The sequence below is a fragment of the Neopoerus faecalis genome (genome assembly GCF_029218125.1).
GTDB classification, from domain to species: domain Bacteria; phylum Bacillota; class Clostridia; order Oscillospirales; family Oscillospiraceae; genus Oscillibacter; species Oscillibacter faecalis_A.
Window position 1 is genome coordinate 1 of the sequence record NZ_JARFXX010000010.1, and the last position, 57671, is coordinate 57671.

The following is a 57671-nucleotide window of genomic DNA, read 5'->3' on the forward strand; positions in this document are numbered from 1 at the left end:
GAAACAAAAAAGCAATTAAAGCTTACATCCAAAATCAACTGCAAGAGGACCAAATAGCCGACCAGATAAGCATCAAGGAATTCGTAGACCCGTTTACGGGTAGCAAGAATACCAAGGCATAACAAAAACCCCTTAAGGGGTAGCCCGAGAAAGCAATGCAATCGGCAAATCTTTTCGGGCCCCTTAAGGGGCTTTGTCCGCATAAAGCCCTTATAGGGCTTACTCAAGCCTCCGGCTTAGCCGGAGGTTTTGACTACTTCAGTGTGTGCACACCTGCTCATGCCTTGCCGGCGCAGCCGAGAACGTCCACCAGCTTGTGGCGGACCAACTCCTTGATATTGGCCCGGGCGGGCTTGAGATACTCACGGGGGTCAAACTTATCGGGATGCTCCTCCATAAACTGACGGATGGTGCCCGTCATGGCCAAGCGCAAGTCGGAGTCAATGTTGATCTTGCAGACGGACAGCTTTGCGGCCTGCCGCAGCTGATCCTCCGGTACGCCGATGGCGTTGGGCATTTTGCCGCCATGCTCGTTAATCATCTTGACATACTCCTGCGGGACAGAAGACGAACCGTGCAGCACAATGGGGAAGCCGGGAAGGCGCTTGGATACCTCCTCCAAAACGTCAAAGCGCAGCGGAGGCGGCACTAAAATGCCATCAGCATTGCGGGTGCACTGCTCCGGTTTGAACTTAAACGCGCCGTGAGAGGTGCCGATAGCAATGGCCAGAGAGTCGCACCCGGTCTTGGAAACAAACTCCTCTACTTCCTCTGGGCGGGTGTAGGATGCCGCATGGGCCGCGACCTTGACTTCATCCTCAATGCCGGCCAGCGTTCCCAGCTCTGCCTCTACCACAACGCCGTGGTCATGGGCATACTCCACAACCTTCTTTGTAATTTCAATATTCTCGGCAAAGGGCTTGGAGGAAGCATCAATCATAACAGAGGTAAAGCCGCCGTCAATGCAGCTCTTGCAGGTTTCAAAGTCCGGGCCATGGTCCAGATGCAGGACAATAGGAATATCCGGGCAACATTCCACCGCCGCTTCCACCAGCTTTACAAGATAGGTGTGATTGGCATAGGCACGGGCGCCCTTTGAAACCTGAAGAATCACGGGAGCGTGCTCCTCCTGACAGGCCTCGGTAATGCCCTGCACGATTTCCATATTATTGACGTTGAAAGCGCCGATGGCATACCCACCGTCATAGGCTTTTCTGAACATTTCGGTCGAAGTAACCAGTGGCATACGATCATCCTCCCATAAGCTCATAACATATTAAACATAGTGTCCGCTTCCCCTTCAGCTCTTGGATTTTCGACAGTATCATCCTTGCCTGAAAGGAAACCGCTTTTCTGCTCCCATCATATCACAGGGAAAATAAAATGCAAGTATTTACTTTCCCCTTCCCGAATGCTATGATGTAAGTAATCTTGCGTAAGCACCATTTGAAACAGGAGGAACTTTTCATGAGTGAACTGAAAGGCGCGTGTATTTTCGGTCAGTCCGGCGGTCCCACTTCTGTCATCAACGCCAGCGCCTATGGCGTTATTGAAACTGCGTTGAAAAATCCGAATATCACCCGTGTGCTGGGCGCGGAGCACGGCATCAAGGGTGTACTGAATGACCGTCTTTTTGATATGGGTCAGGAGGACGCCGCAGAGCTGGAGCTATTGAAGTATACTCCCTCCTCCGCGCTGGGCTCCTGCCGCTACAAAATGGCGGACCCCGAAGCGGACGATACGGACTATCAGCGCATTTTAGAGATATTCAAAAAGTACGATGTCCGATACTTTTTCTACAACGGCGGCAACGATTCCATGGACACCTGCAACAAAATCTCCAAGTATATGCAGAAGGTCGGCTATGAGTGCCGTGTCATGGGCGTCCCCAAGACCATTGACAATGACCTGTTCGGCACGGATCACTGCCCCGGCTTCGCCTCTGCCGCCAAGTACATCGCAACAAGCTGCATGGAGGTTTATCAGGACGCCCGGGTCTACGATACCGGCATGATCTGCATCATTGAGATCATGGGCCGCCACGCCGGCTGGCTGGCCGGTTCCGCCGCGCTGGCCACTGCCTATGGCGCCGGCCCGGACTTGATTTATCTCCCCGAAACGGACTTTGATATGGAGCGTTTCCTCAGCGATGTGGAGCGCATTTATAAGGAAAAGGGCAACTGCATGGTCGCGGTGTCCGAGGGTATCCACTATGCCGACGGCACCTTTGTCTCCGAGGCTAAAACCTCCGCTACCGATGGCTTCGGCCACGCGCAGTTGGGCGGTCTGGCCGCGCATCTGGCCGCCGTTGTCAAGGAAAAGACCGGTGCCAAGGTCCGCGGTATTGAGCTGAGCCTCCTTCAGCGCTGCGGCGCTCATCTTGCCTCCGAAACGGACATTGAGGAGGCCATCATGAGCGGAAAGGCCGCTGTTGAAAACGCTGTGAACGGCGTGACCGATAAAATGGTGGGCTTCGAGCGGAGCTGCGAGGACGGAAAATACATCTGCAAGACCAAGCTGCTGCCCCTTACTGACGTTGCCAACACGGAAAAGAAGGTTCCCCTTGAATGGATCAATCCAGCGCACAACGGCGTGGAGCAGTCCTTTATCGACTATGTGCTGCCGCTGATTCAAGGCGAGCCGAAGCTGCCGAAAGTAGATTCCCTCCCCCGCTTCGCCAAGTTGAAAAAGGTACTGGTCAAGTAAGGCTATTCTGTGTCTGTGGTAAGTGACTGCACCAGCTAATCCGGCTTTCTGAAATCATAATTACCAAAAAGCGGAAGTGTTTTAAAAAAACACTTCCGCTTTTGTATGTTCAATTTAAGCAGCCTGCAAGCCAGCCTGTCTGCTTACCTCTCGCGCAGCTGTGCACGGTAAGCCGCCGCCTGATCCAGTATATCCGCCGCGCTGGCCAGCAGTGCGTCCGTCACCTGACTGCCGCCGGTGATGCGGGCGATCTCCGCCTTTCGCGCCTCGCGGTCCAACTCGACCACCTTTGTAAAGGTCCGTCCGTTCTGTTCGCCCTTTTCCACCAGGAAATGCGTACCAGCCATGGCCGCAAGCTGTGGCAAATGCGTGACGCACAGCACCTGCTTATGGCAGGCAAGCTGTGCCAGCTTTTCAGCTACCTTCTGTGCCGCCCGGCCGGACACGCCGGTGTCCACCTCGTCAAAAACCAGCGTAGCGATCTGCTCCTGCTCTGCCAGCACATTTTTCAGTGCCAGCATAATGCGGGCCAACTCGCCGCCGGAGGCGATTTTGGAAATTGGGCGCAGCGCTTCTCCGGCGTTGGCTGACATCAGGAAACGAACGGTGTCACAGCCATCTGTCCCCGGCTCCTTAGCCGCAAAATCAACGGAAAAGCGGACCTTTTCCATATCAAGCTCCCGCAGCTCTTTCTGGATTCGCTGCTCCAGTCGCTCTCCTCCCTTTTTGCGAGCCTGCGTCAGCGCTTTTCCGGCGCGCTCCACCGCTTCCCCAGCCCTTTTCAGTTTTTGCTCCAACTGAAGCCGCAAATCGTCCGCCGTTTCCATTGCATTCAGCTCGTCACGGCAGCGCTCCTGATAGGCGATCATGTCCTCCACAGTGGCCCCATATTTCTTTTTCAGACGGTAAAGCTGGTCTGTCCGCGCCTCCGCTGCGTCCAACTCCGCAGGAGAAAAGTCAAATTCCTCCCGCTTATCCCGAATGACCTCGGCAAGGTCAAACGCTTCACAGCGAAGGGTTTCCACACGCTTGAACAGTTCTTCCATATCACCGTTCAGGTGCCGGATGCCGCTCAGCGAATCCTCAGCCTTACGAATTGCAGACACTGCACCATCTTCCGCATCATCGCCGTTCAGGCAGTAATCCGCTCCGGACAGCGCGGAAATATACTTTTCACCGTTGCGAAGCAGCTCTCTCCGGGCGTTCAGCTCCTCCTCCTCGCCGGGGACCAGCTCCGCGCGCTCCAGCTCATCGATCTGGTAGCGCAGGGAATCCATCCGCCGTTCCTTCTCCGCATCGTCCATTTCCAGTGCTCGAAGCTGCTTGCGGATATCACACAGGACGTCATAGTCTTTTTTGTAAGCGGACAAAGATCCTGCTGTCTGCCCGAAACGGTCCAGATAAGCGAGATGCCGACTCTCGTCCAAAAGCAGTTGTCCGTCATGCTGGCCGTGGATATTCAGCAGCTCCTTGCCGATTTGGCGGAGTTGTGTCACCGTCAGCGGACGTCCGTTTACGCGGCAAATGCTTTTCCCCTCACTGCTGATCTCGCGCTGGAGCGTAAGATTGCCCTCCTCATCCGGGGCCGCACCGTTTTCGGTAAGTCCCGGCAGATTTTCCGGCACATCTGAAAAAATGGCGCTGACAAACGCTTTATCCGCACCGGTGCGAATCTGCTCCCGGGAGGTCCGTCCGCCTAAGACCGCCTCCATGGCATCAATCACGATGGACTTTCCCGCGCCGGTCTCGCCGGTCAGGGCATTAAAGCCGGGCCGGAATGCAATATCCGCCAGCTCGATCACAGCAATATTCTCGATGTGAAGCAGCTCCAGCATATTTATCCACTCCTCGTGAACGTTATAGCATTTCCTGTATCTCTTGGCAGAACGTCTCCGCACTGGCATTGTCCCGCATCACAACAAAGACCGTATTCTCCCCGGCCAGCGTACCCACAATGCCGTTGATGTCCATGTGATCCAGCGCCTCGCAGGCGCCGCCGGCCAGACCGGCCAGCGTTTTAAATACCACGATATTCTGGGCCGCCTCCACGCTGGTAATACTCTCATGGAAAATCGTCCGCAGCTTATCGGCGATATTGAGATGAGCCCGACTGTGGGACACCGCGTATTTATAAGTCCCCTGCCCTGCCGGTTCCTTCACAAGATGCAGCTGCTTGATATCCCGTGAAATCGTTGCCTGCGTACTCGCAACGCCTCGCTGCCGGAGCCGCTCCAAAAGCTGCTCCTGCGTTTCAATGGCTTCCTTTGCAATAATGTCAAGAATCAGGGATTGTCTGTTGTTCTTCATGCCTGAAACCCTCCCGGCAGCATTTTCTGAGCAAATACCTCGCAGAAGCTCTTTTCGGAAAGATGCGCCAAGCGGGTCACATGGCGGCTGCGGCGAATCTGCACAATATCATTTGAATAAAGCGGAAACGCCCTGCTCTCGTCCACAAACAGGAAGACCGGCTTGCGGCCATTGCGTTCCAGTTCCACGGTCAGGGTGTGCTCCGGCGAAAGGATATAAGAGGAAAACCTCATGTTATGCGTACAGATCGGCGTCAGCGCCATGGTCTGCGCCACAGGCTCCACCACAGGTCCGCCCGCCGAAAGCGAATACGCTGTCGAGCCGGTAGGCGTTGCGATAATGACGCCATCTCCCGCAATATCCGCCAAGTGCCTGCCATCCGAGGATATTTTCAGATGAATCACATGGGAGATCGGTCCCTCCCGAATCACAGCGTCATTCAGGCCCATGTTGGTATATACCTGCTTACCATCCCGCAGCACGGAAACATCCAGCATCATGCGTTCCTCAATGGGGAATGTCCAGCCCTGCAAGCCCTTCAGAGCCTCCAGCGCATTGACCTCAAGCTCCGCAAGGAAGCCCAATCCGCCCATGTTGATTCCCAGCATCGGCAGCTTGTGCAGCGCCGCCAGCTTTGCAAGATGCAAAATCGTTCCGTCGCCGCCCAGTGTGATGATGAGGCTTGCAGTCTTTAATTCTGGCAGGATGGGCTTCACCGGGAGATTTCCAAACGCGCCGGCCTTCGGGTCGCGGAAGGGCGAACAGACCACCGTTTTAAACCCAACGCTCTGCAAAAGCTGTATGGCAGTGGTGGTTGCCTTCATACCTCGGTCCCGATCCGGATTCGGGCAAAGAATGATCGTTTTCTGCTCCATTACGTATGCCCCTCTCCGTGCTCATTCAGCGCCTCGTGTGATTCGGCCACCAGTGCGTCCAAGTCAAACGTCTGCGCCGCTTCAGCGCCTTTTTTCAGGAAGCCCAGATATTCAATATTTCCCTCCGGCCCCCGAATCGGCGAATAGGTCAGACCCAGAACGCCGAAGCCGGCTTCCTGTGCGTGCTCCAGATAATGCTCAAGGACCTCCTTATGCACGGTCGGGTCGCGGACAACACCCTTTTTCCCGACCTTTTCCCGGCCGGCTTCAAACTGCGGCTTCACAAGGCTGGCCACACAGCCGCCGTCCTTCAGGATACCGGCCACCGCCGGAAGAATCAGCTTCAGAGAAATGAAGCTGACATCAATGGACGCAAAATCCAGCTCATCCGAGATCTGTTCATGGCTTAGATATCGAGCATTCGTCCGCTCCATACAAACGACCCGCGGGTCCTCCCGGAGTTTCCATGCAAGCTGTCCGTATCCCACATCCACCGCGTAAACCTTACTGGCGCCGTTTTGTAGCATACAATCCGTAAAGCCGCCGGTAGAGGCGCCGATATCGCCGCAGATACAGCCGTGCAAATCAATGGGAAATTCCGCCATGGCCTTTTCCAGCTTCAAGCCGCCGCGGCTGACATATTTCAGCGTATTGCCCCGAATCTCAATGGGAGCATCATTGGGAACTGCGGTTCCGGGCTTATCTACCCGCTGCCCGTTCACAAAGACCAGACCGCTCATAATGGTAGCCTGCGCCTTCTGGCGGCTCTCCTGAAGTCCGCGTTCTGTCAGCAATAGATCCAGTCTTGTTTTGTTACTCACGGGATAGAGCCTCCTTTACTGCCCGATATACACCGTCCGCGTCCAGTCCAAACCGTTCTTGCAGTTGCTCTACGGTTCCTTCCGGTACAAAGCGGTCCTTCAAATTTTGCAGAATGACCCGGCGGCATTGCCGCCCCGACTCAGCCAGCAGTGCGGCGATCTGCTGGCCGATGCTACCGTTTTCAAAGCAATCCTCCAGCACGAGAACTGTATCCGCACCATCAAGCTCTCGAAGCAGCGCGGAGGTATCCAGGGGCGCAATGCGGTTCAGCTTCACAACACGAGTGGAAATTCCGTCTCGCTCCAGCCGCTCCGCCGCGTCAAGCACCTGATTGATCAAAATTCCATAAGAAACCAGCACTGCCTGATGTCCGTCCCGAAGACGCACTACCGCTTGGCTGCCTGTGTCCTGTGTAAAATGCCCCTCCCCGCCTCTCGGATAGCGGAGCGCGACAGGACCTTGGATTTCAAATAATGCCTGCCGCGTCATGGAACGCAACTCGGATAGGCTGGAGGGACACAGCACGGTAAAGCCCGGGATGCCGGTCAGGTACGATATGTCCAGACAGCCGTGGTGCGTTTCTCCATCGGCCCCCACCAGTCCGGCCCGATCCACACCCAGCACCACATGGAGCTTTTGAAGGGCAACATCGTGAAACAGCATATCATAGCTTCGCTGTAAAAATGTGGAGTATACGGCAAACACGGGAATCATCCCCTGCTTTGCCATACCGGCAGCCATGGAAACCGCATGGCCCTCGGCAATCCCCACATCGAAAAGCCGCTCCGGGTATGCCTTGGCAAAGGCTGCCAGCCCGGTTCCGTCCTCCATAGCGGCTGTAATGGCACAAACCTTTTCACTCTCTGCAGCGCAATCAGTCAAAGTTTTTCCAAATGTACTTGAGAAAGTCTCGCCTCCCGGCTGTAGAGTCAGGCCGGTTTGAGGGTCAAAGGGAGCAATTCCGTGGAATTTTCCCGGATTTCGCTCAGCAAAGGGATAGCCCTTTCCCTTTTTTGTATGGACATGGACCACCACCGGCCCGGTCAGTTCTTTAGCCCATTGCAGCATATCGCACAGCCGGGGCAGATCATGTCCGTCAATAGGCCCGAGGTAGGTAAAGCCCATATCCTCGAACAGCGTACTGCTGGGCCACAGCGCTTTTTTCAGTTCGGTTTTCAGCCGGTGGTTAAACCGGTAGATGGGCGACTGCACCGGATTTGCGCCGAATAGACGCCGATACCACTTTTTAAAATGATAGTACGCAGGCTTTGCCCGCAGCTGCGCCAAATGACGGGGAAGCGCCCCGACATTTGGGTCGATGGACATTCCATTGTCATTCACGATTACAATTAGATGCTCATGAGACGCTCCAGCATTGTTCAATCCCTCATAGGCAAGTCCGCCGGTCAAGGCTCCGTCGCCAATCAGCGCCAACACTTGATAATCCTGATGCTGTAATGTTCTTGCCCTTGCCATACCAAGCGCGACCGACACGGAGTTGGACGCATGGCCGGCAATGAAGGCGTCATGGATGCTCTCATGTGGCTTTGGAAAGCCGGAGAGACCATCCAGCTGCCGCAGCGTGGAAAAAAGTTCCTGTCGCCCTGTCAGTGCCTTGTGTACATAGGCCTGATGGCCAACGTCAAATACCAGCCGGTCATGCGACGTATCAAACACACGATGGATGGCTACAGTCAGTTCTACAACGCCCATATTGGACGCAAAATGTCCGCCGGTTTTCGACACGTTTTCCAGCAGAAACTGCCGCAGCTCAGAGCAGAGCTGTGGCAGCTGTTTTTGTTGAAGTGCCCTGACATCCTCAGGGGAATGAATTATATCCAGAATCACAATTGACCTCCCACGGTCAAACCAAGTCAGCTCCGATGGAACAAATGCAGAAAGCGCCCCGCCCAATAGACCACCTGCTTGCTCTGCTTAATGGCAAAGGGCTTGCACATCGCCTTTCCACCGATGGTCAAACCGGAAACCAGCGCCGTAACGCCGACAGAAATGAATATGCTCTGCACATTCAGCCCCGTCTGAAGCCGCGCCACGATCACCGCGCTGGTAGCGCCGGAGACGATACCGCAGATATCGCCCACCACATCGTTGCAGATGCTTGAGACCCGATCCGCATTTTTCAAAAGCCGCAACGCCTCCTTCGCTCCCCGCTCCCTGTGGGCCGCCATGGAATGAAACGGCTTTTCGTCCGCCGAGGTCACCGCTACGCCGATAATATCAAACAAAATACCAAGACAAATGAAAAAAAGCAAAATGGCCAGCGCCAGTACAAGCCCCGCCCGATTCAAAACCGTTTCCGAGCCGAGGCTCAATAGGCCCGAAAACAGGACCGCCATAAAAAACGCGGTAGCAGCCCAGCCATACCGCGACGCTTCGCTTTTCACTTTTTTTTGCTTCGAAGGTTTGCTCAAAAAAACGCCTCCGGTTTTAACTGTATTGCTAAGGCAGCGGCAACGGAACAGGTAAATCTTGCGGCTTAGGTGCGGGTCTGTTTTCCCCACGGAACACCCCTCGTTGCCGATGGAGGCGGTTCCCCTTTCAGTTCCGAGGCACACCGTTGCCGGATGCGCTACCCGATTGCCACTGAGTCCGCACTGCAATCCCTGATCCGTTTCCAAAGAACAGCCTAGGTGTTTTCCACCGCAGTCTGTCCGTTTCTTTAGCCTCTTTTGCAAAACGGGTTTCAGCGGGCGATCACGGTGATCGTTCCGGCCGGAACGAATACCGTGTAGATCCCGCATCCACCCGCTCCACGCAAGGCAGGCTACATCTGCACACAGCGTTACGCGCCAAATCGGCGCGATGCACCGCATTGCAGGTTCAAATCTGCTTCGTACACAAATCGAAAATACCGCTACGGGAGTACGTTCATGCACAAGAGCAGGTCTCCACGGAAACAGGGTCGGGGTAACCATGCCATTGGAAATCGCCCTGAGTCCGCAAGCGTTCAGCACGCTTCCTCCCAGCATCCACCCAAAACTGGGCGTTTCAAGCAAACACCAGAAGTTTCACAGGTATGCCCTTCGGAGGCTTTTTAGGTCCTCCCTCGGAAACGACAGATCTGACTAGAATACTGCGCCGCCGCTTAGCTTTTGTCAGTATAGCACAGCCCATGAAAATATGCAACCATTTCTGTATATACAATGTAAATATACACATGCTCCGCGGCCTTCATTTTACGTCTTATTAACGGACATTGCAGAGTTTCCTTCATCGCTTACCCAACAGAAAACCGGCCGCGAAGTGCTCCGCAGCCGGTCCGTTTATTTTTTCCGCTCCGTCATGGCGTCCGCCAGCGTACAGAGAAACTCCGTGCTCCCCTGCCATTTGCAGGCTCTTAAGGCTTCCTTTGCCCTTTCCGTATAGGCCAACACCCGGCGTTCGCATTCCTCCAAGCCCAGCAGGGTCACATAGGTAGACTTCCGGTTGGAGGCATCAGAGCCGATTGGCTTTCCAAATTCCTCCGCGCTGCCAATCACATCCAGCATATCGTCCCGAATCTGAAATGCCAGCCCCACATTGGTGGCGTATACCCGTGCCGCCTCGAAGCAGCGTTCCTCCACCACCCGGTGGCCGGAGGATGCCGCAACGCCCATCATGCACGCGGCCCGCAGCAGCGCGCCGGTCTTTTTATTGTTGATGACGGTCAGCTCCTCCGCAGTGTGGAGGACCTTTCCATCTCCAATGGTATCAAAATACTGTCCGCCGCACATTCCCTGTTCACCGGCTGCCTCCGCCAAAATTTTAGCCGACACAGCCGGAGCAAAGCTCCCCTTCTCCTGCCATGGACCTTCAGCGGAAAGAACCGTTTGAAAAGCGGCCGCCTGAAGGGCGTCGCCCGCCAGAGTCGCCACACACTCGCCGTAGACCTTATGGTTGGTGGGTCTGCCCCGGCGGAGATCGTCATTATCCATGCAGGGCAAATCATCGTGAATCAGCGAATAGGTGTGCAGCATTTCCACACCGCAGCCGAAATCCAACGCTTCCTCCATGGCGCCGCCGGCGGCCTCGCAGAATTTCATAGCCAAAATCGGCCGTATCCGCTTGCCCCCGGCCAAAAGACTATACCGCATGGCCGCCTGAAGACCGTCGCCGGGGAAAAATTCCGCAAGCCGCTTTTCCACCAGCGCCTTCGCAGCGGAAAGCTCCTTTTCAAAATCCGTCATACGTCAGTCCTCCGTGCTCTCAAACGGCAGCTCCACAGGCGCACTGTCAGGCCCCTTCATCAGCTTTACTACCTGCTGCTCCGCCTTGTCCAATTCTGCGGTACAGGCGTTTGCCAGCTTCGTTCCCTCTTCAAAAAGGCTCAAGGATGCCGCCAATGCGGCATCGCCCTTTTCCAGAAGCGCTACAATCTCCTCCAAACGGGCCAGCTTTTCCTCAAAGCTCATTTTTTTTACAGCCATCGTCTTCCTCCTCTATGGTGTTGACCACGGCGGTAAAGCCGCCGCTTCCTAATGTCACATGAACATATTCCCCCCGGCTCAGCTCCGCGCTGCTCCGCAGCACCTCCCCCGCCTCATTGCGGGCCACGGCATAGCCGCGGCTCAAAACTTTCAAGGGACTCATAGCATCCAGTGAAGCCGCAGCGGCTGTAAAGGCTTGCCGCTTCCTTCCGATTGCGGCCCCGGTCAGGTCTCCCAAGCGCTGTTGAAGGTGCGCCAGCTCCATCCGCCTATCCTGTACATAAGCAAGGTGATCAGTTAAGACTCGCTTGCGCTTCAGCTCCTCCAAGCGCTCCCGCAGAGTGCGCAGTCGAACCGTTTCGCTGCCGGTCAGTCGGTTTTCCAAATCGCCGAGCTGCCGCAAAAGCGCTCCCTGATCCGGCACCGCGATCTCAGCGGCATTGGAGGGCGTAGACGCCCGGGCATCCGCCACGAAATCCGAAATTGTCACATCCGGTTCATGGCCCACCGCCGAGATCACCGGCGTTTCACAGGCATAGATAGCCCGTGCCACCCGTTCATCGTTAAAGGCCCACAGATCCTCCATGGAACCGCCGCCCCGACCGGTGATAATAACATCGCCGATTTTCCACTGGTCCGCATAGCGGATGGCCCCGGCGATCTCCGCCGGCGCTTCCGCCCCTTGGACCCGCACCGGCAGCAAAATCACCTTTGCCAAGGGATAGCGCCGCCGCAGGATTCGAATCATGTCATGAACCGCCGCTCCGGCGGCGGAGGTCACAACGGCGATTCTATTTGGAAATTTCGGCAGAGGCTTTTTATGCTCGGAATCGAACAGCCCCTCCCGGTACAGCTTTTCCTTCAGCTGCTCAAAGGCCACGGAAAGATCGCCTGCTCCCTCCGGGGTCAGGGATTCGCAGTATAGCTGATAGGCACCGTCCCTTGGAAATACACTGACACGGCCGACCGCCAGAACCTTCATGCCGTTTTCCGGGCGGAAGCGCAGGCGCATGGCCTGTCCCTTGAACATCACACAGCGAATTGCGCCCGTCTGGTCCTTCAAGGAAAAATAGTGATGTCCCGACGGATACATTTTATAGTTGGATATTTCGCCCCGAACGCAGATACCGGAGAGCATGGGCTCCTGATCCAGCAGGAGCTTCACCAGCTCATTGACCTCTGTGACGGTGAAAATATGTCGTTCCATTGCTCACTCCTTATCCAGCCATCGGCCAAGGCAGGCCGAAGTCCCTGCTTCTACGCGCCGTGAAAGCTCATCCATGTGGAGCAGGCGGAATATCCACACGCGAAGCACATCCATCAAAGAACAGATCACGTAGATGCCCAGCGCCGCGCCCAATACCAAAAGCAGCATAACCGGCGGTGTTTTGGCCGCCAGCACCGAAAATCGGTCCGCCATTCCATATTCCCAAATCAGAGGATGCGCGTGGATAAGATATACGCTGAAGGCCAGCGGTGCTACCCCTTTAATGAGCTTTTCAAAGCAGGGCGGAATCGAAAGCTGTGCAAAGCACAGCACCAGCGCGGCCGCCGCCAGCAAAATCGTCGGCGAGGTATAGCTGGTCAGCAGCACCTTATCACAGGTGCCGCGCTCCGCAGCTATCCAGACCCGGTCTGCCGCCCAATGCACGCTCCACGTGAGTACGGCGCATATTGCATAGACCGCCGCCCACCCTCCGGAGCCGCGCTTTTTGCCCAGACAGGACAGCCGTAGACAGCCTCCCAAGAGATATAAGCAGCTCAGCCACAGGACACTGTAGCCGTTATCCGTGAGGAAAACATCCCTTTGCCGCAGCGTTGGCAAAACAGAAAACACGAGAACGATGAAAAGCGCAAGAACCCTTCTCTGCCGCTCCGAAAGCCTGTCCAACAGCAGATTGAAAAACGGGATGAACAGACACATCCCGAAATAGGCGGTCACATACCAATATTGCCGGAACAGCACCGGGAAAAATGCGCGGAGCACCCTGTCCCCATCGACACCGCCGGGCAGAAAAGCGGCAAATACCGCCGTAATGCTAACCGTATAAAAAGTGACCCGCAGCCACAGCGCAATGGCTCCGCTGTACTGAAAACGATGCTGAACGCCAACGTAGCCGGAGATCAGACCATAGCAATTAACAGCGCAGTAAGCCCCCGCCTCCAGCAGTTTTGCAGCTTCATAGCCTGCCGACAGAGGCGCCGCAGCGGACAATACGCCGCCCTTATTCAAGATGTGCAGGATGATGACCATCCACATGGCCAGCATCCGCAGCAGGTCGATTCCGTAATTGCGCCGTTCCATCATCCGCTCCTGTCAGGTAAAATCAAAACGGCAGAGCATACGGCAGCTTTTGCCGTATCCGCTCTGCCGTTTGTGCGCCGCTTGTCACTGTGAAATTTCCTCACGCGCAAAAGTACCCAGAATACCGTTCATAAACTTAACAGTCTCCGGCGTTTCATATTTTTTGGCGATCTCCACCGCTTCATTGATAGCCGCACCCGTGGGAATATCCTCCATGTATAAAATCTCATACATGGCGACCCGCATGATTGCCGAGGCTACCAGCGGAATACGGGAAAACTTCCATCCCTTTGCATACTTGGAGATATATCCGTCCAACTCCGCAGAATGCTCGTCAACGCCCTTTACCAAGCGCGTGATATACGCCGCCTGCTTGGCATTGGGCGCATCGGCATACAGCGAATCCTCACCGGCCAGCTCCGCGAAAGCCTCCGGCGTCAGACGCTCCTTCAAAAGCTCATCAACGGTCTTGTCTGTAAAGCTCAGTTCATAGGAAAGATGGGCGGCGATCTCCCGCGCGGTATTCCGTGTCATAACGTTTCTCGTCCTTTTCTCTTGTAATGGGTTTACGCCAGTGTCACACCGCCGACATGGATATTTACCGTTTCGACTGTGCAGCCGGTCATGGCGCTGACTGCGGAGGCCACCGCCTTCTGCGCGTTTTCAGCAACCTCCGGGATGGCGTGGCCGTAGGCCACTGTCAGATATAGGTCCAGTGCCAGTCCGGTCTCCGTCATTTCGATCTTAACGCCCTTGGCGTTTTTCTGTGCACCCTTTTTATTGGTCACAAGATCGGCAACGCTGGAGCCGAGGGTCCCCATTGTGCCGGAAACGCCCTCCACCTCACGGACAGCCCCCACGGCAATAGCCGCGATGACCTCCTCAGAGATGTGGATGCTTCCCTTTTCGTCGGAAAGTGTCATATAACCTTTATTTTCAGCCATTGTAGTTCTCCTTTTGGCACACGGCAGTGAGCCGCAGTCAATACTTGATTATCTAATGTGCTATTTTAGCATGGATTTTTGGAAAATACAACAGCTAATTTGCGGCCATGATTCGAATTGCGTTGGCGGCATAGCCTGTTTCGGTCATGGCGATATCCGTAATTTTCGCAACATCCGTGGCGTTCAGCTCCCCATCCTTTGTAGAGACCACAATGCTCAGAGAATCGTCTCCCATAAACGCAACGCAGTCCTGATACCCCTTTGCCGTGACCAGATTTTCAATCTGTGCCTCCTTCAGCGTGTAAGAGGCCAAAACCTGAATGCTTTCGGAGGCTTGGTTTGCCACTGACTGATCGGCGTCCTCCTGCTTGGCAGCGTCCTCCAGCAGAGAGATAGCGCTGTCCCGGGCCTGCTGACGGGTCAGCCGCGCGGAGGCGAAATAATCATCCCCCTCATAAACCGTGCTCTCTGCAAGGGTTCCTTCCTCCTGCCCCGAGACCAGCGCGGCTTCGCCCAGAATTTTAGTACCGGCCTCCTCCGCCTTCTGGACTGCCTCCTCCGAGGAATATTTCCAGTTCAGTCCAACTGCCGCGCAAACCAGCACCGCCATAGTCCCCACCACGATATTCCGCTTGATGTTTCCACGCATAGAGCCTTTCCTCCTCCATATAATTACGGACATTTTGCCACGGTGATGCGGTCGCTGCTCAGGCCGGTCAAGACGGACACCGCCTCTGTGACCGCCAGCCTGACATCTGCCCGGTCGCCCCCCTGACAGACCACCAGCGCCCCCCGGTACGTGGGGTACAGAATCCTCGTCACAATGGGGGCCTCCTGATCGTTCAGGTCCAGAAGCACCGTTTCCGATGTTCTGGAATAGTCCTCCGGCGCTGCCGTGCTGCCGCTGTAGCGGAGCTCCGAGTTCTGCGCCAACTGCCGTTCCCCATTGCTGTCTGCCGTCAGCAGCACCCGCACGGTACCGACGCCTTGAATCTGCCCCAGAATACTCTCCAGCTCCGTCTGAAGCTCCTGCGCTGAAATCATATCCATCTGCTGCGCGGTTTGGCCAGTCTGCGCCGTATGCTCTGTTCCACCGGGCCATAACAGCAGCCCTGCGCCCACCAGCAGAATCAAGATCGCATATTTGTATCGGTCCCATAGCTTTTGCACTCCTTTAATTTTCATTAAGCCACACCTGTCTTTCCACGGGTATCCCCAATTCGGCCTCTATCCAGCGGGACAGCTCACGAGACGGTGTACCGGTAAGCTCCGCAGATACAGGTACCGGCACACCCTCGCTGTTTTCCTCTGTCCCGACCTTGATACGGACAGTCAGCCCCATACGCGCCGCCTTGTCCAATATATATGCCTCCGTTTCACTTTCTATGAGCGTTCCCAGCTCCTTTTTCCGTTCCTCCTCAAGCTTTGTCCGATAGGTCTCTACCTGCTTTTCGTATTCAGCAAGGCCCATGTGAACATCGTCCGGCAGCGCTGCCTTTCGAACCGGCTGCAGCAGTACCAGTAAAAGCAGCAGCCCACCGATAAAGGATGCTGTGTCCCGCAGTGTTCCCTTTGGCGTGATGTACTGCACAACGGACAGCAGCAGCGATACCGCCGCAACTGCTGTCAGCCATGTCCGCACCGCCGCGATCATGCGGTCACCGCGGCCACGGAGGCCAATATGGAGATCAGCAGAACTAACGCGCAGCTCCCTACCATTCCAAGCAGTAATCCGAACGCACTGCCAAGGCCGCCAATAAGCCCGCAGAGCTCCGAATCTCCGATCGCCGCCGCGAAAAAGTCGGTCAGCTTGTACAAAAGATACTGAATGCCGATTCGCAAAAACGGAACCACGCACAGCGCCAGAACGCCCAGCAAGCCGAAAACACCCAGCGTCCCCTTCAGAAGTCCGGCTCCCACCAGCACTGTTTCCGATGCCTCCGCAATGATTCCCCCCACCACCGGCACTACACCGGAAATTGCTGTTTTTGCAAGACGCACACGGACGCTGTCCGCTGTTCCCGCGAAAATACCGCTGACAGTGAGATACAGCGTAAACGCCAGCAGCAGCCCTGTCAGCAGCTTGGTGCAGATTGTCTTGATGGCCACCGCCACCGCCAACAGCCGCCGGTCACCCAAGCTGCTCCCGGCAGCCAGCGTCCCAACAAACAGGTATACCAAGGGCATCAGCAACCCGCAGATCAGCTCCAGCAGCAGGTCCGCAAAAAAAACCGTGGCCACCTGCCGCACCGTCGCCCCGGCGGCACCGCCCGCCACTGCAGAAGCCGCCGCCAAGGCCGGCAGCAGTGCCTTTGAAAAGGTGCTCATCTGCTCCATAACCGCCGTACCGGCCCCCATCAGCGTGTCCAACTGGCCGATGGTCAAAAGCGTGACCGTCAAAACTCCCGCCATGGAGAGAAAGCGGCTCGTATCGCCGGTTCCCTTCTGGACGCCGCCCACCAGTCCGCACAGCACAGTCGCCAACAGCACCGAAGCGGCGCCGCGAAGCTGACCCTTTAAAATTGAACCGGCATTTTTCGCAAGATGCTCCCAAATCGCGCCGAGTCCCTCCGCAAGGCTGTCCGGCCCCCAATCCTTAACCTGACTTAATATCCGATTCGTTTCGTGGGGAAGCGCGTCCGCGACCACAGAAAGCTCATTGTCTGCCCGGACATTGACTGTTAAAAAAAGCAGTGCAGCACATAGGAGGCCGCAAAATTTCAGATAGTTCACCAAATCAACTCCGTCAGTAAATCCAAAACCGCGCTCAGCAGCGGCAGCGCCGTTACCAGCGCGCAAATAGCCCCGGCGAATTCCAGCACGGAGGCAAGCGCATTCTGTCCCGCGTCCTTACAAAGATTGCCGCCGATTCGAACGATCAGTGCAATGCCGATGGTCTTATAGAGCGGCAGAAACAGCGTATCCGATACGCCACTGTACCCGGTAAGCCGCTTTAAAAAATCAAAAAGCTCCCTCACCGGCGCGGCTAACTGCATCAGCACGGTCACGGCGGCGGCCAGCGCCAGCAGCAGTGCGATCTCCGGATTACTTTTGCGAAGAAGCAGTCCTGTCAGCGCGGCGATTACACATAGGACCAGTGCCCTTGTTATCTGCTCCATCTCAAAGGTCAAACAGGGTCTTGATCATCTGGAACAGTCCGCTGATCTCCTGCACCAAAATCATCATGACTACCACAAGCCCTGCCAGCGTGGTCATCATCGCCTGTTCCTCCCGGCCGGAGCGAATCAGCAGTTGGTTCAGCACGGCCACCAAAATCCCCACGGCGGCTATTTTAAAAATCAGATCAACATCCATCGTACATTCCTCAAATCAACAAAATCACGAGCAGTGCGCTGGTGGAAAAGCAAAGTGCGGTCATGAGCTTTTCCTCTGCCGCGCTTTCCTTTTCAAATTTTTTCAGGCTGGATTGCAGTTTTTCACAAGCAAGTGTAATTGCTTTACAAATGCCGATTTCATCGCCTGTCCACGCCTCTGCCAGATGGAAAAGCGCTTGCTTGTCCCCCTCCGGCAGCGGCAGGTCCTCCGCCGCCTGTCTCCACGCTGTCAGGCAGGGCGTTCCCGCCCGGAGCGACCTTGCCGCCGCTAAAAACAACGCGGCGTTTTTGGGCTCTCTGCCTTCCGCAAGGCGCGTCAGCAGCATCGGCAGCGGCGTCCGCTCCAGTCTGATGGCCGTTTCCATTTCCGCAAGGGCCGCTGTCAGGTCCGATAAAATTCGTCCGCGCTCCTGCCGCTCCCGGCGCCGCAGATACCAGACACAGCCCCCCGCCGCAAAAACAAAGATGCTCCCCACAAGCCTTATCATGGCAGATTCTCCACTGCATAGGCCCAGCCGGCGCTTCCCCGCCGAATCAAAACGGCTTGACGGAACACCCGTCCCTCAAGCAGTGCGCGGTACAGCGGCTTTGCCTGCAATTCCTCCACGCTGCCCGCATGGATGGTGGCCAGCAGCCCAACGCCGCAGCCCGCTGCCTGCGCAATAGCCTGAATATCCTCTTGAACCGTGATCTCATCCAGCGCGATGATCTGCGGGTTCATAGCGCGGAGCACCATGGGAATTGCGGCCGCCTTCGGACAGCCGTTCAGGATGTCGGTTCTTGGCCCAACATCCATCTGAGGCTGACCGCGATACATCACCGCGATCTCGTCCCGTTCATCGATCAGCGCGATTCGCTGCGGCGGGACCTGTTCGCCCCGGGACATCAGCCGCACCAAATCCCGCAGCAGCGTGGTCTTTCCGCCGCCGGGGGGCGAGAGCAGCAGCGTGCTTGCAAAATGCTCTCCCCGGAAAAGCCGGGGCACCACCGCCGCGCCGATGCCCTTTAGCTCCCGGGAAATGCGAATCACCGCAGAGGATATCTGCTTGAGATTTGTGACCTGTCCGTCCTTCATGACCGCCGCGCCGCACAGCCCCACCCGGAAGCCGCCGCGTACCGGCAAAAAGCCCTGCCGCAGCGTTTCGATTGAGGCGTAACGCGAAAACTCCGCCGCGATGTCACAAAGCGTTTCCAACTCCTCCACCGTCACGATGATCTCCAAGGATTGCTCACCGGCGGGCAGCAGCACCGACATACAGCGCCCTGCCCGTAGGCGGAACTCCTCCGCGTGCTCCTTGACCTCCTCCGGTTGCTCCATTGCGATTCGCCGCAGGCGGCTGGGCAAAATGGCCGCCGCCAATTCGTAGCGCAGCGCATTTCCATGTTTCTCCACGGGACTTCCCTCCTTTTGTTGTTAGTCCACTGTATGACGGCTCGTCCGCAGATATGCAGTAAAAAGGGAGACTTGCTGCAAGTCTCCCTCTTTGCCTATTTATGACAGCAGGCGCAGAAATTCTTTGCCTCCTCGTAATTCTCCGGCAAGGACACAGTATTGGGCGGGAAAAATTCGCCCACAGGGAACGAGATGTTGCGGAACAGGCTGCACGGATCATCCGTATTCCCGCAGGAGCACTCCTTCTCCGGCATACAATAATCATACACCGGCACAAGAAGCTGAGAATCCCGTTCCAGCCGCACAATGGAGAACTGCCCCAGTGTGATATAGATGCGGCGCCCGTCATCGCCGCCGCAAAGCTCACCGCCAAAGCACTGGCTGATGGCCGGCGGCACCTCACAAAGATCACAGTCGCACTCTCTGCGGCAGCAGCCGCTCTCCACGATTCTGGCGTCCAGAACGATCGGGTCGACAGCCTCCACAACGGCCTCGGGAAGATTCGAGCGGCGCAGCAGCGGAATATCCGGTTCGCCGGAACGGAATTTGGAGGAGAAAATTTTCGCGCTGCCCTCGCTGCCAAACAGGATGGCGCGCTTATCAAAGACGCACAGGCCCTCCACCGTCACCGGAGCTGGACAACTGGTATACGCCTGCAGCGTCACGGCATAGAAGAACCGCATATCCACAGTGTAAAAGCCCCGGTTGAAATTGACCGGCTCCACATCCACATAGACGTACAGCAGATCAGCGGAGCCGCCCTTAACGGAGAGCGCCCGGTTGATAACGTCTACGTATTGGAGCTTGGGATAAAAGCGCAGGTCCTCAATGCAGTCCTTATCCCGGCAGGAATCGTAGATCTTGCGTGTATGGATGCAAACCGCTTCCCGAATGCTGCCAGTCCCCTCCACAGGGCCGGGCATAACTTTCTCAGGCATTGTGATACCTCCTAAACGATGTAGCTGAAAGAATCGCTTCCCTCAGTCCAATCTATGCACCCGGTAGCCGAAGGTGAAAATAAAGGCAGCCGGAGGAAAAACTCTCTGGCCGCCTTTTCTATTCTTTTTCAGAAAAGCTCTACGCTGCTGCTGTGCGGATTGATGAGGCATACATAGCTGCGGCCGCGCCCCAAGGCCAGCGGCGAACCGTCCGGCAGGCTGTAAACGAACGGACTGTTCCGATCCTTTCGGCTCCAATGGATTTCCTCGCTCTGCCCGCCGCGGTACAGCGTTCCGCTACCCTCGCCGGTGGTGCGGACCTTTTGACGTCCCTCCTTATCTCCCGAAATCGTGGAAATATCGGTCTCTAAAAACAGTACATTCACGGCGACTACCTGCTCGCCTGTATTGCCATCGATATACGGTGCCTGATACTGGCTCACCAGATATTCTCCTCTGTCCGCGTCATAGTCAAACAGACCCGTTTTATAGCCGGTGTAATTCAGCTTGATGTGTTCCGCCGCCGTGCCGCCGGTCAACGGCTCATCGGTAAACGCCTGTGTATACGAATAGCCCTCTCTATGGGTCTGCGAATATTTACTATCATCCCAAAAGCTCTGAATCCGTTCCCCGGAGGTCAAAAGACTGTGTTCATAGCCCTTCGTTTTGCGGCGCTCGACGTCCCGCCAGAACACGGCGTCATGACTGGCCCCACCATTGACCCCGTCAATATGCTCCACCTTCCACGATTTCAAATCCGCATACGCCTCCGGGCTGCCGCCGGCGTGAACGTAGAGCGCATCATGACCCAGTGCCAACTCGATATAATAGGGACGGGCAGAACGGATGCTGCCGATGCTGCCGACATCTTCCAAGGACTGATAAACCGCCAGCATTCTGGTAATGCCGCCCTCGGCGGGCACCTCATAGATGATGTCCGCCTGTGAATTTCCAAGCTGCGGCTGCGCCTTTTTCAAATTATTCAGCATCACCGCCACAGGGCGTCTCTGCTCATATTCCGGCTCGATGGGCAGACCGGTCAGTGGATTGGTTCCCGTGGGAACATCGGGAAGCGGCTCCACCTCCGGCTCTGCCGCAGGCTCCTCTATCACCGGCGGGGTCTCCGGTTCCTCCGCAGGCGTCGGAGCGGATTTTTTTCCGCATCCGGTTGTCAAAAGCAGCAAAAGTGCCAGCAGGAATGCCGATTTTCTTTTTCTCAATTCCTTCACCCACCCAATAATGTCTTGATAAAAATTATACTATCAATCCATGCCTGCCTCCGTCAAGAGAAATTTAGACAAACGGCGATGCAAAGCGTCAATTTTCATCTGTACTTTCCACGCAGACTGCGGTATACTAAATAATAATGTATCAACAACAAAAGGAGATTTACTATGGCCCCAAAGGGATTCATTCAAGATAAGCTGGAAATCAAGTTTCTGATTTTGTACCTTGCGGCCAGAGTCATCGAACCGGTCCCCTTTGACACCATGCTGGACCTGACGCTCTGTGATGACGCCATTGATTATTTCGATTTTTCTGACTGCCTCGCCGATCTGGTACGAACGGAAAATTTGACCGTTGATGAAAAAAGCGGCTTCTATTCCATCACGGAAAAGGGCCGCCGCAACAGCGAGATCTGCGAGACCAGCCTCCCCTACTCCATCCGGCTTCGGTGTGATAAAAACCTGACCCGGTGCAACCGTGCCCTGCGGCGGAAAAATCAAGTAAAAAGCGCCACGGAGCTGCGCCCCAACGGGACCTATACCGTTTCCCTCTCTCTTGATGACGATATGGGAAACATCATGGACCTGAAGCTCATGGTCCCCAGAGAGGACATGGGAAAGCTGCTGGCCGCGCGCTTTCGGAGGGCACCGGAAAAGCTGTACAGCCAGATCATTGACCTTTTACTGAACGCGCCGGACTCCGACAACGAGGAACAATCAAACTGAAAAACAAGTATAAAAGAGACCGCCTGAACAGGTGGTCCGAGACTGTCGATAAAGTGGTAAATCCTCCGCAACGGTAAGGAAGGGTGTGCGCGGGAAACCCAAGAAGGGTGTCCTGCGCCATTGAAATCCTTAGTTTTCAGAACTTTTATGAAGTTCTGAAAACTTGTTCAGCGGGGAGAAAAGACTTTTTCGACACGCTGAGACCGCCTGAACAGGCGGTCCCTTCTATATTCGGTATCTCTATCTATCGCGGCCCATCATGCAGTCCGTTCAAATTGGAAGCATCTATTTCCCCTTTCTTATTTCGCTGTATCCATCAAGGAAAATTCATAGAAAATTGCAAAAAGTAAACATTTCCCACAATTTTTGCGTTTAAAAAACATTTTTTGAGCTTTTATCTGTTATGTGTGCCACTTATATCATCTGCTCTTTTCACAAAAAGGTATTACTTTTTTCTGTGAATTTGATAGAAAATTTGTGTTGCGCTGTGTCGGCTTTTTCGTTATGATAAAAGTAACGGCTGCACCGTATGCGGCCATGAGATACCGCAAAATAAATTAGGAGGATTATTGTATGAAGAAGTTTCTTGCACTGCTCCTGAGTCTTTCCATGGTATTTGCCCTGTCCGCCTGCGGCGGCAAAAGCGATTCCGCACCCCCCGCAGACACCGACGCCGCCGAAACTGGCGACAGCACCCCCGCCTCCGATTTCAAGGTCGGCTTCATCTTCCTGCACGATGAAAACTCCACCTATGACCTGAACTTCATCAATGCCGCCGAGGCTGCCTGTGAAAAGCTGGGCGTTGAGTACACCAAGATCACCAACGTTCCCGAAACCGAGGAATGCTACAACAAGGCCGCTGAGCTGGCGGACGCCGGCTGCAACATCATCTTTGCCGACTCCTTCGGTCATGAGGATTACATCATTCAGGCCGCTAAGGAGTTCCCTCAGGTTCAGTTCTGCCACTCCACCGGCACCCGCGCCCACACCGAGGGCCTGAGCAATTACCACAATGCCTTCGCCTCCATTTATGAGGGCCGCTACCTGGCCGGTGTTGCCGCCGGTATGAAGCTCAACGAGATGATCGACAACGGTAAAATCACCGCCGATCAGGCCAAGATCGGTTACGTTGGTGCCTTTACCTACGCCGAGGTCATCTCCGGCTACACCTCCTTCTTCCTCGGTGCCCGCTCCGTCTGCCCCACCGCTACCATGGAAGTGACCTTCACCGGCTCCTGGTACGATGAGACCGCTGAAAAGGAGGGCGCACAGAAGCTCATCAACAACGGCTGCGTTCTTATCAGCCAGCACGCCGACTCCATGGGCGCTCCTACCGCCTGCGAGACTGCCGGGGTCCCCAATGTTTCCTACAACGGCTCTACGCAGTCCGCCTGCCCCAACACCTTCCTCGTTTCCTCCCGCATTGATTGGGAGCCTTACTTCGAGTACGCCATCACCGCCGCTATGAACGGCACCGCCATTGACGCCGACTGGACCGGCACGCTGGCCACCGGCTCCGTTGTCCTGACCGACCTCAACACTGCCGTTGCCGCCGAGGGTACGCAGGACGCCATTGACGCTGTGAAGGCTGAGCTGGAAAACGGCACCCGTCAGGTGTTTGATGTGAACACCTTCACCGTGGATGGCAGCAAGCTGGATACCTATAAGGCCGATGTGGATACCGATGCCGACTACACCCCGGATACCGAGGTCATCGTGGATGGCGCATTCCGGGAGTCCACGTTCCGCTCCGCCCCCTATTTCGACTTGCGTATCGATGGCATCACCCTGCTGGATGAGGTCTACGGCTAAGTCCTGAACACAAAATTGGGCTGCCCTCCGGCAGCCCAATTTTTCTTATTTTGGAAAAAGTCGGCTTCCTTTTGATTTACAAGGTGCCGTGACTATGGTAAAATACAGATGTACGTGATACGAACACGGGGGAAGGAACTCTTTTTGTCCCTTCCGAGAAAGAAAGGGTGACTGCCTTGTCAACTGCGTGTGCGGTTAAGATGGAAAACGTGACCAAGCGCTTTGGAAAGGTTGTGGCAAACCGGGCCGTGAATCTGGAGCTGCACGAGGGCGAGATTCTCTCCCTCTTAGGCGAAAACGGCAGCGGAAAAACAACGCTGATGAATATGCTCTCCGGCATCTACTTCCCTGATGAGGGACAAATCTACATTCACGGAAAGCCGGTCTCCATCGCCTCTCCCAAGGATGCTTTCCGCTATGGCATCGGCATGATTCACCAGCACTTCAAGCTGGTAGATGTGTTCACCGCCGCGGAAAATATCATTCTGGGTCTGGACGGAAGGCTGAATCTGTCGGAGGCCCGGAAAAAGGTAAAGGAGCTTTGCGAAAAATACGGCTTCGATATCGACCCCGACCAGAAGATATACGATATGTCTGTTTCCCAGAAGCAGACCGTTGAAATTCTCAAGGTGCTTTATCGCGGCGCCGACATTCTGATTTTGGATGAACCCACCGCAGTCCTGACACCGCAGGAAACGGATAAGCTGTTCCAGATCATGCGGAACATGAAGGCGGACGGAAAATCCCTCATCATCATCACCCACAAGCTCCACGAGGTACTGGACGTATCCGACCGGGTGGCCGTACTCCGCAAGGGTGAATACATCGGCGATGTCGCCACAAAGGACGCCGACCAGCAATCCCTGACGGACATGATGGTCGGCCACAGCGTCAGCCTGAATATCGACCGGCCTGATCCTGTGAATGTGACCCCTCGATTGGTCATTGACAATCTGACGGTCTACGATGAGCTGGGTGTCAAGCGGCTTGATAATGTCAGCTTCACGGTCAACGCCGGTGAGGTTCTCGGTATTGCCGGTATCGCCGGCAGCGGCCAGCGGGAGCTTCTGGAGTCCATTGCCGGACTTTACCCCATTGCCTCCGGCACCATTACATACTTTGACCCCAAGGACGGTAAAACCAAAAATCTGGTGGGAATGGACCCTATGGACATTCGGCAAAGCGGCGTGGCAATGTCCTTCGTCCCCGAGGACCGCTTGGGCATGGGCCTTGTTGGCTCTATGGGCATGACGGGAAACATGATGCTCCGCTCCTGGCGTAAGGGCCATGGCATTTTTCTGGACCGCAAGGACCCCGAACAGCTTGCCAACCGCATCTGGCAGGAGTTGGACGTTGTGACGCCCAACACTAACTTTCCTGTCCGGCGGATGTCCGGCGGCAACGTGCAGAAGGTGCTGGTGGGCCGCGAGATTGCGCAGGCCCCCTCCGTGCTGATGACCGCCTACGCGGTCCGCGGTCTGGACATCAATACGTCCTACACGATTTACAATCTGCTCACGGAGCAGAAAATGAAGGGCATCGCCGTTGTGTACGTCGGTGAGGATTTGGATGTGCTGCTGGAGCTCTGCGACCGAATCGTTGTGCTCTGCGGCGGTCAGGTCTCCGGCGTTGTGGACGCCCGGACTGCCGATAAGCGTCAGGTGGGCGCTTTAATGACCCGCGTGGAAGGAGGCCATGAGAATGCCTAAGACATCCCTGTTCCATATTGCCAAGCGGGACGCACTGCCTTGGTACCAGGCCACACTGATTCGCGGCTGCGCGATTTTGCTGGCGCTGGTGGTCTGCGCGCTGGTCACGATGCTGATGACCGGTGAAAACCCCTTCAGCATTTACGCCACAATTTTCAAGGGTGCTTTCGGAACGGCCCGCAAAACATGGGTCACCTTCCAGAATTTGGCTGTTCTGCTGGGTATTTCCCTTGCGGTCACTCCGGCGTTCAAAATGCGGTTCTGGAATATCGGCGCCGAGGGGCAGGTCCTGATCGGCTGCCTTGCCACCGCCGCCTGCATGATCTGTCTCGGTGATAAAATCCCCAATGCGCTCCTGATTTTAATTTCCCTGCTGGCCGCGCTGGTCGCCGGCGGTATCTGGGGTCTTCTCCCTGCGTTCTTCAAGGCCAAGTGGAACACAAACGAAACACTGTTCACTCTGATGATGAACTATATCGCCACGCAGCTTTCCGCTTTCTTTATCATCGTGTGGGAGGTTCCGAAGGGCGCCGGAAAAATCGGCATCATCAATCAGAACTCCGAGGCCGGATGGCTGCCGGTCATCGGCGGGCAGAAATATCTGCTCATTATTCTCGTTGTTGCTATCCTGACTGTCCTGATGTACATTTATCTGAACTACAGCAAGCACGGCTATGAGATTGCCGTTGTTGGCGAGAGCCAGCGGACTGCCAGCTATGCCGGCATCAAGGTAGAGCGGGTCATCATCCGCACCATGCTGCTCTCCGGCGCGGTCTGCGGCCTTATGGGCTTTCTCCTGACTGCCGGAACGGACCACACGCTGACAACTACCATTGTCGGCGGACGCGGCTTTACCGCCGTCATGGTATCGTGGATGGCGAAATTTAATCCCATTGTCATGATATTTACCAGTCTGCTGCTGGTTGTTCTCGGGCGCGGTGCCAGTGAAATTTCCAGCACCTTCAGCCTGAACCAGTCTTTCTCGGATATTCTGACCGGCATCATCCTGTTCTTTATCATCGGAAGCGAGTTCTTCATCACCTATCAGGTCAGCCTGCGCAAAAACGGAAAGAAGGAGGCTTAAATCATGCTTGATCTGGTATCATTCCTCCCCCGGGCCGTTATGCAGGGCATTCCACTGCTCTATGGCAGCACCGGTGAAATTCTGACCGAAAAATCCGGCAACCTGAATTTGGGAATCCCCGGCATCATGTATGTCGGCGGCATCTGCGGCGTCATCGGCGCGTTCTTCTATGAACAGTCCACCCCCGCAGAGGCTATGAGCGGACTGCTGGCTATCGGCATTCCCCTGCTCTGCTCCTTGCTTGGCTCCCTGCTTATGGGGCTTTTGTACTGCCTGCTGACGGTGACGCTGCGGGCCAATCAGAACGTTACGGGCCTTGCCATGACAACCTTCGGCGTGGGTATCGGCAACTTCTTCGGCGGCTCTTTGATTAAGCTGACCGGCAGTGAGGTCCCCTCTATCGCCCTTTCCGCCACCAGCGCCTATTTCAGCAAATCGCTGCCCTTTGCCAATCAATGCGGCTGGTTCGGGAAAATTTTCCTCTCTTATGGCTTTCTTGCCTATTTGGCCGTTGTCATTGCATTGTCCACCTCCTATTTTCTGAAGCATACCCGCGCCGGTCTGCATCTCCGTGCTGTCGGTGAAAACGCCTCCACTGCGGATGCCGCAGGCATCAGCGTTTCCAAGTACAAGTATTTCGCCACCTGCATCGGCAGCATGATTGCCGGACTCGGCGGTCTGTACTATGTGATGGACTACGCCTGCGGCGTGTGGTCCAACAACGCCTTCGGTGACCGCGGGTGGTTGGCGATTGCGCTGGTGATTTTCACCATCTGGCGGCCCAATGTAAGTGTGCTGGCCTCTATCCTGTTCGGCGGCTGCTACATTCTGTACCTTTACATCCCCACCGGAACAAACCTCGCTGTCAAGGAGCTTTACAAAATGCTCCCCTATGTTGTGACACTTGTGGTTTTGATTATTGTCTCCCTTCGCAAAAAGCGGGAAGATCAGCCGCCGGCTTCTCTTGGCCTCAGTTTCTTCCGGGAAGAACGCTGAACACAGGACAGCCATCTGCATAGCAGGGGGCTGTCCTTTTTATAATCTATCTGATAGCCAATTGTTATCCATTATTATTTTTAATAATAGATATGTGATATTCCTACTTTTCTTGTCGGAAAAAACATTTTATAATAATGCGGTCAAAAAACGAGTGGACTGCGGAGCTGCTCCGCAGAAATTTCAGGAGGCAAGCAACATGGCAAACTGTGCAATCGTAGGTATCAACTGGGGCGACGAGGGCAAGGGCCGCATGGTAGATTATCTCACCAATCACTATGACATCGTGGTCCGTTATCAGGGCGGCGGCAACGCCGGTCACACGGTCGTAAATGACAAGGGGACCTTTGCTCTGCACCTGCTCCCCTCCGGCATTTTCCGTGAGGGTGTTGTGAACATTCTGGGTAATGGCGTTGCGCTTGATTGCGAGAATCTGCTGGATGAAATGAATAAGCTCCGGGCTGCCGGGGTGACCATCACTCCCGACAATCTGAAGATCAGTGACCGCGCTTCCCTGCTGCTGCCTTGGCACCGGGACCTGGATGCGCTGGAGGAGGCCCGTCTGGCAGACAAAAAGTACGGCTCCACCAAGCAGGGTATTGCTCCCTTCTATGGAGATAAGTACCAGAAGAAGACCGTTCAGGCCGGTGAGTTGCTGCACCCCCAGCATCTGAAGGAGCATTTGGCCGATCTGCTGGAGTGGAAGAATCTGACGCTTCAAAAGGTTTACGGTGCCGAGGGCTATACGCTGGAGGCCCTGCTGAACTGGGTGGATACCTACTGCGAGGCTGTCAAGCCCTATATCACCGATACCTCCCGCTTCCTGAGAAACGCGCAGGCCAACGGCAAATCCATCCTTTTTGAAGCGCAGCTGGGCGCGCTGCGCGATCTGGACTACGGCATTTATCCCTACACCACCTCTTCTAACTCTGTGGCCGCCTATGCTCCTGTCGGTTCTGGGCTGCCCACCGCGAAAATCGATGAGGTTGTCGGCGTAGTAAAGGCTTATTCCTCCTGCGTGGGCGAAGGTCCCTTTGTGTGCGAGATGTTTGGTGACGAGGGTCAGAAGCTCCGTGACGCCGGTGCGGAATACGGTGCCAAGACCGGCCGCCCCCGCCGTGTCGGCCCCATCGATCTGGTGGCTACCCGCTACGGCGTTGAAGTGCAGGGCGCGACCAACATTGCCCTGACAAAGCTGGATGTTCTCAGCTATCTTGACAAGATTCCCGTCTGCGCCCACTACGAGCTGGACGGAAAGCAGACCGATGAGTTTCCGTTCCCTGTCTGCCTGCAGGACGCAAAGCCGGTCATCGAGTATGTCCCCGGCTGGAAGTGCGATATTTCCAAGGCACGGACTTGGGGGGATCTGCCGGAGGCTGCCCGCAATTACGTTGAGTACGTAGAAAAGGCCATCGGTTGCCACATCGGCTTCGTGTCCGTCGGTGCTGAACGGGACAGCCTGATCATCCGCTGAGCTGTGATTGCCGCAAAGTCTTAGTAAAATTTTTGACTGTCAGAAAGGCGTTTTTATGAGTAAGGACATTTACGAATCCCCCCTATCCTCCCGGTACGCCTCCCAATATATGCTGCATCTGTTTTCGCCGGATATGCGTTTTCAGACATGGCGGAAGCTGTGGGTAGCTCTGGCCAGAGCGGAGCATGAGCTCGGTCTGCCAGTTTCCGCAGAGCAGGTCTCGGAGCTGGAGGCACACATCAGCGATATTGATTACGCCGTGGCGGAGCAGAGAGAAAAAGAGGTCCGCCATGATGTCATGGCTCATGTCTACACCTACGGAAAGGCTGCGCCCTCCGCTGCCGGCATCATTCACCTTGGCGCTACCAGCTGCTATGTAACGGATAACGCCGATTTGATTCTCTATCGGGACGGCCTGAAGTATCTGCGGGGACAGATTTTGTCCGTGCTGGTGAATCTGTCCGCGTTCGCCAAGGAGTACGCGGCCACGCCCACTCTCGGCTACACGCATTATCAGCCCGCGCAGCCGGTAACAGTGGGAAAACGCGCTGCGCTCTGGATGCAGGATTTTCTCTCCGACTTGGAGGAGCTGGACCATGTGCTTGCCACCACGCGTTTCTTGGGCTGCCGTGGCACCACCGGCACAGAGGCCAGCTTTATGGACCTTTTTGACGGGGATGAGCAGAAAATTGATGAGATGAATCGCAGAATTGCGGCGGAGTTCGGCTTTGAAAAATGCTTTTCCGTCTGCGGACAGACCTATCCCCGCAAGGCTGACAGCCGGATTTTGAACGTTTTGTCCTCTATTGCTCAGAGTGCCTATCGCATGGCAAACGATATCCGCCTTTTGCAGCATGACCGGCAGGTGGAAGAACCGTTTGAAAAAAATCAGATTGGTTCCTCTGCCATGCCTTACAAGCGCAACCCCATGCGCTGTGAGCGTATCTGCTCTTTGAGCCGTTATCTGATGGCCGATGCCGCCAACGCGCCGATGACTGCCTCCGTGCAATGGCTGGAGCGGACACTGGATGATTCGGCCAATCGCCGCATTTCCATGCCGGAGGGTTTTCTCTGTGCCGATGCCGTGCTGCGGCTGTGCCAAAGCGTAACAAACGGTCTGCACGTAAACTTGAAAATTGTTGACCGCACGATTCGGGAATACCTCCCCTTCCTCGCCACTGAAAATATCATGATGGAGGCCGTGAAGCGCGGCGGTGACCGTCAGGTGCTCCATGAAAAAATCCGGCAGCACTCCATGGCCGCTACCGCCCGGATGAAGGAGGGCGAACCCTGTGACCTTCTGGACCGTTTGGCCTCCGATCCCGCTTTCGGCATGACCCGTGCGGAGTTGGACGCCGTAATGGAGCCTTCGCTCTACATCGGCCGCTGCCGCCAACAGGTAGAGCGCTTTCTTGCCGAATGTGCTCCGCTGCTGACAAATGTCAAGGCCGCCGATGGTGCTATTGGTATTTGACTGTTCCAAAAACACCAGTCTAATCTAAAAAATCCCCGCTTCGGTTCAAGCCGAAACGGGGATTTTTCTGCTTATTTTACCACCACATTCTCGTTTCCGAGGACCTCCTGCGCTTCCTTTACCAGCGCGGGATGCAGCAGCGCTTGTGTTGCGTAAACCTTACGGGTATCTGCCATGACCATTTTCACGGTTCCCGTGCCGGGGAACATGTGAAACACCAGCTTCATGTGACGAATCGAAGCATCGCTCAAACTGGGGAATTTCAGGAACAGCGTCTCACCCGCCGCTTGCTTCTTCTGCTCCTGCGGCTCCGGGGCCGGCCCCTCCGCAGTAGACAGCGGATAAATGGAGTCGCACATGATCTGCGGTGCCTTTTCATCTCGGACGGATAGCCGTCCTTTGACGATGACCGCCTGATTTTCCCTCATATAAGCGCCGCAGGATTCCAACACCCGATTGAAGCACAACAGCTCCATAGACGCCGTATCATCCTCCACCACAACGTATGCCATCAGACTATTGTTCTTTGTGGTCTTGGTCTTGCTGGAGGTAATAACTCCTGCGATGGTAATCCTCTGTCCGTCCGCAAAGCGCGTCGGTCCGCCCTCCTGTGCAAAATCCCTTATAATAGATGCAATGGTAGGCGCACGGAGCTTTTGTATCTCCTCCCGGTAATGATCCATGGGATGTCCGGAAAGGTACAGGCCCGTGGTGGCCTTCTCCATACTCATCAATTCCTGCGGCGTAAATTCCGGAATTGCAGGCAGCGGAATTTCCTTTGTGGCGGGCTGCTTTGCGTTTCCGGCAGACATGGAGAAAAAGTCCATCTGCCCGTCCAAATTCTCCCGCTGCTGCGCCGCCACGGAATCCATAATGCTCTCGTAGACCCGCATAAGCTGAGAGCGCTTTGCGCCCGTAGAATCGAAAGTGCCGGAGCGAATCAAATTTTCAACCGCCCGCTTATTCATTTCGCTGCCGTTCATCCGGCTGCAAAAATCGTAAAGCGAAGTAAATTTTCCGTTGCTTTCCCGCTCCCGCATGGCCGCCTGAATAAAACCTCGGCCAATATTCTTGATAGCCACTAAACCGAAACGGATGCCTTGCTCCTCTACTGTAAAGCGGTCACAGGAGGCATTGATGTCCGGCGGCAGCAAGGCAATCCCGCATTCCCGGCACTCATTGATGTAACCGGATACCTTATCGGAGTTATCCAAAACGCTTGTCAGCAACGCCGCCATATATTCCCGCGTAAAGTGGCACTTGAAATACGCAGTCTGATAGGCCACCACGGCATAGGACACCGCATGGGCCTTATTGAAGGCATAATTTGCAAAGGCAAAGATCTCATCATAAATTTTTTCGGCAGCTTCCCTATCAATGCCATTTGCTATACAGCCTTTGATATTTCTTGCCGGATCGCCGAACAGGAATGCTTTCCGCTCCTTCGCCACATCCTTCGCCTTTTTCTTGCTCATGGCGCGGCGCAACATATCCGCCTGCCCCAAGGTATAGCCGGCAAGCTGCTGAAATATCTGGATGACCTGCTCCTGATAGACGATACAGCCGTAGGTAATGGAGAGAATCGGCTCCAACTGCGGGATGATATAGCTCACCTTGCTGGGGTCATGCTTGCAGGCAATGAATTTAGGAATCGAATCCATGGGGCCGGGACGGTACAATGCGATGATAGCGGTAATGTCCTCAATATTCTGCGGCTTGAGACCGACACAGACGCCGGTCATTCCCGCGGACTCCATCTGGAACACGCCGTTGGTCTTTCCGTCCGAGAGCATTTTATAGGTCTCCGGGTCTCCCTCCGGAATATCCGCCAGCTTGAAATCCGGCTGCCGGGCCTGCACCATTTTTACCGCGTCATCCAGAACCGTCAGGTTCCGCAGACCCAGAAAGTCCATTTTCAGCAGGCCAAGCTCCTCCAGCGTGGTCATGATATACTGGCAGACAACGGATTCATCATTTTTTGCCAGCGGCACATATTCGTAGACCGGCTTTCGCGTAATAACCACACCGGCAGCGTGGGTGGAGGCGTGGCGAGGCATTCCCTCCAGCGCCTTGGCGGTGTCAATGAGCTTTTTGACCTTTTCATCCGCGTCATAAAGCTCCCGCAGCTGCTTGGAAAGCCTCAGCGCATCGTTCAGGGTAATGTGCAGGGTGTTGGGTACCAGCTTGGCGATGACGTCCACATCGGCGTAAGGCATATTCATGACCCGGCCTACATCCCGAATCACGCCCCGGGCCGCCATGGTGCCGAAGGTCACGATCTGAGCAACATGATCCTCGCCGTACTTACGGCGGACGTAATCCACTACCTCGCCCCGGCGGGTATCGCCAAAATCCATATCAATATCCGGCATACTCACCCGCTCCGGGTTCAAAAAGCGCTCGAAGTACAGACTGTACTTCATGGGGTCGATGTCGGTAATGTTCAGGCAATAGCTTACCATGGAGCCTGCGGCGCTGCCGCGCCCGGGACCGACAGGGATGCCGACGCTCTTAGCGTAGCGCACAAAGTCAGACACAATGAGAAAATAATCGGTAAAACCCATTTTCTCGATCATGTCCTGTTCGTACTTCAACTGGTCCCGGTATCTGTCATCCTCGCCATAGCGGGCTTTGTAGCCCGCATCGCACAGCTCCTTCAGATACGTGAAGCTGTCATATCCCTCCGGCAGCTTAAATTCAGGCAGATGATACTTACCGAACGTAAATTCCAGATTGCACAGGTCCGCGATTTTCTGCGTATTTTCGATTGCGCCCTCGTAGCCCTCGAACAACGCCTGCATCTCCGCTTCGCTGCGGAGGTAGAAATTCTGCGGCTCATAGCGCATCCGACTCTCGTCATCTACTGTTTTTCCCGTCTGGATACACAGCAGAATGTCATGCGCCTCGGCGTCCTCCTTGCGGAGATAGTGGGCATCATTGGTGCAGACCATGGGAATCCCGGTTTCCTGATGGATTTTCAAAATCGACTGGTTTACCAGCTTCTGATCCCGGATACCGTGGTCCTGAAGCTCCAGATAAAAGTGCTCCGGGCCAAACAGCTCCGCCATCTCAAGGGCGTATGCCTTGGCGTTATCATATTCGCCGTTGCGGAGACGGCGGGGAATCTCACCTGCCAGACAGGCGGACAGAGCGATCAGGCCCTTGGAATGCTCCCTCAGCAGCCCTTGATCGATTCGCGGCTTGATATAAAAGCCCTCCGTCCAAGCCAAAGACACCATGTAGGAAAGGTTCCGATACCCCTCCTCGTTTTCGCACAACAGAACAAGATGCCTGCTTTCGCTGTCGAACTCATGTACCTTGTCAAACCGGGTACGCCCCTGCGGGGCAACATAGACCTCGCAGCCAATGATGGGCTTGATACCCGCCGCCTTACAGGCGCGGTAAAAGTCGATCACGCCGTACATCACGCCGTGATCCGTAATGGCGCAGGCAGTCTGCCCCATGGACTTGATGACCTCCGGCAGCTCCTTGATCTTGCAGAATCCATCCAGCAGGCTGAACTCCGTATGAACGTGTAAATGGGTAAAGGGCATAGAAACCTCCTATGGCCGGTCAAGGGTAATGTTCAGCGGCAGAATCAGCCGCAGTCATCCAGCGATTTTCCGCAGCCGGGGCAAAAATGCGGAACAGAGCCGGGCAGTCTGCCTCCTGCCATCAGGGACTTGCCGCAATAGGGGCAGCGCAGCTGAACGGCGGCATACAACAGACCGCCGGCTCCCAGAATAACGCCGATGACCCCCATCGCATACATCACTGTCGCCGGAATGGAGCTTCCCTTTGATATCGCCGCTCCCACCACAAGGGACAGCACCATCAATCCCAGTCCGGCAAGCGCCGTATAGACCGCAGTTTTTAAGGTTTTATGCGGTCCGCTTATTTTCTTTTTCGTCATATTGCTTCTCTCTTTCCCTGTAAACTCATCATCTATAAAACCGCGCAAATCGAGTCATACTATCCTCAAATTTCAACGGAAGCGAGTTGATGGTATGATTCCCTGCACCAGTCATTGCATCTATCAAAGCGATGGTGTCTGTACGCTGGACAGCGCTGCTGCCGCCGGAATGCCGGCACTTGGCGGTGCGTGCATTCACTTCATTCCGCAGGGCGGAGAGCCGCTCGGATCGCCTCACCGATATTCCGGGCCGGGATCACCGTCAAGCCGCTCTGAACCTTTATGGTATTTGCCCGATGAGCCGGCACCACGCACTTCCGGAATCCCAAGCGCTGAATTTCAGAAACCCTCTGACTGAGCTGATTGACGCTCCGCAGCTCCCCGGTAAGGCCCACCTCGCCGATGGCCACTAAGTCACTTGGCACCGGCCGGTCCAAATAGCTGGAGGCCAGCGCAATGACCGCCGCAAGGTCCGCGGCAGGCTCGTCCAGATATAGGCCGCCCACAATGTTCAGATAGGCGTCACAGGCGGATATCTTCAGCCCGCCCCGCTTTTCCAGCACTGCCAGCAGCATGGCCGCACGGTTGTAGTCAAAGCCGTTGCTGGTGCGCCGGGGATTGCTCCCGGCGGAGGTGACCACAAGGGCCTGCAGTTCTGCCAGCACCGGCCTTGCCCCCTCCATCACGCAGGTGACACAGGTGCCGGGCGCATCCTCCGGCCTGCCGGAGAGCAGCATTTCCGACGGGTTTTCCACCTCGGTCAGTCCACTATCCCGCATTTCAAATACGCCGATTTCATTAGTGGCGCCAAAGCGGTTCTTTGCCGCCCGCAGGATTCGATAGCTGGTGTGCTGATCTCCCTCAAAGTACAGCACACAGTCCACCATGTGCTCTAAAACCTTCGGGCCGGCGATAGAGCCCTCCTTATTGACATGACCAATGACAAATACCGTGATTCCCTGTCCCTTTGCCACCTGCATCAGTGACAAAGTACAATCCTTTACTTGGCTGACACTGCCTGCTGCGGCGTCCAGCGCATCGTTATATAGCGTCTGGATGGAGTCCACGATCAGGATATCCGGCTGCTCCGTGTTGACGGACTCCAGCACATCGCCCAAATTCGTTTCAGAGAGCACCAGCAGCTGGTCACTTTCCACCCGCAGCCGCTTTGCGCGGAGCTTGAGCTGATGCTCCGACTCCTCGCCGGAGATGTACAGCACCCTTGAAAACTCACACAGCTTACTGCAAATTTGCAGCATCAGCGTTGATTTTCCGATTCCCGGCGCACCGCCTACCAGCACCAGTGAGCCCTTGACCGCACCGCCGCCCAGAACGCGGTCCAACTCTCCCATACCGGTGGGGAACCGAATTTCCTCGTCTGTTGTCAGCTCCGTCACCGGGCAGGCGCGCCTCCGTGTCAGCCCCACCCGGGCAGAGCCACCCTTACCAACACCCTTTGGCAGCTCCGGCTGCTCCACAATGGTGTTCCATGCTCCACAGGCCGGACATTTTCCGGCCCACTTTGCGGTCTCATTGCCGCATTCCGTACAATAAAACAATGTTCTTGACTTCATTGCCATCCCTTTCAGCCGTCCCAACGCATATATCCTGCGGCGATCAACGCCGCCAACATCGTCTGGTAGTCCTCCCGCAGCAGGTTGACGGCCTCCTCCCCATTGGAAAGGAAACCGCACTCCACCAGCACGGCAGGCACGTTTACATGATTCATCAGATAAATTCCATCGGAAATCCGCTTCGCTTCCTTTGGGCGATGCGTATTGATTTTCTCGTTCAGCAGCTCCTGCATCTGTCCCGCAAGGGCCTCTGCCCCCTCCTGCCGGTTCCAGAACACCTGCGCCCCATGTGTTACCGGTGATGAGGGCAGGCTGTTCTGATGAATGCTGAGCAGTACCGCACCGGGCGTCTGGTTCACCAGCGCCGCCCGGTTATGAATATCAGACACCTTACGCTGACGGAGCGTTGCAAGGCCGGAATCACAGACCATCACATCCTCACGCCGGGTCATTTCTGTCGGAACACCTAAAAATCGGAAAATTCCCTCCAAGCGCAAAGACACCGCCAGATTGATCCCACTTTCCTCCGTACCGTCATCCGCAACGGCACCGCCATCCTCCCCGCCATGGCCCGGGTCAATAATGACCACCCGTGCCTCCCCGTTCTCTACGCCAAACGTCTGCACGGGATATATGGAAAGTCCGGCCCACAGCAGCAGTGGAAGCAGCAAAAAGCCGCAGAAAAAAGCGGCGGGAATCAGTCTCCGTTTCCGAAGCAGCACAAACACACCTCATCACCTCGTACAAGGCTATGTGCGGGTGCTTATCCATTATGTTGATTATAACGTTTTTTCGTCAGGAAAGCAAGCGCACTTCCAAACACCGCCGCATAGGATGGAACACGCGCATCCCGCGCACTATCCTATTCAAGAAGGGAGTCATCCCATTATGGAGAAACCCGATATGAAGCCTGCCGCCTGCGAAGCGGGTCAGGGTGCCTTGCCCGCCTGTGCGCCGCTGGCTTTCCCATATATTCCCATGCAGGGAAATAACCCCACACGCTTCAATCGAACAGAGGCTCTGAAAACCGGAACACTATTCCCCGGCCTCGACCTGCCTTTCAAGGCGGCGATTCAAGCAAGAACGCAGCTTCCGAACACGGCTCTGGTCGAGCTGATGGCGCTGGACTTTGCCGTAAAAGAACTGAACCTCTATCTCGATACACATCCGCAGGATCAGGAGGCTCTGAGCCTCTACGCCTCCTATATCAAGCTTGCCCAAGAGGGACACGAAAAATATATCAGCCAATATGGCCCGCTGACCAGTGAAAATCTGGTTCTGTCCGAAGGCTACACTTGGCTCAATGATCCGTGGCCTTGGGAGTTAGGAGGGAATGACTGATGTTTGTTTATGAAAAAAAGCTGCAATACCCGGTAAAGGTTGCAACACCGAATCCCAAGCTCGCCGCTGTGATCATTTCGCAGTATGGTGGCCCAGATGGCGAGCTGGGCGCTTCCCTGCGCTATCTTTCCCAGCGCTACTCCATGCCCTATCCCGAGCTCAAGGGTCTGCTGACCGATATCGGCACAGAGGAGCTGGGACATTTGGAAATAGTAGGTGCATTGGTCCATCAGTTGACCCGAAATCTGACCGAGGAGCAAATCCGAACCGCCGGGTTTGACACGTACTTCGTGGACCACACCACCGGTGTATTCCCGCAGTTTGCCTCCGGCTACCCCTGGTCCGCCGCAACAATGCAGGTCACCGGCGATACCATCGCCGATTTGACTGAGGACCTTGCAGCAGAACAGAAGGCCCGCGTAACGTATGACAACATTCTCCGTCTTTCCGATGACCCGGATGTCAATGACGTCATCAAGTTCCTGCGTGCCCGTGAGATCGTGCACTTCCAGCGTTTCGGCGAAGCACTGCAGTTAGCGAAGGACCGCTTGGATCAAAAGAATGTCTACTATCTCAATCCCAGCTTCGACAAATAACAAACAGCCCCGCCGCTTCTTTCGAACGGCGGGGCTTGTTTATAAACTCAGCGCTTATTGGACTGTCTCCAAATGTGCATCTGCTGCGCGGACTGCACCAGTTCCTCTCTGAAGTCGGGATGTGCAATGCCGATCAGGGCTTCTGCGCGCTCCCAAGTGCTCAGGCCCTTCAGGTTCACCATACCGTACTCCGTAACGATATAATGGATGCTGGAACGGGGGTCCGTCACAATGGAGCCGTTAGTAAGTGTGGGAACGATACGGCTCTTGACAGTACCGTCCTTACCGGTCACTGTAGAGGACATGCAAATGAAGCTCTTACCGCCCTTGGAGAGATAAGCGCCCATCACGAAGTCCAGCTGGCCGCCGGTGCCGGAAATATGCTTGAGGCCGGCAGACTCGGCGTTTACCTGACCAAAGAGGTCCATATCCACCGCGTTGTTGATGGAAATAAAGTTATCCAGCTGCGCAATGACCTGAACGTCATTGGTGTAATCCACAGGCGCGGCCATGACATCAGGATTCTCCTTGATGTAGTCATAGAGCTTCTGCGTACCGGCTGCAAAGGCATACACCTGACGGCCGCGGTCCAGCCGCTTGTTGAGGCCGGTGATCTTGCCCGCCTTCGCAATATCCACAAATGCGTCCACATACATCTCCGTATGCACGCCGAGATCCTTCAGATCGGATTCCGCAATGAGGGAGCCCACCGTATTCGGCATACCGCCGATACCCAACTGCAGGCAGGCACCGTTGGGAATCTCGTTGACGATCATCTCGGCGACCTTCCGATCCACATCGGTGGGAGCACCGGAGGCACCCATGCAGGCCACGGCGGGATCATCGCCCTCCACAACCATATCCACGTCACGAATGTTGATCTCCGTGCCGGTCAGGCCATAGACCCAAGGCATATTCTTATTTACTTCCACAATGATGGTCTTTGCGTGCTCCAGCATATCGCCCAGATGGGAAGCGGATACGGCAAAGCTGAAGTTGCCGTGAGCATCCATCGGCGTGACCTGAATCATCGCAACGTCCGTCTTGGCGTTTCCGTCACGATAGAAGCGGGGCAGTTCGGAATAACGCATGGGGCCAAAGAAGCCCATCCCCTTCGTGATGATCTTCCGGTCAATGCCGCTGCAATGCCAGGAGTTCCAAGTAAAGTGGTCACCGGCGTCATCCGCCTTGCATACCTCGGGCATCCACATGGTCACGCCGCCGTGAATCTTTACGTCAAACAGCTCGTCCTTACGGGCAGCCAGCGCCTTATCCAGCGCCACCGGCTGATTACAGCACCAGCCATAATCCACCCAGTCACCGGATTTGACAACCTTCACCGCCTCATCGGCAGTTGTCAGCTTTTGCTGATACATTTCCTGTACAGTCATTGTCATAACCTCCATATTCTTCTGCATAGATTCGCAAGATACTTCATCGTTAAAATCTTATCATATCATCAAACATATTGCAAGCAAAACGTGAAAAAAATAACAATATTTCACGAGTGCTCTCTGCCCATATCAATACTGCGTTTTTTGTATATATTGGGCAAACATAAAAAGGCGGCTTTCCCTATATGGGAAAGCCGCTTTTCTTAAATCGGATTACTCCTCAACAGCCTCATCATCGGCGGCGGGAGTCAGCAGAGCACGGATGGACAGGGAGATTTTCTTCTTCTCCTCATCAATGGCCGTGATCTTTGCCTCAACGATCTGGCCCTCAGAGAGTACATCCTCGGGCTTCTCGATACGGTGATCGGCAATCTGGGAAATGTGAATCAGGCCGTCAACGCCGGGAACCACCTCGGCAAAGGCACCGAAGGGCATCAGCTTGACAACACGGACCTCGGCCACATCGCCGACGCCGTACTTATTCATGAACACCTGCCAGGGATCGACGCTGTGATCCTTCGCGCCCAGAGAAATCTTGTGCTTCTCGGGATCAAAGGAGATGACATACACATCCATGGTGTCGCCAACCTTGCAGATCTCGGCGGGGTTCTTGATACGGCTCCAAGACAGCTCGGAGATGTGAACCATACCGTCCACGCCGCCGATATCCACAAACACACCGTAGCTGGTCATGGACTTCACGGTGCCGGTATAGTGCTTACCGACCTCGATGCTGCTCCAGATGGCCTCCTGAGCCGCCTTGCGGGCCTCATCGGTGACGCTGCGGATAGAACCGACCACGCGGCGGCGGGCACGGTTGACCTCCGTAATGCGAAGCTGAACCTTCTGGCCCTTCATGGCAGAGAGGTCGGCGCCGCGGGGCTGGCCGCTCTGAGAAGCGGGAACAAACACCCGGATGCCCTTGACAGACACCACGATGCCGCCCTTGTTCTCCTCCGTAACAGTGCCCTCCAGCACGGTCTTCTCCTCAACAGCGGTCTCGATATTCTCCCAGATCTTCTGGGCGTCCAGACGCTTCTTGGACAGCTCTGCATAGCCCTCCACATCATTGACGCGGACAACATAGGTCTCGACCTCGTCGCCCACCTTCAAAACGTCCTCGGGCTTGACATTGGGATCGTCGCTCAGCTCACTGAGCTTGATGTACGCATACTGCTTGGCACCAACATCCACCTGAACCTCAGTGGGAGTAATGCCCGTTACAATGCCGGTTACCTTCTCTCCTGTATTTAAAGTTTTGAAAGACTGATTCAGTAATTCCTCAAAGGACTCTTCCATGCCTTCCGTGGCCTTGATTTCTTCGCTCATCGTTGTTTTTACCTCCTTAATGATGCCCGCCGGTGTGGATGCGCCGGCCGTAAGTCCCGCAAGTGCACAGCCCGCAAAATCTGCCGCAGACAGCTCGTCCGCCCCCTCAATTTGAAGAACGCGTGAACAATTCTGCCGGCATATCTCTGCCAAATGCTGTGTATTTGCACTTTTACGGTCGCCAACCACTACCATCACATCCACCTTTGCGGCAATATCCGCCGCCTCGGTCTGACGCTTACGCGTAGCATAACATATTGTATCAAATATTTTCACATTTGTACACTGTTTTTTTAGGATTTTGCAGGAAGTTTCAAAAAGTTCACGAATACAGGTTGTCTGCGCCACCACCGTCACGGGTACGGACACATCAAAATCAGCGCCCTTGAGCCATTGCGTCAGCTCCTCCGGCCCCTGAAAGATCAGCGGATGGGCGCACCAGCTTGCCTCTCCCACCACCTCCGGGTGATGGGGCTCACCAATAATAATGACCTGACGCCCCTCCTGCTCGGCCTTGGATACCAGTTCCTGTATCCGAATCACGTTGGGGCAGGTGGCGTTTACACAGTGGACGCCCTGCCGCTCCAATGCGTCCAATACGCTCTTTAATTCTCCGTGGGAGCGAATCACCACCGTATCTCCGACTCCCAGCGTCTCCCGCTCCGTGGTCTTTTTGATGCCCCGGTCCGCAAGGTCACGCACCACATGGGCGTTGTGAATCAGGTCTCCCAGCATCCAGCAGCCGCCCGTCTCCGCCGCGGTCCGCTGCGCCAACTCCACAGCGCGCTTCACGCCATAGCAAAAACCGGCGCTTTCCGCTAAAATCACCTGCATAACGGCTTGCCTCCCACCTGCTGACCGCCCAGCGCATAGGCCCGGCGCAACAGTTCATCCGCGATCGCCTGCATTTCCTCCGCCGTACCGTGGCGGCCGGTAACACTGGGCGTATAAGGCTCCCCAATGATAATACGCGTCCGGTGGAACAGCTTTTTTTCTCCGTCCATAAACACTGGCACAAACACAGCCCCGGTACGCACGCCGATCACCGCCGCACCGCTGTGTGCATGGGCCGGAAGCCCGTCTGCCTTGCCGATGCCGTCGCGAATGACCGTTCCCTCCGGAAAAATCAGGAGATTTTGCCCGTCACGAATGGATTGAATGGCGGTTTTCACCGCCTGAATATCCGCGCCGCCCCGTTTCACGGGAAAGGCACCGCCAACACGAATGGCCCAGTTTAAAACAGGATTTCGGAACAACTCCTCCTTCCCCATAACCCGGAGCCGGTAGTCCCTTGGCAGCGCTGTTGCCAGCAAAATTGGGTCCCAATTACTGGAATGGTTCGCCACCAACAATGCACCGTGACGCGGAAGATACTCCAATCCCTGCACGGATACAGGGTGCAGCAAGCGTGAGATCAGCAGGGCCACTGTAAAAATCAGATTGAAGAACAGCCCGAAGGGCTCAATCACCTTGGCATTCTTCATCCCGCGGTCCTCTCCCGGATGATTTTGAGCAGTGCCTCACGGCTCTGCCCGAAATCCAGCTCCGTTGTATCCAGTAAAACTGCGTCCTCCGCCTTCCGCAGCGGTGCGGCAGCCCGGTGAGAATCGTTATAATCCCGCTGACGCATTTCCTCCAGCACCGTTTCAAAGGACTGAGGCGTTCCTCTCTCCTCCAGCTCACGGCAGCGCCGACGGGCCCGCTCCTCCAGTGATGCTGTGAGGAAAATTTTCACCGTTGCGTCCGGGAGCACCACGGTTCCGATATCCCGGCCATCCATGACCACGTTGTTCTCCCGGGCCAGCTTCCGCTGCATTTCAAGCAAATGCGCCCGGACCGCCGGATGGGCCGAAACTGCCGAGGCGTACAGCGAGGTTTCAGGCAGGCGTATCTGCTCCGTCACATCCTTACCGTTCAAGGTCATGTGCTGAAGCCCGTCCGCCCCATAGCACAACCCGATCTCTAAATCCGGCAGCATCGCCGCCACCGCAGCAGCGTCCTTCGGGTCCCGCTTATTGACAAGCGCGGCATAGCCAATGGTGCGGTAGATTGCTCCGGTGTCCACATATAAATAATCCAGCTCCTTGGAAACACTTTTCGCCAGTGTGCTTTTCCCCGCGCCGGAGGGCCCGTCAATCGCAATACTGATACTCAATGAACTTCTCTCCTTTTATTTTGCAGCGTCCGCTGCGGATAAACCGGCGACATAGCCGGTGGACCATGCGATCTGCAAGTTAAATCCGCCGGTATACGCATCCACATCCAGCAGTTCGCCCGCAAAGAACAATCCCTTTACACGCTTTGATTCCATTGTCTTTGGGTCAACCTCGCCGATTTTGACTCCTCCGGAGGTCACGATGGCGTCCGCCACCGGGCAGGGGCCTGTAATCTCCACTGGAAAATGCTTCAACGTTTCCAAAAGTGACATCCGCTGTTCCTTTGTAACGTCATGTACCTTTTGGCGTCCGGGGATACCGGACAGCTCAACCGCCACCGGAATCAGCTTCTGCGGCAGCAGATCATCCAAGGCATTCTGAAAGTCAGAATTGGCATATTTCGCAAAGTCCGACAGCAGCCGCTTATCCAACTGTGAAGACTCCAAAGCCGGTTTCAGGTCAATGGACAGCCGATAGCGCTTCTTATCAAAATGCCGCATATGAGCGGAGGCCGACAGAATCAGCGGCCCGCTGACGCCAAAATGGGTGAACAGCAGCTCTCCGAAATCCGTATACAGCTTCTTGTCATTTTCAAATACGGTCAGTCCCACATTCCGCAGGCTCAAGCCCTGCAGCCGCACACAGGGGATACCCGGCACCACAATACCCTGCAGAGGCACCAGTGATCCTCGCAGTGGCGTTACCGTATGCCCGGCCTCCGCCGCCATGCGGTGACCGTCCCCGGTAGAGCCGGTGGCGGGATAGCTGACGCCGCCGGTGGCCAACACCACTGCCGCCACCGGATAGAATTGCCGCTCTCCCCTTACGCCCTGAATTGCTCCGTTTTCGATTTCAAGCGCCTCTGCGCGGTCCCGGACGAGCTTCACCCGCAGCGCTTTGAGCCGCCGCTCCAAGGCCGCGCTGATGTCGAACGCCCGGTCACTGACCGGGAACACGCGGTTTCCCCGCTCCGTTTTCAGCGGAACGCCGAGCTTTTCAAAAAAGGCCATGGTATCCGCGCTGGAAAACCGGGAAAACACGCTGTAGAGGAACTTGCCGTTCTTCGGAATATTGTTCAGCAACTCCTCATTGCTGCTGTTGTTCGTCACGTTGCAACGGCCCTTGCCGGTAATGTTCAGTTTTTTTCCCAAGCGCTCATTCGGCTCCAGCAGCGTCACATGGCCGCCGTTTTCCGCCGCAGAAATGGCCGCCATCATACCGGCGGCGCCGCCGCCGACCACGATTATCTCTCTACTCATCATCCGAGCTCCCAAACACGCCATACTGGTTCCACAGACTCTCCAGCATGGAAAAGGTTTCTGCCACATCCGTTCCCATCCGCGTTGCGATTCCCACCAGCAGCGCGTTGATAAGCGACATGGGCGCTGTCATGGAATCAATAAAGGACAGCATTTCACTGGGGGCCAGCAGCGCCGTTTCCGACAGCTGGGCCACCGGGGACTGCCGCTGATCCGTGATGGCAACGATCTCAATGCCCCGGGATTTTGCAAACTTCACGGCATTGATCGTATCTGCTGAGTACCGGGGAAAGCTGATGGCAATCATCACATCCCCCTTTCCGCTGCGGAAAAGCTGCTCGAAAATCTCGCCTGCGGCGTTTGCCTGAACCAGCGACACGTTTTCCAGCATCATCTGCATATAAAAATAGAGATACCCCGCCAGATGCGTAGAGGACCGGGCGCCGAATATGTAAATGTGCTTGGCCGCCACAATGCGCTCCACAGCGGCGCGGAACTCCCCGCGATCCTCATTTACGGCGATTTGACGCAGATTTTCCATATCCGCCTGAATGACGCTCCCTAAAATATCATCGCCGTAGCTGTTTTCCGCTGCCTGAATCCGCTGGGTGGAGGTCAGGCGGCTTCTGGCCATCTCCTGCAGCGCCTTCTGCATGGAGGGATAACCGTCATACCCCAGCTCCGCGGCAAAACGGACAACCGTTGACTCGCTGACCTCCGTCAGCTTTCCCAGCTTGCTGGCAGTCATAAAGGCCGCCTGATCGTAATGATCCAGAATATAATGCGCGATGCGCTTTTGCCCCTTGGAAAAGGCCGCCATCCGGTCTTCAATGGTATGCAGTACACTTTTTGACATCGTTTACTCCTCTGCTGAAACACCTTGCAGGTCTCAGCAGAAATTTTGATTTCCGCCGGATCTGTTTTATCCATAGCTATAGTTTTTCAAAAAAGCTCAAAGCCGCATTGATTATAGCACATTGCCTGCCGCTTGAAAATGGATTTTCGCTTCCATTTGCGTATTCCGTAAAAAATAGCCGCGGCAGGCGGCTATTTAAGCTCTGTTTTTCAGGTCTGCGACCTCGCGCTCCGTCAGGTAGCGCCATTTTCCAAGAGGCAGGTCTCCCAGCCGCAGTTGCTGCTCCCGCACCCGCTGGAGCCGCTGAACCTTCAATCCGCACTGTGCGCACATCCGCCGAATCTGACGGTTGCGGCCCTCATGAATCACGATGCTGAAAACAGCCTGTCCCTCGTCCTGTCTCAGCAGCCGCACCTGTGCCGGGCGAATCGGAAGGCCCCCGACATCCCGGACACGGGCCAGCCGCTCCGCGGCATTTTCCAGCGCGCCGGAAACCGTTACGTGGTACTCCTTCGACACCTCATGGCTCGGATGCAGCAGTCCTTGCGCCAGCACTCCGTCATTTGTCAGCAGCAGCAGGCCCTCCGAATCCATATCCAGCCTTCCCACCGGATAGATACGGCCCGCAATGCCACGCAGCAAATCCATCACCGTTTTTCGCCCCTGCTCATCCGATACCGTTGTCACATACCCGCGGGGCTTATTCAGCATGACGTAGATCGGCTTCGGAGTGGTCTTGACCGGCACGCCGTCCACGCAGATCACATCTGTTTCCGGGTCCGCCCGCTGCCCTAATTGGGCCGCTTCTCCGTTAACGGTCACCCGGCCGGCAGTCAGATATGCCTCAGACGCCCTTCTTGAGCAAATCCCCGCCGTAGATAATATTTTTTGCAGTCGTTCTTCCATTGCCGACTCCCTATGTCAATTATTTCAAGCGCCGCCCTTTAACTGTCCCAGTGCGGAGGCCGCCTCCGGCAGCACTGTTCGTCCGGCCAGCAGTGCAACACGCCCGATTTCCTTTCCATCAAGACGGAACTCCACATAGCCCAGAGTCTTTCCCGCAGTAACCGGCGCACAGGCCGGCGCGTCCCAGCAAAGCTCCGTTGTGACTTCCTCTGTCTCTGCCGTAGGCCAAGCAAAGCTGTCTGCCGCTGTCACCGGGAGCAGTGGGCCGATGCCGTTTTCCACCCTCAAATATGTGAACGTTTTTCCCCGTACCGCTAAGGTCCTCAGCGGATAGGCGGAAAAGCCGAACTCATACAGCGCCTGGTGATCCGCCCAGTCATTTCCGTCCTGCAGCGTCACCGCGATGAGGCGCTGCCCATTTTTTTCCGCGCAGCTCACCAGTGTGCGCCCCGCCGCCTTTGTATACCCGGTTTTCAGGCCGATGCAGTTGTCCATATAGCTCAGGAGCTTGTTGTGGTTGTGCATCGTCCGTCCGCCGATAGTCACAGTTTTTGTCGATGCAATTCGCATCAGCGTTGCGTCATGAACGGCGGCTCTTGCCAGCTTTGCCATGTCCCGTGCCGTGGAATAGTGCTTTTCATCATCCAGACCGTTTGGATTGGCAAAGGATGAATTTTCCATTCCCAGCTCCGCAGCAGTCTCATTCATCAGCTTCACAAAGCCGGACACCGTTCCGCCAACGTGCTGTGCAATAGCTACCGCCGCATCGTTCCCGGAGCAGAGCAGCAGCCCGTACAGCAGCGTTTCCAGCGTCAGGGTCTCCCCCTCCTTCAAATACATGGAGGAGCCCTCTGTATAGGCGGCTTCCCTTGAGACCTTCACCGAAGCATTCAGGTCACCATGCCGGATCGCCACCAGCGCGGTCAGTATCTTTGTAGTGCTGGCAATCAGCATTTTCTGACCCGCGTTCTGCTCATAGAGCACCCGCCCGCTGTCCGCATCCACTAAAATCGCGGAAGTTGCCGAGGTCTCCGCGGCAAATGTCTGGCAAGGAAAAGCACTATACAACATCAGTATAGCAAGAACTGCACAGGAAAACCGCTGAAGCAAGCATCATCACCCCAAACGCTGAGATGCCTTTAGTATACCCAGCTCAGACGATTTCCCCATCTTCTTTTTTATCGAAAAATTTTCCGATTTTGTCTACGATATCCGGCGCCATATCCACAATACGGTCCACAGTGGACACCGGCGGCACCGCCACCGGCATGACACGCGTTGTTCCGTCCTTGATAACCAGAAAGGCCACTGGGTCGATCTTCACACCGGCGCCGCCGCCACCGCCGAAATTGTCCTTCCCCTGCTTACCGTAATCTCCGCCGCCGCTTCCAAAGCCGAAGCTGACGCGGGAGATTGGAATCAGGGTCACACCATCCGGCGTGGTGATGGGCGCACCCACGATATTATTGGCATCCACCATTTCGTGCACCTTTTCCATGGTAGAATCCATCAGGTCACGCAGCGGACTTTTCTTTTCCATTTCCATCTGTCATTCCATCCTTTCCGGCAGGCCGTTGTTGTTTTTTCTTCTTCAAATAGGTCAGAAGCCACCGCAGAGCGGGTATCGCCAGCGTCAGTCCGATTCGCACCAGCGTGCCGATACGGGCGGACAGGCCCACCTGACCGGAGGCCCTTACCATCTCTGCGGAAAAATCTATGTCGATATGAATACGCGGATGTGGGAGCACCAATAGCTGCTCCAGCGCCGGAACAACGGTCCAGACCGTCCCCTGAAGTGTACCGTACTGCTGCGCCGCGTCTGCCGGTTCCTCCTGTCCGCCTAAAACAACGGACAACTCCATCGGGTCAATACGAATCCCCCGGCGGCTGCGCCCCAATGCTTTTTTTATGCTGGGCCACAAGACACCCGCCGCCTCGCGCACATCGGAAAACGTCGGCTTTGGAAACGCTTGTTTCTTCCCTTTTGCGCTCTGCGGCGGCTTTCGCTTCGGCTTTTGCTTTTCTTTTGCCCGTTTTTTCTCCGGAAATACCTGGAAACGAAAAACACCAAGCCGGACCGTCACGATCAGTTCATTTCCGAACCTGACCAGCACACCGACCCGGATGAGGCACAGCAATAGCAGCAGCACCGCCAGAACAGCGAATATCCATAAGGCCGCCACAGCCGCACCTCCTCTCAAAATCAGGATTACACTTCCTCGGTGCGCTCCGTATCCGGCTCCACACCCTCAGCGGCATCCACCACCTCGCCGACTTCGTTCAGCCGCATCTGGCCATCATTTCCCATATCCGGCATGGCCGGGAGTTCATCAAGGCTGCTCAGATGGAACGAGCGCAAAAATTGCTTTGTTGTGCGGTACTGCCGGGGACGCCCCGGCACCTGAAGCCGTCCGCATTCCTCGATCATGCCTCTATCTATCAGCAGACTCATGGTATATGAGCTGTCAACGCCACGAATTTGGTCCACATAGGCCCGTGTGACCGGCTGATAATACGCGATGATGGTCAGTACCTCCAACGCGGGCTGGCTCAGCTTGGCGGGTTTTCGGATTTCAAACGCCCTGCGAATCGCCTCCGCATAATCGGGGGCAGAGCAAAGCTGCCAGCAGTCCTCAATTTTCAAAAGCCGCATTCCCCGGCGCTCATAGGCATAGTAATCCATCAGCCCTTGTAAAATGCGCTCCGCCGTAAGCCGGTCAATTGCAAGAGCCACGCAGATGCGCTCAATGTTCACCGGCTCTCCCGACGCGAACAAGATGCTCTCCACTGCGGCTTCCATTTCTTTTTTATCCATGTCGGCCATGGTCCCTCTCCTTAGATGGTCAAATTCTCCGGCACAGTCCCCTCCTGCCGGACGGTGCAATCCGTCTCAGAGCCCGTCAGGCGCAGGACACGCGCCTTGCATAGCTCCAGCACCGCCAAAAAGGTAGCCACAACCTCGCTGCGGCTCCGGTTTCCCCGGAACAGGAAATGGAACGTCATCACGCCGCCCGCTTTCAGCCTTTGCAGAATCTCCCGCGCCTTGCTCTCCACCGGATATGGCTCATGCTGCACAATGTCCCGGAAGGACGCCCTGGGCGGCGGCAGCTTCCGCTCCGCACGGCTCTGAAGCTCCGCCATCGCCAAAATCAGGTCTCCCGGCTGGTGGCTGTACTCATAGACCTTGCCACGCTTCACCGGCTCCGGACCGCGGGTCATAATGTTCCGGCCAAATTCGCTCAACGGCTCCAATCGCTGGCTCACAGCCTTGACTTGTGCGTATTTTTCATTGCGCCGCCGCTCCTCCAAGGATTGAAGCAGCGCATCCATTTCGCTTTTGGCCTCCTCATCCTCAATGGACAGCAGCATCCGGGTCTTGAGATACACCAGATGAGACGCCATAATGACAAATTCGCTGGCCACCTCCAGATCCATTTTCTGTCGCTGCTCCAGCCACGCAATGTACTGGTCGCAGATCAGGGAAATGGAAATATCCTGTATTTCCAACTTATTTTTCCCCAGAAGAAACAGAATCAAATCCAGCGGGCCTTCAAAATCCTGCATCTCCTCCGTCCGGGAGTGAACCACCTTTTCCAATTTGAATACAGGACTTTCCAAAACCGATACCTCTCAATAAAAAATGTTGAACAGCACCTCATACACGCGGTAGATCGCGTTTCCCAGCAGGTTGCCGCCCAGCCCCAGCCATGTAATCGCCAGCAGGAGCAGCAGACCATAACGCTCATAGCGCATGAGCTTTCCATAGGCGTCATCCGGCAGAAGAACTGCCACTACCTTGGACCCATCCAGTGGTGGGAGAGGAATCAGGTTGAAAATCCCCATACCCACCGACATCGGCACCACGGTGTATAGACACCAGTTGAACAGCGTATTCATTCCATCGCTGTAGGGTGCGTAAAGATAGATGACCCGGCTGATGCCCAAAAACAGAATTGCCAGCAGAATATTGGAAATCGGACCGGCCAGAGCGGTGATGGCCATTCCCTGCTTCGGCTTGCGGAAATAATTAGGGTTGACCGGCACAGGCTTCGCCCAGCCAAAGCCCGCCACAAACATCAGCGCCAAGCCGAACCAATCTATGTGGCGCAGCGGGTTCAGGGAAAGGCGGTGCATGGACTTTGCCGTGGGGTCTCCCAAGGCCAGAGCCGCCAAGCCGTGACAGGTCTCATGGACTGTCAGACACAGGAACACTGCCGCCACGCGGAGCACCGCATCGGTGAGAGAGGAAAAATCCATAGCCTGAAATAAATTTTGCAGATAATGCAGCATAGTAACTCCAATTTGTCAAACACATACAAATCCAAATTAAAGTAATTATACCATTTCACCGGTCAGAATACAAGGGAATCCGGGAAAGTCTCTTTTTTAAAGGTCAGGCAGGCCGCAGCAGTAAAACAAAAGCAGCCGTTTCCGGCTGCTTTTGCGCTTCATAAACTTATCCGGTAAAGGCCGATTAGCCCTTGACCATCTTGGCGATCTCCTCAGCGAAGTTCTCCTGCTTCTTCTCGATGCCTTCGCCCTTCTCAAAGCGGATGGCGTCCACGAAGGTGATCTTGCCGCCCAACTTCTTGGCAGCATCGGCAAGATACTGCTCCACAGTGCCGGTGAACACATCGCCGCGGACAAACTCCTGCTGCAGCAGGCAGTTCTCAGAGTAGAACTTGTTCATCTTACCCATGACGATCTTCTCGCGGACCTGCTCGGGCTTGTTAGCCATCTTGGGATCGTTCTCCATCTGGACCATCATGATCTTCTTTTCCTCGTCCAGCACGTCCTGAGAAACCTGAGACTTGTCCCAGAAACGGGGATTCAGAGCGGCGATCTGCATAGCAACGTCCTTACCGGCGGCAGTGGCGTCAATATCGCCCTCCACCTTCAGGTTCACCAGCACGCCGATCTTGCCGCCGGCGTGGATATAGGGAACAGATACACCCTCGGTGAAGATAGCAAAGCGGCGGACCTTGATGTTCTCGCCGATGACGAGGACCATCTCCTGCTGCTGCTGCTCAACAGTCAGGTCGGTGCCGTTGTACTTGCAGGCCATCAGGGCCTCCAAGTCGGCGGGCTTGTTGGCGGCCACGGTAGCGGCAACGCCCTTCACGAAGTCCACAAACTTCTCGTTCTTGCCCACGAAGTCGGTCTCGGCGTTGACCTCAACGACCACGCCCACGCCATCAATCACAGCGGCATAGGCCATGCCCTCGGCAGCCACGCGGCCGGCCTTCTTGGCGGAGGCGGCCAGGCCCTTTTCACGTAGGAACTCAACGGCCTTGTCCATATCGCCATCGGAAGCGGTCAGAGCCTTTTTGCAGTCCATCATGCCCACGCCGGTCATTTCGCGCAGGTTCTTAACATCAGCAGCGGTAAAAGCCATAATCTTTTTCCTCCAATTTATGATAGTATCGGAGCTTACGCTCCTGCAAAGTCTTAATTATTCAGCAGCGGGGGCCTCAGCAGCCTCGTCCATCTGCTCGCCCTGCTTGCCCTCCAGCACGGCGTTAGCCATGACGGAAGCAATCAGCTTGATGGCGCGGATAGCGTCATCGTTGCCGGGAATGACATAATCGATCTCATCGGGATCGCAGTTGGTATCGGCAATGGCTACCACGGGGATACCCAGCTTGTGGGCCTCGGCAATGGCGTTGCGCTCCTTGCGGGTATCAACGATGAACAGAGCGCCGGGCAGCTTCTTCATTTCCTTCACGCCGCCGAGATACTTCTCCAGCTTCTCGATCTCGCCCAGATGCTTCATGACTTCCTTCTTGGGCAGCATATCGAAGGTGCCGTCAGTCTGCATGGCCTTCAGCTGATTCAGACGGTCCACGCGGGTACGCATGGTCTTGAAGTTGGTCATCATGCCGCCCAGCCAACGAGCGTTCACATAATACTGACCGCAGCGGGTAGCCTCCTCCTTGATGGCCTCCTGCGCCTGCTTCTTGGTGCCGACAAACAGCAGAGACTGGCCGTTCTCAGAGAGCTGGCGAACGAAAGTATAGGCCTCCTCCAGCTTCTTCACGGTCTTCTGCAGGTCGATGATATAGATGCCGTTGCGCTCCGTGTAGATATAGGGAGCCATCTTGGGGTTCCAGCGACGGGTCTGGTGACCGAAATGGACGCCTGCTTCCAGCAGGGACTTCATGGATACAACGCTTGCCATAGTTTGATTTCCTCCAAAATTTTAGTTTGTACCTCTGGCTGCCTCCTCCCCTCTGCTAACCCGTTTTTTATAAACGGGCACAAACAAAGAGTCCGCAGCCATGCGGAATGCTGAATTATTGTAGCACAGTAAAAATACGATTGCAAGGATTATTTTCAAAAAATGCGAAAAAATGCGTGGAAATTTCGGATAAATGCCGAAATTTCCACGCCGAACGGGGTCATTATCAGAATTTTTTCCGCCGTTTCCGCTCCAGAGCCGGGTCCCGGCGCTGAATAGGCTTATCGATGAGAATGATGTCATCTCCGATTCTCTGGATACAGTCCCACGGAATATAATACTCCTCTCCCTTGCCGAACAGTCCGAAAAAGCGGGCGGGGCCGAATACGATCAATGCCGCTGTCTGCCCCTCCGGCAGATGAAGCTCCACATCGCCCACAAAGCCCAGACGTCCGCCGTCCGAAACGTTGATGACCTCTTTTCGCCGCAGCTCCCGCATTCTCATACGCGCCGCCTCCCCTCAAAACAGGCTATGCAGGAAACGGACTGTCCCATGTCTGCAAAAATAGCAGCCTGCTTCCGTATAGGAAAAACCGGGAGCGGCAATACTGTTTCTGTTGACTTTGAACAGCGGGAGGCGTTTCGAGGTGCAGGGAAAGGTGGAGATCACAGGTGTCAATACGGCAAAGCTGCGGGTGCTGAAAAGCAGCGAAACGGCAGAGCTGCTCCGCCGCAGCAAATCCGGGGACAAGCAGGCCCGCGAAGCCCTCATTGAAGGCAATCTGCGGCTGGTGCTGTCTGTGATTCAGCGCTTTACAAATCGGGGCGAGAGCGTGGACGATCTTTTTCAGGTGGGCTGTGTGGGGCTCATCAAGGCCATTGACAACTTCGATATCTCCCAGCCGGTAAAATTCTCCACCTACGGTGTGCCCATGATCGTCGGCGAGATTCGCCGCTATCTTCGGGACAACAGCGCCATCCGCGTTTCCCGCTCCATGCGGGATACCGCCTACCGGGTCTTGCAGGTCCGGGAGCGGCTCATTGCCGAAAACCAGCGGGAGCCCACCGTGGAGCAAATTGCAAAGGAGCTGGAGCTCCCTCGGGAGGATGTGGTCTTTGCCATGGACGCCATTGCCGACCCGGTTTCCCTGTATGACCCTATTTATGACAGCGGCGGAGACGCCATCTGCGTCATGGATCAGGTCAGCGACACAAAGAATACCGATGAGCGCTGGACGGAGCGGATCGCCCTGAAAGACGCGCTGAAGCAGCTCACACCCCGGGAGCGGCACATTCTCTCCCTGCGCTTTTACGAGGGGAAAACGCAGATGGAGGTCTCCTCGGAAATCGGTATTTCGCAGGCGCAGGTGAGCCGGCTTGAAAAGGGCGCCATCAATACCATCCGCAAGCATTTATAAAAGGCCGCCGGAGAAATCTCCGGCGGCCTTTCCGCTTCTGTTTTCAGGTCAGAGCGCCCACATTGGTAAACTGGTTGGCGCCGCTTTGCAGGGTGAAGGTATCAGAGCGCTCCACTGCGTCAGCGCTGTTGCCGCCGTCCATTGCATCGTTGGGACCGCCCTCGGGCCGCTGACCGTCAGCTGGAGGCTCAGGAGGCTGCTGTCCGTCATCGGCTCCCTCCGGTTTTTGACCGGGTGCGCCCTCCGGCGGCTGTCCGTCCGGACGGCCCATACCGCCGCTGGGACCGCCTACGCTTCCGGTGCTGCCGCCCAACTGCGTATCACCGCACCAGAGCGTATACTCGCCCTCCGCAAGACCGGGCGCGGACACCACAAGATACTGGAACGCATTTTCCGGCGTCATTTCCAGAATGGTCTCGCCCGCCGCGTTTTTCAGGGTATAGGTCTGGCCGCCGCTCTGCTTCTGCGCGAACTGGAACACCGCATAGGTCTGATCTCCGCCGTCCACCGCGTCATACATATTGCCGCTGGCGATCACGATGCCGCCGTTGATGTAAATGCCGTTATCCGAATCCAGTCCGGAATCCGCACTGTCGGAGCAGGCTGCTGCAATGACCGTGCCGCCGTTGATGACCAGCCAGCCATTGGAATCGATGCCATCGCCCTCGCCGGTCTCCCCGGTCACTTCGATTCGCAGCGTACCGCCGTTGATGGTTGTGACGGATACACCGTCCTCATTGGTATTGATACCGTCATTCCCGGCCAGAATGTGAATATTTCCGCTGTTGATCGTCAGGTGCAGCTCAGAATCCAGACCCTCGTTGTCCGCCACAATCTCCAGCGTACCCGTTCCGGCCTCGCCGCCGCTGACGTTCATGGACATCTTGGAGTACAGCGCACCATCGTACTTATGGAGTTTCTTGGCCTCCTCCACCGCCGTACCGTCCGCATTCAGCGTTACGCTCTCCGGCTTGTAGATTTTCGCCACATGAGAGCCTGTGACACGGTTTTCCGTACCGTCTGCAATCACAACGTTCGCGCCGGCGGCGGAGGTATCCACCGTCTGCGTGGCGGTCTCCATATCTGCTGAGCCGCACTCATAAACGCGGTAGAAAATAATGGCCGAGGCCACAGTGCAGGTAATATCCACACCGTCAAGGACAATCGTCACCACCGCCTCAGGATCCTCCTCCGCACCATCGCCAAGGTCCACAGCGATCTGCCCTGCGGACAGCGTACCGCTGAGGGTATAGGTGCCGGGCTGGGTGATGTGGACAACGGTGTGCGCGTCCGCCTCCTCCTGACTGTGGGCGTCCGCGTCCGTTCCGGCGCCGTAGGCAACACCCTGGCCCTCCTCATAATAAACGATATCCTGCGCTGCGTAGACAGCAGCGGTCTCATCATCGGAGATTGCCGCACCGTCCACGGTGATGCCGCTGTCGGACAGGGCAATTTTTTTGCTCGCCGCAGTCTCCTCCGCCGGTATATTTTTCTTGCTGACGCTTCCCGATTTACCGCAGCCCGTCAGCACCGACAGCATGAGCGCCGCAGATAAAAGGACAGAAACAGCTCGTTTCATCATTTGGCCTCCTTAAATTTGATGAGGTCATCATAATGCGTCATACTGAAACAGGACTGAAAATTGCATGAATTTTTTTGAACCTTCAGTCCTTTGCCGACAGCTCCCGAAGCGTAAAGAAGATCGCAGCAGCGGAAATCAAAAATGTCAGCGCATCCGATACAGGCATGGACCAGAGAACGCCGTTCAGCCCCCAAATGCGGGGCAGCAGCAGAGCGAAGCCCACGCCGAATACCACCTCTCTTACTATGGACAGCGCAGTTGACAGCAGTGCCTTTCCCAAGGCCTGAAGATAAATGAACGCAGCCTTATTGATGCAGGCCATGGGCAGCAGGCAGAGATATACCCGGAATGCCTTCACGGCAAATTCGGTATAGTAGCGGCTCTCATTGGCGGCGCCGAACAGACGGATCAGGGACCTTGGCAACAGCTCAACAACCAGCAGGGCAGCAATACCCAAAACCGCTTCCGCCGCCAGCAGCATATAAAACAGCGTCCTTGCGCGGTCGCGGCGTCCGGCACCGATGTTATAGCCGACAATGGGGATACAGCCCGCCGCCATGCCGATCACCACCGATATGATGATCTGGAAAAACTTCATGACGATTCCGACAACCGCCATGGGAATTTGCGCATACTCCGCCTGTCCGAAAATCGGGTCCATCGCGCCGTATTTTTGCAGCGCGTTGTTGATTGCCGCCATAGCTGCCACCAGCGATATCTGGGACAAAAAGCTGCATACGCCCAAGGGAAGAAAGCGTTTGACCACCGTTCCGTCCAGCCGGAGACTTTTTCGGCTCAGCTCTATGGTCTTCATGTGGCACAGATACCACACTGCCATAGCCGCGGTCACGATCTGCCCCAGCACGGTTGCCACGGCGGCCCCCATCATGCCCCAGCGGAATGCAAAAATAAAAATCGGGTCCAGAACAATGTTCACAGCCGCTCCCGCAAGCCCGGAGGCCATGGCAAATTTCGGGCTTCCATCTGAACGAATCACGGGGTTCATAGCCTGACCGAACATATAAAACGGCAGGCCCAGTGTGATATAGAAGAAATATTCCTTGGAATGATGAAAGGTCTCCTCATTCACCCGTCCGCCAAAAAACGTCAGAAGCGCCTCCTGAAAGCACAGGTAGAGCACCGTCAGCAGCAATCCGGCGGCTATTGTGAGGATGACCGCACCGGCAACGCTTTTCTGCGCGTTTTCCCGGCTCTTGGCGCCAAGGCAAATGCTGACATAGGCGCAGCAGCCATCACCGATCATCACCGAGATTGCCAGCGCCACCACCGTCAGAGGGAACACCACCGTATTGGCAGCATTGCCGAACGAACCGAGATAGCTTGCATTGGCAATGAAAATCTGGTCCACAATATTATACAGCGCCCCGACCAGCAGCGAGATCACACAGGGGACCGCATATCTTCGCATCAAAACGCCGATTTTTTCCTCGACCAGAAAGGCATTTCCATTTTCCATCCCATTTCCTCCTTGCAAAATAAAAAAACGCGGGATGCCCCGCGTTTTTCCGCAAAAGGAAACAACGTGGGGCCGCAACCGGATTTACGCTGCTACGCCACACGTTGTAATTTTATGATAGCAGTTCCCCGCCGTCTTTGCAAAGGCATTTTTTCACAAATTTACTGCAGAAAAAATTTGACGTTTTCAAGCAGGCCGTGTAAAATCGACTTTGAATTTTAAATTTATAAGGAGTTTTTTCTATGGATCTTCAGAAGGCTTTGGAATATCGCAATTCCCGCAATCTTTTCTGCAAGCAGTTGGGCATCACCGTGACGGAGCTGTCTCTCGGCTACGCCAAGACGGTAAAGGAGGTCACGGCCGAGGATGTAAATCCCATCGGCGTAGCCCACGGCGGCCTTTACTTCACCATGGCGGACGCTGCCGCCGGTTCCGCCATGGCCTCTTACGGACACAAGGCCGTGACCCTCAACGCGCAGTACAGCTTCTTCCGCTCCGCCAAGCCGGGAGATACGCTGACTGCCGAGGCGCGGGAGGTCAAGCATGGTGGGACTGTCTGCGTTTATGATATTGCGATTCACGATCAAAACGGTGTCTGCGTGGGAACCGGCACGTTTACATTCTTCGATTTGAAGGAACCGTTGAATATTGAATAAAAAAGAGCTCCGAACAGTTGTTCGGAGCTCTTTTTTATTTACTTTTTGAAGCTCTCCTTCAGGCTGACGCTGCGGTTGAACACCGGATGGCCCGCCTTGGTATCCTTGTTATCCAGGCAGAAGTAGCCCAGACGCATGAACTGGTAGCCGGGAGCCGTCTTTCCGCCCTCGTGGCTTTCGGCGTAGCGGTCTGCGGCGGCGGCCAGACCAGCTTCCACTTTGCAGTCCGTCAGGACCTCAAGAGAGCCGGGATTCAGGCAGTCGATGAAGTCCTTATCGGCAGCGTCGGGGTTGGCGTCGGTGAACAGATTATCATAGAGGCGGACCTCGGCGTTCACCGCCGTGGCGGCATCCACCCAATGAATCGTTGCACCCTTGACCTTCCGGCCATCGGCGGGGTCGCCGCCCCGGCTCTCCGGGTCATACTCGGCAGCAATCTCGGTCACATTGCCGTTTTCGTCCGTTTCGTAGCCAACGCACTTG

General features: G+C 55.6%; 58 protein-coding genes and 1 pseudogene (1 of these 59 running past the window's edge). 13 read left to right on the top strand and 46 right to left on the bottom strand.

The genetic code is table 11. From position 1 onward, the window contains the following. Positions 1-122: pseudogene (locus PY311_RS10595) on the top strand (IS200/IS605 family transposase); the annotation flags it as partial. Between the two features lie 155 nt (positions 123-277). On the opposite strand, the gene fba reads toward PY311_RS10595, so the two are convergent. After that, positions 278-1246 carry a class II fructose-1,6-bisphosphate aldolase gene (gene fba, locus PY311_RS10600; RefSeq protein WP_286148656.1) on the bottom strand — a complete coding sequence of 323 codons (969 nt, stop codon included), beginning with the start codon at positions 1244-1246 and terminating at the stop codon, positions 278-280. Between the two features lie 221 nt (positions 1247-1467). Between fba and PY311_RS10605 the strand changes: the two genes are divergently transcribed. Continuing rightward, positions 1468-2706 (top strand): 6-phosphofructokinase, encoded by a 1239-nt coding sequence (locus PY311_RS10605; protein WP_286148657.1) that lies wholly within the window; start codon positions 1468-1470, stop codon positions 2704-2706. A 143-nt stretch (positions 2707-2849) separates the two neighbouring features. Here PY311_RS10605 and recN read toward each other — a convergent pair whose 3' ends face one another. The 22 genes from recN to PY311_RS10715 all read right to left on the bottom strand — a co-directional run bounded on the left by recN (position 2850) and on the right by PY311_RS10715 (position 21272). Continuing rightward, on the bottom strand, positions 2850-4541 hold the full coding sequence (recN, locus tag PY311_RS10610; RefSeq protein ID WP_286148658.1) for a DNA repair protein RecN: 1692 nt from the start codon (positions 4539-4541) through the stop codon (positions 2850-2852). A gap of 22 nt (positions 4542-4563) precedes the next feature. Beyond that, a complete protein-coding gene (argR, locus tag PY311_RS10615; RefSeq protein WP_286148659.1) occupies positions 4564-5013 on the bottom strand; it encodes an arginine repressor in 450 nt (149 codons plus the stop codon). Continuing rightward, on the bottom strand, positions 5010-5888 hold the full coding sequence (locus tag PY311_RS10620; protein WP_286148660.1) for an NAD(+)/NADH kinase: 879 nt from the start codon (positions 5886-5888) through the stop codon (positions 5010-5012). The genes argR and PY311_RS10620 overlap by 4 nt, the downstream gene beginning before the upstream one ends. Beyond that, complete coding sequence (locus PY311_RS10625; protein ID WP_286148661.1) at positions 5888-6709, bottom strand: TlyA family RNA methyltransferase; 822 nt, start codon at positions 6707-6709, stop codon at positions 5888-5890. The genes PY311_RS10620 and PY311_RS10625 overlap by 1 nt, the downstream gene beginning before the upstream one ends. Further along, a complete protein-coding gene (gene dxs, locus PY311_RS10630; protein ID WP_286148662.1) occupies positions 6702-8558 on the bottom strand; it encodes a 1-deoxy-D-xylulose-5-phosphate synthase in 1857 nt (618 codons plus the stop codon). Before dxs ends, PY311_RS10625 begins: the two co-directional genes overlap by 8 nt. 26 nt (positions 8559-8584) lie before the next feature. Continuing rightward, a complete protein-coding gene (locus PY311_RS10635; protein WP_286148663.1) occupies positions 8585-9142 on the bottom strand; it encodes a DUF21 domain-containing protein in 558 nt (185 codons plus the stop codon). Between the two features lie 852 nt (positions 9143-9994). Next, complete coding sequence (locus PY311_RS10640; RefSeq protein WP_286148664.1) at positions 9995-10897, bottom strand: polyprenyl synthetase family protein; 903 nt, start codon at positions 10895-10897, stop codon at positions 9995-9997. Positions 10898-10900: 3 nt separating this feature from the next. Continuing rightward, positions 10901-11137: an exodeoxyribonuclease VII small subunit gene (gene xseB / locus PY311_RS10645; protein ID WP_286148665.1), complete on the bottom strand. Its 237-nt coding sequence runs from the start codon at positions 11135-11137 to the stop codon at positions 10901-10903. After that, entirely contained in the window at positions 11112-12344 is a 1233-nt protein-coding gene (gene xseA, locus PY311_RS10650) for an exodeoxyribonuclease VII large subunit (RefSeq protein ID WP_286148666.1), read from the bottom strand. The genes xseB and xseA overlap by 26 nt, the downstream gene beginning before the upstream one ends. A gap of 3 nt (positions 12345-12347) precedes the next feature. Then, positions 12348-13442 (bottom strand): acyltransferase family protein, encoded by a 1095-nt coding sequence (locus PY311_RS10655; protein ID WP_286148667.1) that lies wholly within the window; start codon positions 13440-13442, stop codon positions 12348-12350. 84 nt (positions 13443-13526) lie between these two features. Beyond that, the gene (gene nusB, locus PY311_RS10660) at positions 13527-13976 is read right to left on the bottom strand and encodes a transcription antitermination factor NusB (RefSeq protein WP_286148668.1); all 450 of its coding nucleotides are present in this window, start codon (positions 13974-13976) and stop codon (positions 13527-13529) included. A 32-nt stretch (positions 13977-14008) separates the two neighbouring features. After that, complete coding sequence (locus PY311_RS10665; protein ID WP_286148669.1) at positions 14009-14386, bottom strand: Asp23/Gls24 family envelope stress response protein; 378 nt, start codon at positions 14384-14386, stop codon at positions 14009-14011. A gap of 94 nt (positions 14387-14480) precedes the next feature. Then, the gene (locus PY311_RS10670) at positions 14481-15035 is read right to left on the bottom strand and encodes a SpoIIIAH-like family protein (RefSeq protein WP_286148670.1); all 555 of its coding nucleotides are present in this window, start codon (positions 15033-15035) and stop codon (positions 14481-14483) included. Positions 15036-15058: 23 nt separating this feature from the next. Further along, positions 15059-15571, bottom strand: coding sequence for a SpoIIIAG-related protein (locus PY311_RS10675; RefSeq protein ID WP_286148671.1), 513 nt, complete (start codon positions 15569-15571; stop codon positions 15059-15061). Next, complete coding sequence (locus PY311_RS10680) at positions 15561-16040, bottom strand: stage III sporulation protein AF (RefSeq protein WP_286148672.1); 480 nt, start codon at positions 16038-16040, stop codon at positions 15561-15563. The genes PY311_RS10675 and PY311_RS10680 overlap by 11 nt, the downstream gene beginning before the upstream one ends. Beyond that, the gene (locus tag PY311_RS10685) at positions 16037-17119 is read right to left on the bottom strand and encodes a stage III sporulation protein AE (protein WP_286148673.1); all 1083 of its coding nucleotides are present in this window, start codon (positions 17117-17119) and stop codon (positions 16037-16039) included. The genes PY311_RS10680 and PY311_RS10685 overlap by 4 nt, the downstream gene beginning before the upstream one ends. Beyond that, a complete protein-coding gene (locus PY311_RS10690; protein WP_286148674.1) occupies positions 17116-17505 on the bottom strand; it encodes a SpoIIIAC/SpoIIIAD family protein in 390 nt (129 codons plus the stop codon). Before PY311_RS10690 ends, PY311_RS10685 begins: the two co-directional genes overlap by 4 nt. A gap of 1 nt (position 17506) precedes the next feature. Further along, on the bottom strand, positions 17507-17701 hold the full coding sequence (spoIIIAC, locus tag PY311_RS10695; RefSeq protein WP_286148675.1) for a stage III sporulation protein AC: 195 nt from the start codon (positions 17699-17701) through the stop codon (positions 17507-17509). Positions 17702-17711: 10 nt separating this feature from the next. Then, the gene (locus tag PY311_RS10700) at positions 17712-18209 is read right to left on the bottom strand and encodes a stage III sporulation protein AB (RefSeq protein WP_286148676.1); all 498 of its coding nucleotides are present in this window, start codon (positions 18207-18209) and stop codon (positions 17712-17714) included. Beyond that, positions 18206-19114 (bottom strand): ATPase, T2SS/T4P/T4SS family, encoded by a 909-nt coding sequence (locus PY311_RS10705; RefSeq protein ID WP_286148677.1) that lies wholly within the window; start codon positions 19112-19114, stop codon positions 18206-18208. Before PY311_RS10705 ends, PY311_RS10700 begins: the two co-directional genes overlap by 4 nt. Before the next feature lie 95 nt (positions 19115-19209). Further along, positions 19210-20052, bottom strand: a complete 843-nt coding sequence (locus PY311_RS10710; protein WP_286148678.1) for a hypothetical protein — start codon at positions 20050-20052, stop codon at positions 19210-19212. A 128-nt stretch (positions 20053-20180) separates the two neighbouring features. Continuing rightward, on the bottom strand, positions 20181-21272 hold the full coding sequence (locus PY311_RS10715; RefSeq protein ID WP_286148679.1) for a DUF3048 domain-containing protein: 1092 nt from the start codon (positions 21270-21272) through the stop codon (positions 20181-20183). A gap of 174 nt (positions 21273-21446) precedes the next feature. Here PY311_RS10715 and PY311_RS10720 point away from each other — a divergent pair, with 174 nt between their 5' ends. The 7 genes from PY311_RS10720 (at position 21447) to purB (ending at position 30553) form a co-directional block, all read left to right on the top strand. Next, complete coding sequence (locus tag PY311_RS10720) at positions 21447-22004, top strand: DUF4364 family protein (RefSeq protein ID WP_286148680.1); 558 nt, start codon at positions 21447-21449, stop codon at positions 22002-22004. Positions 22005-22577: 573 nt separating this feature from the next. Further along, the gene (locus tag PY311_RS10725; RefSeq protein WP_286148681.1) at positions 22578-23816 is read left to right on the top strand and encodes a BMP family ABC transporter substrate-binding protein; all 1239 of its coding nucleotides are present in this window, start codon (positions 22578-22580) and stop codon (positions 23814-23816) included. 200 nt (positions 23817-24016) lie between these two features. Next, positions 24017-25525 (top strand): ABC transporter ATP-binding protein, encoded by a 1509-nt coding sequence (locus PY311_RS10730; protein WP_350309734.1) that lies wholly within the window; start codon positions 24017-24019, stop codon positions 25523-25525. Continuing rightward, positions 25518-26609: an ABC transporter permease gene (locus PY311_RS10735; RefSeq protein ID WP_286148683.1), complete on the top strand. Its 1092-nt coding sequence runs from the start codon at positions 25518-25520 to the stop codon at positions 26607-26609. Before PY311_RS10730 ends, PY311_RS10735 begins: the two co-directional genes overlap by 8 nt. A 3-nt stretch (positions 26610-26612) precedes the next feature. Continuing rightward, the gene (locus PY311_RS10740; protein WP_286148684.1) at positions 26613-27605 is read left to right on the top strand and encodes an ABC transporter permease; all 993 of its coding nucleotides are present in this window, start codon (positions 26613-26615) and stop codon (positions 27603-27605) included. Between the two features lie 199 nt (positions 27606-27804). Further along, positions 27805-29079, top strand: a complete 1275-nt coding sequence (locus PY311_RS10745; RefSeq protein ID WP_286148685.1) for an adenylosuccinate synthase — start codon at positions 27805-27807, stop codon at positions 29077-29079. A gap of 55 nt (positions 29080-29134) precedes the next feature. After that, positions 29135-30553: an adenylosuccinate lyase gene (purB, locus tag PY311_RS10750; RefSeq protein WP_286148687.1), complete on the top strand. Its 1419-nt coding sequence runs from the start codon at positions 29135-29137 to the stop codon at positions 30551-30553. 71 nt (positions 30554-30624) lie between these two features. On the opposite strand, the gene PY311_RS10755 is transcribed toward purB, so the two are convergent. The 4 genes from PY311_RS10755 to PY311_RS10770 all read right to left on the bottom strand — a co-directional run bounded on the left by PY311_RS10755 (position 30625) and on the right by PY311_RS10770 (position 36762). Further along, positions 30625-34107 (bottom strand): DNA polymerase III subunit alpha, encoded by a 3483-nt coding sequence (locus PY311_RS10755; RefSeq protein ID WP_286148688.1) that lies wholly within the window; start codon positions 34105-34107, stop codon positions 30625-30627. A 44-nt stretch (positions 34108-34151) separates the two neighbouring features. After that, the gene (locus tag PY311_RS10760) at positions 34152-34466 is read right to left on the bottom strand and encodes a hypothetical protein (RefSeq protein WP_286148689.1); all 315 of its coding nucleotides are present in this window, start codon (positions 34464-34466) and stop codon (positions 34152-34154) included. Between the two features lie 200 nt (positions 34467-34666). Then, entirely contained in the window at positions 34667-36040 is a 1374-nt protein-coding gene (radA, locus tag PY311_RS10765; RefSeq protein ID WP_286148690.1) for a DNA repair protein RadA, read from the bottom strand. A gap of 11 nt (positions 36041-36051) precedes the next feature. After that, on the bottom strand, positions 36052-36762 hold the full coding sequence (locus tag PY311_RS10770) for an N-acetylmuramoyl-L-alanine amidase (RefSeq protein ID WP_286148691.1): 711 nt from the start codon (positions 36760-36762) through the stop codon (positions 36052-36054). 166 nt (positions 36763-36928) lie between these two features. On the opposite strand from PY311_RS10770, the gene PY311_RS10775 reads away from it, so the two are divergent. Then, positions 36929-37381: a spore coat protein CotJB gene (locus PY311_RS10775; RefSeq protein ID WP_286148692.1), complete on the top strand. Its 453-nt coding sequence runs from the start codon at positions 36929-36931 to the stop codon at positions 37379-37381. Then, complete coding sequence (locus PY311_RS10780) at positions 37381-37977, top strand: manganese catalase family protein (protein ID WP_286148693.1); 597 nt, start codon at positions 37381-37383, stop codon at positions 37975-37977. Before PY311_RS10775 ends, PY311_RS10780 begins: the two co-directional genes overlap by 1 nt. A 47-nt stretch (positions 37978-38024) precedes the next feature. On the opposite strand, the gene PY311_RS10785 is transcribed toward PY311_RS10780, so the two are convergent. The 16 genes from PY311_RS10785 to PY311_RS10860 form a co-directional block, all read right to left on the bottom strand. Further along, a complete protein-coding gene (locus PY311_RS10785; protein WP_286148694.1) occupies positions 38025-39368 on the bottom strand; it encodes a butyryl-CoA:acetate CoA-transferase in 1344 nt (447 codons plus the stop codon). A 216-nt stretch (positions 39369-39584) separates the two neighbouring features. Further along, a complete protein-coding gene (locus PY311_RS10790; protein ID WP_286148695.1) occupies positions 39585-41534 on the bottom strand; it encodes a bifunctional 4-hydroxy-3-methylbut-2-enyl diphosphate reductase/30S ribosomal protein S1 in 1950 nt (649 codons plus the stop codon). Then, a complete protein-coding gene (locus PY311_RS10795) occupies positions 41525-42184 on the bottom strand; it encodes a lysophospholipid acyltransferase family protein (protein WP_286148696.1) in 660 nt (219 codons plus the stop codon). Before PY311_RS10795 ends, PY311_RS10790 begins: the two co-directional genes overlap by 10 nt. After that, positions 42181-42855, bottom strand: coding sequence for a (d)CMP kinase (cmk, locus tag PY311_RS10800; protein WP_286148697.1), 675 nt, complete (start codon positions 42853-42855; stop codon positions 42181-42183). Before cmk ends, PY311_RS10795 begins: the two co-directional genes overlap by 4 nt. A gap of 15 nt (positions 42856-42870) precedes the next feature. Next, positions 42871-44115 carry a BaiN/RdsA family NAD(P)/FAD-dependent oxidoreductase gene (locus PY311_RS10805; RefSeq protein WP_286148698.1) on the bottom strand — a complete coding sequence of 415 codons (1245 nt, stop codon included), beginning with the start codon at positions 44113-44115 and terminating at the stop codon, positions 42871-42873. Continuing rightward, a complete protein-coding gene (locus PY311_RS10810) occupies positions 44108-44971 on the bottom strand; it encodes a MurR/RpiR family transcriptional regulator (protein ID WP_286148699.1) in 864 nt (287 codons plus the stop codon). The genes PY311_RS10805 and PY311_RS10810 overlap by 8 nt, the downstream gene beginning before the upstream one ends. Positions 44972-45166: 195 nt before the next feature. Then, complete coding sequence (locus PY311_RS10815; RefSeq protein WP_286148701.1) at positions 45167-45877, bottom strand: pseudouridine synthase; 711 nt, start codon at positions 45875-45877, stop codon at positions 45167-45169. A 24-nt stretch (positions 45878-45901) separates the two neighbouring features. Continuing rightward, on the bottom strand, positions 45902-46948 hold the full coding sequence (locus tag PY311_RS10820) for a D-alanyl-D-alanine carboxypeptidase family protein (RefSeq protein ID WP_286148702.1): 1047 nt from the start codon (positions 46946-46948) through the stop codon (positions 45902-45904). Between the two features lie 82 nt (positions 46949-47030). After that, positions 47031-47423, bottom strand: a complete 393-nt coding sequence (ytfJ, locus tag PY311_RS10825) for a GerW family sporulation protein (protein WP_286148703.1) — start codon at positions 47421-47423, stop codon at positions 47031-47033. Then, positions 47392-48060 (bottom strand): hypothetical protein, encoded by a 669-nt coding sequence (locus PY311_RS10830; protein ID WP_286148704.1) that lies wholly within the window; start codon positions 48058-48060, stop codon positions 47392-47394. Before PY311_RS10830 ends, ytfJ begins: the two co-directional genes overlap by 32 nt. Before the next feature lie 26 nt (positions 48061-48086). After that, positions 48087-48701 carry an SMC-Scp complex subunit ScpB gene (scpB, locus tag PY311_RS10835; protein ID WP_350309735.1) on the bottom strand — a complete coding sequence of 205 codons (615 nt, stop codon included), beginning with the start codon at positions 48699-48701 and terminating at the stop codon, positions 48087-48089. An 11-nt stretch (positions 48702-48712) separates the two neighbouring features. Beyond that, positions 48713-49495 carry a segregation and condensation protein A gene (locus PY311_RS10840; RefSeq protein WP_286148705.1) on the bottom strand — a complete coding sequence of 261 codons (783 nt, stop codon included), beginning with the start codon at positions 49493-49495 and terminating at the stop codon, positions 48713-48715. Positions 49496-49507: 12 nt separating this feature from the next. Continuing rightward, entirely contained in the window at positions 49508-50167 is a 660-nt protein-coding gene (locus PY311_RS10845) for a site-2 protease family protein (protein WP_286148706.1), read from the bottom strand. Positions 50168-50351: 184 nt separating this feature from the next. Further along, positions 50352-51272 (bottom strand): translation elongation factor Ts, encoded by a 921-nt coding sequence (gene tsf, locus PY311_RS10850; protein WP_286148707.1) that lies wholly within the window; start codon positions 51270-51272, stop codon positions 50352-50354. A 57-nt stretch (positions 51273-51329) separates the two neighbouring features. Beyond that, complete coding sequence (gene rpsB, locus PY311_RS10855) at positions 51330-52055, bottom strand: 30S ribosomal protein S2 (protein WP_286148708.1); 726 nt, start codon at positions 52053-52055, stop codon at positions 51330-51332. Positions 52056-52281: 226 nt separating this feature from the next. Then, positions 52282-52560 carry a YlmC/YmxH family sporulation protein gene (locus PY311_RS10860; RefSeq protein WP_286148709.1) on the bottom strand — a complete coding sequence of 93 codons (279 nt, stop codon included), beginning with the start codon at positions 52558-52560 and terminating at the stop codon, positions 52282-52284. 142 nt (positions 52561-52702) lie between these two features. Here PY311_RS10860 and sigG point away from each other — a divergent pair, with 142 nt between their 5' ends. After that, positions 52703-53473 (top strand): RNA polymerase sporulation sigma factor SigG, encoded by a 771-nt coding sequence (gene sigG / locus PY311_RS10865; protein WP_286148710.1) that lies wholly within the window; start codon positions 52703-52705, stop codon positions 53471-53473. Positions 53474-53516: 43 nt separating this feature from the next. Here the strand turns inward: sigG and PY311_RS10870 are convergent, their stop codons facing one another. Together PY311_RS10870 and PY311_RS10875 are read right to left on the bottom strand one after the other, a co-directional pair. Further along, positions 53517-55055 (bottom strand): carbohydrate-binding domain-containing protein, encoded by a 1539-nt coding sequence (locus PY311_RS10870; protein WP_286148711.1) that lies wholly within the window; start codon positions 55053-55055, stop codon positions 53517-53519. A gap of 82 nt (positions 55056-55137) precedes the next feature. Next, complete coding sequence (locus tag PY311_RS10875) at positions 55138-56532, bottom strand: MATE family efflux transporter (protein WP_286148713.1); 1395 nt, start codon at positions 56530-56532, stop codon at positions 55138-55140. Between the two features lie 242 nt (positions 56533-56774). Here PY311_RS10875 and PY311_RS10880 point away from each other — a divergent pair, with 242 nt between their 5' ends. After that, positions 56775-57188 carry a PaaI family thioesterase gene (locus PY311_RS10880; protein WP_286148714.1) on the top strand — a complete coding sequence of 138 codons (414 nt, stop codon included), beginning with the start codon at positions 56775-56777 and terminating at the stop codon, positions 57186-57188. A gap of 38 nt (positions 57189-57226) precedes the next feature. Here PY311_RS10880 and PY311_RS10885 read toward each other — a convergent pair whose 3' ends face one another. After that, positions 57227-57671 carry the final stretch of a glutamine--tRNA ligase/YqeY domain fusion protein gene (locus PY311_RS10885; protein ID WP_286148715.1) on the bottom strand. Its footprint extends 1286 nt past the window's final position, so 445 of the gene's 1731 nt are visible here — the last part of the coding sequence; its start codon lies beyond the right edge, outside the window; its stop codon occupies positions 57227-57229.

Excerpts from the sequence above, each read along its gene's own strand:
- PY311_RS10805 (WP_286148698.1), bottom strand. The coding sequence starts at position 44,115 with ATGAGTAGAGAGATAATCGTGGTCGGCGGCGGCGCCGCCGGTATGATG.
- PY311_RS10720 (WP_286148680.1), top strand. The coding sequence starts at position 21,447 with ATGGCCCCAAAGGGATTCATTCAAGATAAGCTGGAAATCAAGTTTCTG.
- scpB (WP_350309735.1), bottom strand. The coding sequence starts at position 48,701 with ATGGCCGACATGGATAAAAAAGAAATGGAAGCCGCAGTGGAGAGCATC.
- PY311_RS10880 (WP_286148714.1), top strand. The coding sequence starts at position 56,775 with ATGGATCTTCAGAAGGCTTTGGAATATCGCAATTCCCGCAATCTTTTC.
- PY311_RS10870 (WP_286148711.1), bottom strand. The coding sequence starts at position 55,055 with ATGATGAAACGAGCTGTTTCTGTCCTTTTATCTGCGGCGCTCATGCTG.
- PY311_RS10820 (WP_286148702.1), bottom strand. The coding sequence starts at position 46,948 with ATGTTGTATAGTGCTTTTCCTTGCCAGACATTTGCCGCGGAGACCTCG.
- nusB (WP_286148668.1), bottom strand. The coding sequence starts at position 13,976 with ATGACACGGAATACCGCGCGGGAGATCGCCGCCCATCTTTCCTATGAA.
- PY311_RS10605 (WP_286148657.1), top strand. The coding sequence starts at position 1,468 with ATGAGTGAACTGAAAGGCGCGTGTATTTTCGGTCAGTCCGGCGGTCCC.
- PY311_RS10785 (WP_286148694.1), bottom strand. The coding sequence starts at position 39,368 with ATGACTGTACAGGAAATGTATCAGCAAAAGCTGACAACTGCCGATGAG.
- PY311_RS10675 (WP_286148671.1), bottom strand. The coding sequence starts at position 15,571 with ATGAAAATTAAAGGAGTGCAAAAGCTATGGGACCGATACAAATATGCG.
- purB (WP_286148687.1), top strand. The coding sequence starts at position 29,135 with ATGAGTAAGGACATTTACGAATCCCCCCTATCCTCCCGGTACGCCTCC.
- PY311_RS10845 (WP_286148706.1), bottom strand. The coding sequence starts at position 50,167 with ATGCTGCATTATCTGCAAAATTTATTTCAGGCTATGGATTTTTCCTCT.
- PY311_RS10730 (WP_350309734.1), top strand. The coding sequence starts at position 24,017 with ATGGAAAACGTGACCAAGCGCTTTGGAAAGGTTGTGGCAAACCGGGCC.
- PY311_RS10815 (WP_286148701.1), bottom strand. The coding sequence starts at position 45,877 with ATGGAAGAACGACTGCAAAAAATATTATCTACGGCGGGGATTTGCTCA.
- rpsB (WP_286148708.1), bottom strand. The coding sequence starts at position 52,055 with ATGGCAAGCGTTGTATCCATGAAGTCCCTGCTGGAAGCAGGCGTCCAT.
- PY311_RS10725 (WP_286148681.1), top strand. The coding sequence starts at position 22,578 with ATGAAGAAGTTTCTTGCACTGCTCCTGAGTCTTTCCATGGTATTTGCC.
- PY311_RS10665 (WP_286148669.1), bottom strand. The coding sequence starts at position 14,386 with ATGGCTGAAAATAAAGGTTATATGACACTTTCCGACGAAAAGGGAAGC.
- PY311_RS10780 (WP_286148693.1), top strand. The coding sequence starts at position 37,381 with ATGTTTGTTTATGAAAAAAAGCTGCAATACCCGGTAAAGGTTGCAACA.
- ytfJ (WP_286148703.1), bottom strand. The coding sequence starts at position 47,423 with ATGGAAATGGAAAAGAAAAGTCCGCTGCGTGACCTGATGGATTCTACC.
- xseA (WP_286148666.1), bottom strand. The coding sequence starts at position 12,344 with ATGGAACGACATATTTTCACCGTCACAGAGGTCAATGAGCTGGTGAAG.
- PY311_RS10745 (WP_286148685.1), top strand. The coding sequence starts at position 27,805 with ATGGCAAACTGTGCAATCGTAGGTATCAACTGGGGCGACGAGGGCAAG.
- PY311_RS10760 (WP_286148689.1), bottom strand. The coding sequence starts at position 34,466 with ATGACGAAAAAGAAAATAAGCGGACCGCATAAAACCTTAAAAACTGCG.
- radA (WP_286148690.1), bottom strand. The coding sequence starts at position 36,040 with ATGAAGTCAAGAACATTGTTTTATTGTACGGAATGCGGCAATGAGACC.
- PY311_RS10640 (WP_286148664.1), bottom strand. The coding sequence starts at position 10,897 with ATGACGGATTTTGAAAAGGAGCTTTCCGCTGCGAAGGCGCTGGTGGAA.
- PY311_RS10875 (WP_286148713.1), bottom strand. The coding sequence starts at position 56,532 with ATGGAAAATGGAAATGCCTTTCTGGTCGAGGAAAAAATCGGCGTTTTG.
- PY311_RS10700 (WP_286148676.1), bottom strand. The coding sequence starts at position 18,209 with ATGATAAGGCTTGTGGGGAGCATCTTTGTTTTTGCGGCGGGGGGCTGT.
- recN (WP_286148658.1), bottom strand. The coding sequence starts at position 4,541 with ATGCTGGAGCTGCTTCACATCGAGAATATTGCTGTGATCGAGCTGGCG.
- PY311_RS10810 (WP_286148699.1), bottom strand. The coding sequence starts at position 44,971 with ATGTCAAAAAGTGTACTGCATACCATTGAAGACCGGATGGCGGCCTTT.
- argR (WP_286148659.1), bottom strand. The coding sequence starts at position 5,013 with ATGAAGAACAACAGACAATCCCTGATTCTTGACATTATTGCAAAGGAA.
- PY311_RS10620 (WP_286148660.1), bottom strand. The coding sequence starts at position 5,888 with ATGGAGCAGAAAACGATCATTCTTTGCCCGAATCCGGATCGGGACCGA.
- fba (WP_286148656.1), bottom strand. The coding sequence starts at position 1,246 with ATGCCACTGGTTACTTCGACCGAAATGTTCAGAAAAGCCTATGACGGT.
- PY311_RS10775 (WP_286148692.1), top strand. The coding sequence starts at position 36,929 with ATGGAGAAACCCGATATGAAGCCTGCCGCCTGCGAAGCGGGTCAGGGT.
- PY311_RS10735 (WP_286148683.1), top strand. The coding sequence starts at position 25,518 with ATGCCTAAGACATCCCTGTTCCATATTGCCAAGCGGGACGCACTGCCT.
- spoIIIAC (WP_286148675.1), bottom strand. The coding sequence starts at position 17,701 with ATGGATGTTGATCTGATTTTTAAAATAGCCGCCGTGGGGATTTTGGTG.
- PY311_RS10740 (WP_286148684.1), top strand. The coding sequence starts at position 26,613 with ATGCTTGATCTGGTATCATTCCTCCCCCGGGCCGTTATGCAGGGCATT.
- PY311_RS10710 (WP_286148678.1), bottom strand. The coding sequence starts at position 20,052 with ATGCCTGAGAAAGTTATGCCCGGCCCTGTGGAGGGGACTGGCAGCATT.
- tsf (WP_286148707.1), bottom strand. The coding sequence starts at position 51,272 with ATGGCTTTTACCGCTGCTGATGTTAAGAACCTGCGCGAAATGACCGGC.
- PY311_RS10755 (WP_286148688.1), bottom strand. The coding sequence starts at position 34,107 with ATGCCCTTTACCCATTTACACGTTCATACGGAGTTCAGCCTGCTGGAT.
- PY311_RS10680 (WP_286148672.1), bottom strand. The coding sequence starts at position 16,040 with ATGATCGCGGCGGTGCGGACATGGCTGACAGCAGTTGCGGCGGTATCG.
- PY311_RS10655 (WP_286148667.1), bottom strand. The coding sequence starts at position 13,442 with ATGGAACGGCGCAATTACGGAATCGACCTGCTGCGGATGCTGGCCATG.
- PY311_RS10790 (WP_286148695.1), bottom strand. The coding sequence starts at position 41,534 with ATGCAGGTGATTTTAGCGGAAAGCGCCGGTTTTTGCTATGGCGTGAAG.
- PY311_RS10795 (WP_286148696.1), bottom strand. The coding sequence starts at position 42,184 with ATGAAGAATGCCAAGGTGATTGAGCCCTTCGGGCTGTTCTTCAATCTG.
- xseB (WP_286148665.1), bottom strand. The coding sequence starts at position 11,137 with ATGGCTGTAAAAAAAATGAGCTTTGAGGAAAAGCTGGCCCGTTTGGAG.
- PY311_RS10860 (WP_286148709.1), bottom strand. The coding sequence starts at position 52,560 with ATGAGAATGCGGGAGCTGCGGCGAAAAGAGGTCATCAACGTTTCGGAC.
- PY311_RS10670 (WP_286148670.1), bottom strand. The coding sequence starts at position 15,035 with ATGCGTGGAAACATCAAGCGGAATATCGTGGTGGGGACTATGGCGGTG.
- PY311_RS10690 (WP_286148674.1), bottom strand. The coding sequence starts at position 17,505 with ATGGAGCAGATAACAAGGGCACTGGTCCTATGTGTAATCGCCGCGCTG.